This is a genomic window from Kitasatospora sp. NPDC088742, from assembly GCF_055584905.1.
Genome location: NZ_JBVJLD010000011.1, coordinates 1 through 51,149 on the forward strand (window position 1 = coordinate 1; position 51,149 = coordinate 51,149).

Annotated in this window: 42 protein-coding genes; 18 read left to right on the top strand and 24 right to left on the bottom strand. The window is 73.2% G+C overall.

The genetic code is table 11. The features are described from left to right. The coding region (locus ACZ6ZR_RS11740; protein ID WP_465641877.1) for a toxin glutamine deamidase domain-containing protein at window positions 1-3,306 on the top strand (3,306 nt) is incomplete at its 5' end. Window positions 3,307-3,315: 9 nt separating this feature from the next. On the opposite strand, the gene ACZ6ZR_RS11745 is transcribed toward ACZ6ZR_RS11740, so the two are convergent. Both ACZ6ZR_RS11745 and ACZ6ZR_RS11750 read right to left on the bottom strand, forming a co-directional pair. Next, on the bottom strand, window positions 3,316-4,374 hold the full coding sequence (locus tag ACZ6ZR_RS11745; protein WP_465641879.1) for a mechanosensitive ion channel family protein: 1,059 nt from the start codon (window positions 4,372-4,374) through the stop codon (window positions 3,316-3,318). A 47-nt stretch (window positions 4,375-4,421) separates the two neighbouring features. Then, a complete protein-coding gene (locus tag ACZ6ZR_RS11750) occupies window positions 4,422-5,327 on the bottom strand; it encodes a helix-turn-helix transcriptional regulator (RefSeq protein WP_465641881.1) in 906 nt (301 codons plus the stop codon). Between the two features lie 49 nt (window positions 5,328-5,376). Between ACZ6ZR_RS11750 and ACZ6ZR_RS11755 the strand changes: the two genes are divergently transcribed. Both ACZ6ZR_RS11755 and ACZ6ZR_RS11760 read left to right on the top strand, forming a co-directional pair. Beyond that, a complete protein-coding gene (locus ACZ6ZR_RS11755) occupies window positions 5,377-5,823 on the top strand; it encodes a DUF2000 family protein (protein ID WP_465641883.1) in 447 nt (148 codons plus the stop codon). A 52-nt stretch (window positions 5,824-5,875) separates the two neighbouring features. Continuing rightward, window positions 5,876-6,631 (top strand): N-acetyltransferase, encoded by a 756-nt coding sequence (locus tag ACZ6ZR_RS11760; protein ID WP_465641885.1) that lies wholly within the window; start codon window positions 5,876-5,878, stop codon window positions 6,629-6,631. A gap of 84 nt (window positions 6,632-6,715) precedes the next feature. On the opposite strand, the gene ACZ6ZR_RS11765 is transcribed toward ACZ6ZR_RS11760, so the two are convergent. Further along, window positions 6,716-7,969: an SUKH-4 family immunity protein gene (locus tag ACZ6ZR_RS11765; protein ID WP_465641887.1), complete on the bottom strand. Its 1,254-nt coding sequence runs from the start codon at window positions 7,967-7,969 to the stop codon at window positions 6,716-6,718. Between the two features lie 254 nt (window positions 7,970-8,223). Between ACZ6ZR_RS11765 and ACZ6ZR_RS11770 the strand changes: the two genes are divergently transcribed. The 8 genes from ACZ6ZR_RS11770 to ACZ6ZR_RS11805 all read left to right on the top strand — a co-directional run bounded on the left by ACZ6ZR_RS11770 (window position 8,224) and on the right by ACZ6ZR_RS11805 (window position 19,405). Then, window positions 8,224-8,613: a hypothetical protein gene (locus ACZ6ZR_RS11770; RefSeq protein ID WP_465641889.1), complete on the top strand. Its 390-nt coding sequence runs from the start codon at window positions 8,224-8,226 to the stop codon at window positions 8,611-8,613. 98 nt (window positions 8,614-8,711) lie between these two features. Continuing rightward, window positions 8,712-9,092 (top strand): hypothetical protein, encoded by a 381-nt coding sequence (locus tag ACZ6ZR_RS11775; RefSeq protein ID WP_465641891.1) that lies wholly within the window; start codon window positions 8,712-8,714, stop codon window positions 9,090-9,092. Window positions 9,093-9,196: 104 nt separating this feature from the next. Further along, window positions 9,197-13,414, top strand: a complete 4,218-nt coding sequence (locus ACZ6ZR_RS11780; protein ID WP_465641893.1) for a toxin glutamine deamidase domain-containing protein — start codon at window positions 9,197-9,199, stop codon at window positions 13,412-13,414. 9 nt (window positions 13,415-13,423) lie between these two features. Continuing rightward, complete coding sequence (locus tag ACZ6ZR_RS11785) at window positions 13,424-15,988, top strand: hypothetical protein (protein ID WP_465641895.1); 2,565 nt, start codon at window positions 13,424-13,426, stop codon at window positions 15,986-15,988. A gap of 38 nt (window positions 15,989-16,026) precedes the next feature. Then, window positions 16,027-16,875, top strand: coding sequence for a nucleic acid/nucleotide deaminase domain-containing protein (locus ACZ6ZR_RS11790; protein ID WP_465641897.1), 849 nt, complete (start codon window positions 16,027-16,029; stop codon window positions 16,873-16,875). Window positions 16,876-16,974: 99 nt separating this feature from the next. Further along, window positions 16,975-17,781, top strand: coding sequence for an immunity 49 family protein (locus ACZ6ZR_RS11795; protein ID WP_465641899.1), 807 nt, complete (start codon window positions 16,975-16,977; stop codon window positions 17,779-17,781). A 177-nt stretch (window positions 17,782-17,958) separates the two neighbouring features. After that, on the top strand, window positions 17,959-18,378 hold the full coding sequence (locus tag ACZ6ZR_RS11800) for an SUKH-4 family immunity protein (protein ID WP_465641901.1): 420 nt from the start codon (window positions 17,959-17,961) through the stop codon (window positions 18,376-18,378). A 178-nt stretch (window positions 18,379-18,556) separates the two neighbouring features. After that, entirely contained in the window at window positions 18,557-19,405 is an 849-nt protein-coding gene (locus tag ACZ6ZR_RS11805; protein WP_465641903.1) for an immunity 49 family protein, read from the top strand. Between the two features lie 82 nt (window positions 19,406-19,487). Here ACZ6ZR_RS11805 and ACZ6ZR_RS11810 read toward each other — a convergent pair whose 3' ends face one another. The 3 genes from ACZ6ZR_RS11810 to ACZ6ZR_RS11820 form a co-directional block, all read right to left on the bottom strand. Further along, entirely contained in the window at window positions 19,488-22,556 is a 3,069-nt protein-coding gene (locus ACZ6ZR_RS11810) for an NPCBM/NEW2 domain-containing protein (RefSeq protein WP_465641905.1), read from the bottom strand. 561 nt (window positions 22,557-23,117) lie between these two features. Next, window positions 23,118-23,429 carry a hypothetical protein gene (locus ACZ6ZR_RS11815; RefSeq protein WP_465641907.1) on the bottom strand — a complete coding sequence of 104 codons (312 nt, stop codon included), beginning with the start codon at window positions 23,427-23,429 and terminating at the stop codon, window positions 23,118-23,120. Between the two features lie 307 nt (window positions 23,430-23,736). Then, on the bottom strand, window positions 23,737-24,984 hold the full coding sequence (locus ACZ6ZR_RS11820; protein ID WP_465641909.1) for a YncE family protein: 1,248 nt from the start codon (window positions 24,982-24,984) through the stop codon (window positions 23,737-23,739). A gap of 150 nt (window positions 24,985-25,134) precedes the next feature. On the opposite strand from ACZ6ZR_RS11820, the gene ACZ6ZR_RS11825 reads away from it, so the two are divergent. Then, window positions 25,135-26,715: an alpha/beta hydrolase gene (locus tag ACZ6ZR_RS11825; RefSeq protein WP_465641911.1), complete on the top strand. Its 1,581-nt coding sequence runs from the start codon at window positions 25,135-25,137 to the stop codon at window positions 26,713-26,715. A 7-nt stretch (window positions 26,716-26,722) separates the two neighbouring features. Here ACZ6ZR_RS11825 and ACZ6ZR_RS11830 read toward each other — a convergent pair whose 3' ends face one another. From ACZ6ZR_RS11830 to trxA, 4 genes are all read right to left on the bottom strand, one after another. After that, a complete protein-coding gene (locus ACZ6ZR_RS11830; RefSeq protein WP_465641913.1) occupies window positions 26,723-27,079 on the bottom strand; it encodes a DUF488 domain-containing protein in 357 nt (118 codons plus the stop codon). A gap of 55 nt (window positions 27,080-27,134) precedes the next feature. Further along, a complete protein-coding gene (locus tag ACZ6ZR_RS11835; RefSeq protein WP_465641915.1) occupies window positions 27,135-27,521 on the bottom strand; it encodes a VOC family protein in 387 nt (128 codons plus the stop codon). Window positions 27,522-27,606: 85 nt separating this feature from the next. Next, window positions 27,607-28,230 (bottom strand): pyridoxamine 5'-phosphate oxidase family protein, encoded by a 624-nt coding sequence (locus tag ACZ6ZR_RS11840; protein WP_465641917.1) that lies wholly within the window; start codon window positions 28,228-28,230, stop codon window positions 27,607-27,609. Between the two features lie 38 nt (window positions 28,231-28,268). Next, entirely contained in the window at window positions 28,269-28,586 is a 318-nt protein-coding gene (trxA, locus tag ACZ6ZR_RS11845) for a thioredoxin (RefSeq protein WP_452173439.1), read from the bottom strand. Window positions 28,587-28,731: 145 nt separating this feature from the next. On the opposite strand from trxA, the gene ACZ6ZR_RS11850 reads away from it, so the two are divergent. Beyond that, window positions 28,732-31,467 carry an alpha/beta fold hydrolase gene (locus tag ACZ6ZR_RS11850; RefSeq protein WP_465641919.1) on the top strand — a complete coding sequence of 912 codons (2,736 nt, stop codon included), beginning with the start codon at window positions 28,732-28,734 and terminating at the stop codon, window positions 31,465-31,467. Further along, the gene (locus ACZ6ZR_RS11855; protein ID WP_465641921.1) at window positions 31,464-32,330 is read left to right on the top strand and encodes an ABC transporter permease; all 867 of its coding nucleotides are present in this window, start codon (window positions 31,464-31,466) and stop codon (window positions 32,328-32,330) included. Before ACZ6ZR_RS11850 ends, ACZ6ZR_RS11855 begins: the two co-directional genes overlap by 4 nt. Before the next feature lie 7 nt (window positions 32,331-32,337). Here ACZ6ZR_RS11855 and ACZ6ZR_RS11860 read toward each other — a convergent pair whose 3' ends face one another. Then, window positions 32,338-33,285: a GlxA family transcriptional regulator gene (locus ACZ6ZR_RS11860; protein ID WP_465641923.1), complete on the bottom strand. Its 948-nt coding sequence runs from the start codon at window positions 33,283-33,285 to the stop codon at window positions 32,338-32,340. A gap of 146 nt (window positions 33,286-33,431) precedes the next feature. Between ACZ6ZR_RS11860 and ACZ6ZR_RS11865 the strand changes: the two genes are divergently transcribed. Then, the gene (locus tag ACZ6ZR_RS11865; RefSeq protein ID WP_465641925.1) at window positions 33,432-34,355 is read left to right on the top strand and encodes an NAD-dependent epimerase/dehydratase family protein; all 924 of its coding nucleotides are present in this window, start codon (window positions 33,432-33,434) and stop codon (window positions 34,353-34,355) included. Window positions 34,356-34,362: 7 nt separating this feature from the next. Here the strand turns inward: ACZ6ZR_RS11865 and ACZ6ZR_RS11870 are convergent, their stop codons facing one another. The 11 genes from ACZ6ZR_RS11870 to ACZ6ZR_RS11920 all read right to left on the bottom strand — a co-directional run bounded on the left by ACZ6ZR_RS11870 (window position 34,363) and on the right by ACZ6ZR_RS11920 (window position 46,143). Further along, entirely contained in the window at window positions 34,363-35,463 is a 1,101-nt protein-coding gene (locus ACZ6ZR_RS11870; RefSeq protein ID WP_465641927.1) for an LLM class flavin-dependent oxidoreductase, read from the bottom strand. A 5-nt stretch (window positions 35,464-35,468) separates the two neighbouring features. Then, window positions 35,469-35,981 carry a flavin reductase family protein gene (locus ACZ6ZR_RS11875; protein WP_465641929.1) on the bottom strand — a complete coding sequence of 171 codons (513 nt, stop codon included), beginning with the start codon at window positions 35,979-35,981 and terminating at the stop codon, window positions 35,469-35,471. Further along, a complete protein-coding gene (locus tag ACZ6ZR_RS11880) occupies window positions 35,978-36,739 on the bottom strand; it encodes an alpha/beta hydrolase (protein ID WP_465641931.1) in 762 nt (253 codons plus the stop codon). The genes ACZ6ZR_RS11875 and ACZ6ZR_RS11880 overlap by 4 nt, the downstream gene beginning before the upstream one ends. Continuing rightward, window positions 36,736-37,902, bottom strand: coding sequence for an LLM class flavin-dependent oxidoreductase (locus ACZ6ZR_RS11885; protein WP_465641933.1), 1,167 nt, complete (start codon window positions 37,900-37,902; stop codon window positions 36,736-36,738). The genes ACZ6ZR_RS11880 and ACZ6ZR_RS11885 overlap by 4 nt, the downstream gene beginning before the upstream one ends. Window positions 37,903-37,938: 36 nt before the next feature. Beyond that, complete coding sequence (locus tag ACZ6ZR_RS11890) at window positions 37,939-39,102, bottom strand: acyl-CoA dehydrogenase family protein (RefSeq protein WP_465641934.1); 1,164 nt, start codon at window positions 39,100-39,102, stop codon at window positions 37,939-37,941. A 61-nt stretch (window positions 39,103-39,163) separates the two neighbouring features. After that, on the bottom strand, window positions 39,164-40,135 hold the full coding sequence (locus ACZ6ZR_RS11895) for an ABC transporter ATP-binding protein (protein ID WP_465641935.1): 972 nt from the start codon (window positions 40,133-40,135) through the stop codon (window positions 39,164-39,166). Beyond that, complete coding sequence (locus ACZ6ZR_RS11900) at window positions 40,132-42,042, bottom strand: dipeptide/oligopeptide/nickel ABC transporter permease/ATP-binding protein (protein ID WP_465641936.1); 1,911 nt, start codon at window positions 42,040-42,042, stop codon at window positions 40,132-40,134. Before ACZ6ZR_RS11900 ends, ACZ6ZR_RS11895 begins: the two co-directional genes overlap by 4 nt. Then, window positions 42,039-43,079: an ABC transporter permease gene (locus tag ACZ6ZR_RS11905; RefSeq protein ID WP_465641937.1), complete on the bottom strand. Its 1,041-nt coding sequence runs from the start codon at window positions 43,077-43,079 to the stop codon at window positions 42,039-42,041. The genes ACZ6ZR_RS11900 and ACZ6ZR_RS11905 overlap by 4 nt, the downstream gene beginning before the upstream one ends. Next, entirely contained in the window at window positions 43,076-44,629 is a 1,554-nt protein-coding gene (locus ACZ6ZR_RS11910; protein ID WP_465641938.1) for an ABC transporter substrate-binding protein, read from the bottom strand. Before ACZ6ZR_RS11910 ends, ACZ6ZR_RS11905 begins: the two co-directional genes overlap by 4 nt. A 390-nt stretch (window positions 44,630-45,019) precedes the next feature. Next, complete coding sequence (locus ACZ6ZR_RS11915) at window positions 45,020-45,727, bottom strand: DsbA family oxidoreductase (RefSeq protein WP_465641939.1); 708 nt, start codon at window positions 45,725-45,727, stop codon at window positions 45,020-45,022. Then, window positions 45,724-46,143, bottom strand: a complete 420-nt coding sequence (locus ACZ6ZR_RS11920; RefSeq protein WP_465641940.1) for an RrF2 family transcriptional regulator — start codon at window positions 46,141-46,143, stop codon at window positions 45,724-45,726. Before ACZ6ZR_RS11920 ends, ACZ6ZR_RS11915 begins: the two co-directional genes overlap by 4 nt. Window positions 46,144-46,372: 229 nt before the next feature. Between ACZ6ZR_RS11920 and ACZ6ZR_RS11925 the strand changes: the two genes are divergently transcribed. Next, a complete protein-coding gene (locus ACZ6ZR_RS11925; RefSeq protein WP_465641941.1) occupies window positions 46,373-46,909 on the top strand; it encodes a cupin domain-containing protein in 537 nt (178 codons plus the stop codon). Between the two features lie 124 nt (window positions 46,910-47,033). Continuing rightward, window positions 47,034-47,660 (top strand): hypothetical protein, encoded by a 627-nt coding sequence (locus ACZ6ZR_RS11930; protein ID WP_465641942.1) that lies wholly within the window; start codon window positions 47,034-47,036, stop codon window positions 47,658-47,660. A gap of 7 nt (window positions 47,661-47,667) precedes the next feature. Here the strand turns inward: ACZ6ZR_RS11930 and ACZ6ZR_RS11935 are convergent, their stop codons facing one another. Further along, entirely contained in the window at window positions 47,668-48,465 is a 798-nt protein-coding gene (locus ACZ6ZR_RS11935) for an arylamine N-acetyltransferase family protein (RefSeq protein WP_465641943.1), read from the bottom strand. 97 nt (window positions 48,466-48,562) lie between these two features. Beyond that, window positions 48,563-50,215 carry an alkaline phosphatase D family protein gene (locus ACZ6ZR_RS11940; protein WP_465641944.1) on the bottom strand — a complete coding sequence of 551 codons (1,653 nt, stop codon included), beginning with the start codon at window positions 50,213-50,215 and terminating at the stop codon, window positions 48,563-48,565. A gap of 150 nt (window positions 50,216-50,365) precedes the next feature. Here ACZ6ZR_RS11940 and ACZ6ZR_RS11945 point away from each other — a divergent pair, with 150 nt between their 5' ends. Then, the gene (locus tag ACZ6ZR_RS11945; RefSeq protein ID WP_465641945.1) at window positions 50,366-50,953 is read left to right on the top strand and encodes a dienelactone hydrolase family protein; all 588 of its coding nucleotides are present in this window, start codon (window positions 50,366-50,368) and stop codon (window positions 50,951-50,953) included. The last annotated feature ends 196 nt before the right edge of the window (window positions 50,954-51,149 follow it).

The window sequence follows — 51,149 nt, forward strand, 5'->3', positions numbered from 1 at the left end:
CACGGCAACCTGGACGTGCCGTTCAACGAGGGTGGCCGTCTGATGGACGACCTCGGCGCGAACAACATCGTGCTGATGGGTGAGGCCCGGCCGCCGGGCGAGGACCTGCGGAACCAGCTTCAGAACGACCAGCTGTCGGCGGAGGAGAGGGCGAGGCTCGAGGAGAACGAGGTGGTCGTCCCCTGGCCCCTCGCACCCCGGTTCGGCATCGCGCACAACACTCCGCAGCCGCAGTTCGACGGCTCCAACTGGCGTCCCGTGCCTGCCGATGAGGCCGGTATTGCGGGTGCGGCCGAGTTCATGGACGGGGCTGAGTACCGGGCGGACGAGGACCGCCGGTACGCCGCGAAGGAGGAGGCGGAGCGACTTCGGAAGGAGAAGGAGGCCGCCGACCGGGAGCTTGCGCGGCAGGAGGCCGCGGATCGTGAGGCGCGGCAGGAGGAGGCGCGGCGGCTGGCTGCGGCCAACCGTCCGTCGACGCCGCCGGGGGAGAAGCAGAGCTCGGCCCTGTTCGACTCGGACAGCGACATGTTCATGACCATGGACGGCAGCAGTGATGAGGAGAGCAGCCGCAGCGGTGCGTCCACGCCCAGGCCGTCCGGCCAGGGCCTCTCGGACGCCGACTCCGACTCCGACTCCGACTCGGACTCGGACTCGGACGGTGGCCGCTCGCGCTCCCGTGACGGCTTCACCGACACCGATGCCCCGTCAGACCGTGGGAACGGCCCCGACCACTCGGCCACCGAACACTCGACTGCCGACACCCGTACCGATCTCTCCGGTGCTGGCCCGGTATCCTTCGGCCCGGTGCGGCCGTCCGCGAACAACCAGCCCACGCACAGCGGCGACCAGCCCGGTCAGCTGCCGCACGCCACCCCGGACACCGACCAGTCCGCCGTGCCGCCGGCCGCTGCCCCGCACCCGGCGTCCGCCACCACCCCGCGCGGCGACAGCTCGGTCGGCTCCACGGTTCCCCGCTCGGCGGACGGCGCCGGTGGCACCCGAGGTCAGGACTCCCGGTCGACGTCGACCGGCGGTCGTACGGCTCCCGGCTCCCCGGGCGCCCCCCTCGGAACCGTTGCGCCCGACGGGCCGACCGTCCAGAACGGTGCGGACCACGGCGGCACCGACCACGACGCGCCCGTGGACACTCCGGACAACCGGCCGGACAACCGGCCGGACAACCGGCCGGACTCCGACGCGCCGCCGGCGCAGGACGCCGCGCACCAGCTGGGAGACGATTCCCCGCAGGAGCCGTACCGCCCGGCCAGCGGTGGCCGTCCGGCGGGCAGTCCCGGCGGTCTTGACGACCCGTCGGACGCGGACACGAAGCGGATCAACGACGCCGTGCCGCGAGACGAGGAGACGCGACGGCCGGAGGTCCACCCGGACCCGAACAAGGGCAACTGGCACGCCAGCATCAACGGTGACGGCCCGACCGCCCCCGGCCGCAACAACAACTGCGCCGACGTGGCCCTGGCCATGGTCGACACCTACTCCGGCCACCCGACCGCAGCGGCCTCCCGCACCCCCGACCCGGACTCCGCCGGCCGCCCGTCCGACCAGGGCGAGACCAACGGCCGTGTCCGGATCGAGAATTCGCTCGGCGCGAAGTTCGGCGACTACGGCAACGGCCGTACCGCCTTCGACCGCCTGGCGGGCCAGCTCCGCGCGAGCGGCCACGGCTCCCAGGCCGTCATCATCACCACCGACAAGGACGGCCGTTCCCACGCCTGGAACGCCGTCAACCACAACAAGAACATCACCTACATCGACGCCCAGACCGGCCGGCGCAGCCCCCAGCCGCTCCACAGCGGCGACCAGGGTGTCTTCGCCATCCCCCTCGGCCCCGACCGCGCTCCGGTGCAGGCCTCGGGCGACGGCGGGCGTCATACCCCGTCGGACCCGGGCATGGCTCCGTCCCAGCCCTCGCTCACCGCGGACCTGACCCCGGCGGAACAGAGCCGATTGACACCACAGGTGATACAGACCCTGGACGGGATGGCCACGAGCGGGCCCCAGCGCGCGGAGATCCTGGCCCTCGCACGGAACCAGGCGATCACCCCGGCCGACCTACCGGGCCTGGTGCCGCTCCTCGACCAGAACTTCCGGGCCGACTCGGTGGCGAACCTCTACACCGCCGTACCGCCGCCGAACCGAGCCCCGGTGATCGCCGCCACGCTGGCGATCCCGGCGCAGGGGCGCCCCGAGGTCCTGACGCTCGCGCAGAACCAGGCCGTTGCCCGCCAGGACCTGGTGACCCTGGCGCCGTTGCTCCATCCGAACTTCCGGGCCAACCAGGCGGCGGCCCTGTACAGCGCGCTCCCGCCGGCTCAGCGCACCGCCGTGCTCACCGCCGGGTTGAGGGTGCCGGGTCCGTCGCGTGGCGAGATCATCACCTTGGCGCAGAACCAGAACGTCCCCGCCGCGCGGTTGGCCACCCTGGTGCCGTTGCTCAGCACGAGCCTCCCGGCGCCTAAGGTGGCGGACTTCTACACGGCGTACCGCGCTGCGGACCCGCAGTTGCAGACCCTGGCCGCCATGACCCAGAACCCGGTCCCGACGATGAACCCGCCTGCCCGTCCCCCTCGGTCCCGGAACGGCCGGGACGTGATCGTCAACCTGGGCGGGGCGGGCTGGACGCCCCAGCAGATCGCGTCCGCGATGGCACACAGCGTCGCGCTGACCGCGCCGGGCCCCCCGGCACCCGTCGCTACGCCCAACCAGTTCCTCACCGTGCTGAGCGTGGCCGCCGACAACAACCGCCCGTTCGGCGACGTGAACGGGGCCATGGCCAGCCCGAACATCGACTGGACCGAGTTCGCCAACGGCGTCTCCTACTTCACCCCCGTGCACCAGCAGCCCGGAGTCAACACGGCGGCGGGGACGGGCGGCAACATCATCCCGCCCATGGTGAGGCTCCACACGGCCAACGGCGAGGTCAAGGTGGCGGTACGTCAGGAGAGGTTGGAGCACTTCAAGCAGGGCCATTCGGTGGACGGCTTCAAGTTCACCACCGCGAACATCGGCCGCAATCCGACGAGCACGTTCTGGGCACCTGGGACGGACATCCGGGGCGAGGCGCTCGCCACCCTGAACGACCCGGCCGTCAAGAAGCTGGCGGGTCAGGTCGCGACCTCCCAGCAACGGGCCACGGTGACGGCCAGGAACAACAGGGTCGGCATGGTGCCCGACTACAACACCGGCAGTGACGTACAGATGGACCAGCTCTACCCCACGCTCGGGTACTCGATCCGCACGCCGACACTCACGGCGATCGGGCGGTTCATGGGACATCCGGTCTGATCGGCCCGTTCACGGCGTGCCGTCCTCTCCCGTGCGGATGCGGGGGAGGGCGGTGGGGTGGTGGTCGCGGAGGTGGGCGACCAGGTGTTCGCGGACCTCGAAGCGGAGGACGGCGACGTCGTCCGGGGTGCGGGCGGTCATGGTGGCCCGGACGACGATGGTGCTCGGGGTGGTGTCGGTGACCTGGAGGGCCCATTCGGTGCTGTCCCAGAGCGGGTGGGTGGTGAGGAACTCCTTGAGGGCAGCGCGGAGTTCGGGCACGGGCGTGGTGTGGTCGAGGTGGAGCAGGACGGCGCCCAGCAGGCCCGGGTCCTTGCGGGTCCAGTTCTCGAAGGGCTTGCTGACGAAGTAGGAGGTCGGGACGATCAGGCGGCGGTAGTCCCAGAGGCGGATCACCAGGTAGGAGAGGGTGATCTCCTCCACCGTGCCCTGCTGGCCCTCGACCACCACCGTGTCGCCGATCCGGACGGTGTCGCCGAAGGCGATCTGGAGGCCGGCGAAGAAGTTGCCCAGCGCGCTCTGGGCGGCGATGCCGGCCACGATGCCGAGGATCCCGGCGGAGGCGAGCAGGCTGGCGCCGATGGTGCGCATGGCCTGGAAGGTCAGCAGCATGACGGCGACGGTCACCACGGCGACCAGCGCGCTGACGACCCGTCGGGTGAGGCTGAGCTGCGTCTGCACCCGCTGGACGCGGGAGGGCTCGTCGGTGACCGCCTGGTAGCGGAGGTAGAAGGCCTCCAGGACGGCGGCGAAGACCCGGATGGCGAGCCAGCCGAGCGAGGCCATCAGGGCGAGCAGGACGGTGTGGTGGGTGTCGTCGCCGTCCAGGTCGAAGATCCGCTCGATCGGACGCGTGGCCAGCAACAGGCTTGTGCAGACGACGAGTTGGAGCGGAATGCGGCAGCGGCGGAGCAGGGCCCAGACCGGTGACTCCGGGTGCCGGCGGGCCACCCGCTGGAGGATCTGGTCGGCCAGCCAGCCGAGTGCCAGGGTGACCAGGACGATGGCGAGCAGGGCAGAGAGCGGCCAGAGCACGGTGCACCTCGACGGGTCGGCGATTTGCACCATACCGTGACGGTTTGATGTGGTCCGGGAAGTGACGCGCGGTCAGGTGTTCAGGGGAAGGTCTGCGCGGCCGGACCGGTCGAGGAGGGACCCGTGGCGGGGGAGGTCTGCCCGGGAGGGAGGGTGAAGTCGGCGCGGACGGGCTGACCGGGAGGGCAGATCGGGCTCGGCGGGCGGGCGAAGCGGCCCGGGGTGGTGCCGAGGAAGCGGCGGAAGTGCCGGTTCAGGTGCGGCTGGTCGTGGAATCCGACGGTGGTGGCGACCTCGGCCGGGGGCTGTCCGGCGAGCAGGAGACGGCGGGCACGGTCGATCCGGCGGGCCGTCAGGTACTGGTGCGGCGGGATGCCGAAGGCGCCGCTGAACGCCCGGACCAGGTGGGTGGGGTGGGCGTGCAGCAGCCGTCCGGCCTCGGCGAGGGTGGGCGGGGCGTGCAGGGCGGCGTCCAGCAGGTCGCGCAGGTCGTGGGCGATGCCGCGGGGTGGTGGCACCCCGGCAGGGGAGTCCGGGCGCAGGTGGGTGCGCAGGCGTTCGGCGACCAGGGCGAGGCGGCTCTCGGCCTCCAGCTCCTCGCCGGGAAGGGCCAGCGCGGTGTGCAGCCGGCCGATGCGGTCGCGCAGGAGCGGGTCGGTGATGTCCGGGCCGTCCACGGCCGGGCCGGTGAGGGAGGTGTCCAGCTGGGTGGTGTCGAGGTAGAGCACCCGTTTGCGGAAGCCCTCGGCGGTGGCCGGGGCGCCGTTGTGCGGGACGTGCGGCGGGAGCAGGCTGACGGTGCCGAGCGGGGTGCCGCGGCGGTGGCGGTCGAGCTCGTACCGGACGGCGCCGTCGTCCACGATCAGCAGGGTCCAGCTGTCGTGGACGTGCATCGGGTAGCGGTGCTCGGTGAAGCGCGCGTGCAGGACCTCGACCAGGCCGGGCACCGGCGGCCGCCACGCGGAGACCTCCTGACCGGGCGTCATGCCAAGAACGTACAAGACCGGGTGGGTGGGGGCCGGGCAGTCTCGGTGCATGAGAAGCGATGAGCAGGACGTTGTTGCGGAGCCGGTCCGGTTCGACACCAAGATCGCGGTGCTGCTGCGCGAGGACCTGGAGCCCTGGCAGCGGTTGAACGTGACGGCCTTCCTGGTCAGCGGCCTGGGCACGGCCCGGCCCGAGGTGATCGGGGAGCCGTACGAGGACGGGGACGGTGCCGGGTACCTGCCGATGTTCCGTCAGCCGGTGCTGGTCTTCGAGGGGACGAAGGAGGTGCTGACGGCCGCGCACGGGCGGGCGCTGGGGCGGGAGTTGCCGCTCGCGGTGTTCACCTCGGACCTGTTCGCCACCGGCAACGACCGGGACAACCGGGCCGCGGTGCGGGCGGTCGCCACGGCGGAGCTGGACCTGGTCGGGATCGCCGTGTACGGGCCGCGCAACGCGGTGGACAAGGTGCTCAAGGGGGCCCGGATGCACGCCTGAACTGGGGAAACCTTGATGCGGGGTGGCAGCGGCGCGGTCTAGGGTGCCGCCCATGGACGACGAGCTGACCGTGACCACCCTGGCCGAGCGGCCCGAACTGCGCGAGCGGCTCTGGGAGATGCCCGACACCTGGGCCCCGTTCATGGACCACGACCTGGTGGCCAACGCGCTGATGGGCTCGATCGCCGAGCTGTTCCCCGAGTATGTGGTGGTCGCGACGGCTGCGGACGGCGCGTTGGTAGCACGCGGCCACAGCGTGCCGTTCCGGCTGCACGGGGAGGGCCGGGACGGCCGGCTGCCGGACCGGGGCTGGGACCAGGTGCTGCTCTGGGCCGTGAACGGTCACCGCCGGGGCGAACTGCCGGACACCGTCAGCGCGATAGAGATCGCGGTGCGGAGCGACCTCCAGGGCCGGGGCCTGTCGGGCGTGGTGCTCGGCGCGATGCGGGACGCGGCGCGGGCGCGTGGGTACGCCGAGGTGGTGGCCCCGGTGCGGCCGAGCGCCAAGCACCGCGAACCCGGGACGCCGATGGCCGAGTACGCCTTCCGGGTGCGTGAGGCGGACGGGCTGCCGTACGACCCGTGGCTGCGGGTGCACGTCCGGGCCGGGGCGACGGTGGAGCGGGTCGCGCCGGTTTCGATGACCATCTCCGGGTCGCTGGCCGAGTGGCGGGAGTGGACCGGCCTGCCGTTCGACGTGACGGGGGAGGTGCTGGTGCCCGGGGCGCTGGTGCCGGTGCGGTGCGACGCGGAGCGCGACCACGCGGTGTACGTGGAGCCGAACGTCTGGGTGCGGCACCCGGTCTGACGGTCCCTCTTTCGTGGAACGGACAGACGGACGACGGCGCCGGTCGGGAGTGTTCCCGGCCGGCGCCGTTCCTGTGCTCCGGGGTCAGAACAGGCCGTGCCACATCTGCTCGATGACCACCGACCACCAGGTGGTGTCCTTGCGGAAGGCGTCCGGGTCGATCGCGGCCAGGCCGTTCTGGAGCTCGGCCAGGGCGGCCCCGGCCTCGGCCGGGGCGAGGCCCGCCAGGGCGGGGCGGGCGGTGGCGAGCAGGGCGAGGCTGCGGTCGAAGGCGGAGACGGTGGTGTTGACGAACCGTCCGCTGCCGGTGCGCGGGTGCACGGCCCAGACCGAGCCCGCCTCGTCGCCGGCCGTCTGGACGGCGATCACGCACAGGCCGTCGGTGCCGATCCGGGTCCAGCCGGCCAGCACGTCCAGGGTGGCGGGCGCGACCGGGGAGCCGGCGGCCGTCAGGTGGGTGCGCAGGTCGGCGAAGAGGCCGCCGGGGGCGGGCCGGTCGGCCTGGTCGGCGGTGAAGAAGAGCGGCAGCTCGTTGGGCAGCCCCGCCCAGGTGAGGGTGGAACGGGTGGCCTCCGGGAGCGCGCTGGCGGCCAGGTCGTCGGCGTCGTAACGGGTCACCAGGTCGAAGACGGTGGGCAGTTGACGGCCGAGCGCGACGTCGCGGACCGCCTCGGCGGGCTCGACCGAGCCGGGCTGCGGGGCCGGGGTGCGGTTCGGACGAGGGGTCGGGCGCAGGCGCTCGGTGAGGGCGGTCACGCCCTGGGCGCGCTCGTCCGCGGAGATGCCGTACGGGAAGTCGTGGCTGACGGCCGCGTTCGGCAGCTGCTCCAGCGCGACCGCCGGGTAGCCGCCGGGGAGGGTGGCCGGGTACAGCGCGGTGTGGACCGCGGTGACCGCCTCGGGGGCGACGCCGAGCCGCTGGAGCTCGGCCAGCAGCTGGTGCTCCACCGGCGGGCGGCCGGGGGCGGCGGTGAGCTCGATCCGGGCCGGCTGTCCGGTGGCGGGGTCGGTGTAGTCGGCGGTGAGCGAGTTGCCCGGGCCGGTGGCCGGACGCTTGCTCTCGCGGTACGCCTCGATGACCTCGTCCACCGGGACGGACGACCAGACCGAGAGCCGGCCGGTGGCCCGGTCGACCACGCCACAGGCGTCACCGAGGTCCGCCGGGGGCCGGCGCTGCCCGGTGACCGGGTCGCGCTCCAGCGGTGCGGGCGCGGCCCACACCACCCAGCCGAGGTCGAACTCCCGGTGCCGGACCTCACGCCGGGGCAGACCGGCGGCGTCGGCGCCGCTGTTCAGCCAGGCGTCGGCGGTGGTGAGGGCAAGCTCCTGGGTGATCACGAGAACTCCTCGCCTGAGGGACCGGTGCAGTTTCGTCGGCCGGCGCTTCAACGGTTTTCAACGGTAGGGATGTCAACGGTCGCTGCCGCGAGCCGGGATGAGGCTACCCGTTGCAAGGTCGAGACCGAACGAGCACTGAACGGGTACAGCCACGAAGTAAACATTATGATCTCATGGGCAATGCTGCTGACGGCCGGGTGAGTTGGCCCGGACGGACAGCGGCGGGGATCCACACGGGGCATGGGGGACAGGCGATGGCCACGGACCGGGACAATCCGGAGATCACGGACGACGAGCTGCTCGACGTCGCCGACAATCCCGCGCAGGCACGTGAGTTGCACCGCGCGCTGCGCACCCTCGCCGACAACGACTCCGTCGGCCCCCAGCTCCAGCAGATGGCCCGGGACGTGCTGAGCGGCCGCGTCGGCATGCGCGAGGTGGTCGAGTCCGACCGCTACCTCAGCGCGATCGGCGAGCGGCTGGGCCAGATGCGCACCGCCGCGGAGAACCTCAGCCCGGCGGAGCGGGAGGCCTCGGACGCGCGGGCGGTCAAGGCCCGCGAGGACTACGAGGCGGAGTTCGGGCCGGACGAGCCCGAGGAGTGGGAGCACGGCGGTTACCAGCCCGGCGGGTACCAGCGCTGACGCGATGGGGTGCCGGGGGTCGGCTCGGCCGACGGGCCGTCAGGCGGGTAGCAGGTCGCAGGTAGTAGGCAGTAGGGCATAGGCAGTAGGGGGCGCAGATGTCACAGCAGATCGTGGTGGACCCGGACAGTCTCCGGTCCGAGGGCAAGAACATGGCCGGGGTCGGTACCGACTTCCTCGCCGCACTCGACTCCCTTGCCAACCGGCTGGAGGCCCTGGAAAAGGGCGACACCCCGCCGTGGGGCGACGACGACCTGGGCGAGAAGTTCGGCGTCGTCTACGAGGGCCTGCGCGACGGCATGAAGGAGTCGATGAAGTCGCTCGGCGAACGCATCGGCGAGATGGGCCAGAAGCTCCAGGGCATGGCCACCAGCCACGAGGCCAACGAGAGCCAGACCAGTGACGACCTCCGCACCATGGAGGGCCGCCAGGGCATGGTCGGCCAGCGGGTCCAGGCGCTCTACCGACCGCACCACTGACGCACCGTCGTCCATTGGCGGCGGCGGTCGGGCCCCCGTGTGCGGGCCGGACCGCCGTCGCTCGTTGTTGAAGTCCTTTTCGTCACCGCAGGGGGAATGGCCAGATGGCGCTCATGTTGCCGGACAGCGTCGAGTGGGTTCTCGAGATGCTGGGCTTTGACTGGCCGACGGCGAATGAGGACAAGCTGCGGGAGTCGGCGCAGGTGTGGCGGGACTTCGCCGATCAGGTGGAGGAGTTGCACTATCGGGGGGCGTCGGCGGCGAACGGGGTGTTGTCGTCGAACGCGGGTGATTCGATCGATGCGTTCCGGGGGTCGTGGGAGAAGTTCTCGGGTGGTGGGGGTGGGTATCTGGCGGATGCGGCGACGGCTGCGCGGTTGATCGCGGCGGCGTTCGATGCTGCTGCGGTGATCGTGGTCACGTGCAAGATCGCGGTGATCGCGCAGTTGGTGGCGTTGGCGGTGGAGATCATCGCGGCTCAGGCGGCGGCGCCGTTCACGTTGGGGTTGTCGGAGTTGGGGGCGGCCGCGGGGACGTTGGCGACGAAGGCCATCGTGCGGCGGTTGTTGAAGGAGCTTCGGCAGGCTCTGGTCGAGGCGATCATGGAGACGTTGAAGGAGCCGGTGGTTTCGGCTGTTCAGGCGATGATCAGTGATCTGATCGCGCAGACGGTGAACCAGGGCTTCGGTGCTCAGGATGGTTATGACCTGGGTCGGACGGCGAAGACGGGTGCGGACGAGTTCAAGGACGCGGTCAAGAACTCGGGGCAGACGTTCACGGAGTCGTTGCGGGACGGGGTTGGTTCGCGGGCGGGGCGGCACGCGCGGGGTGGGTTGGACCATGCGGCGGGTCGTAACAACGACGCGAACTCCTCGTCGGACCCGTCCAACAACAGCGACGCGAGCTCGTCGAACAGCAACACCTCGCCGTCGTCCAACTCCACACCCACGTCCAGTAGTTCACCATCCTCGACGAGCAACTCGCCGTCGTCGTCGAGTTCTTCGCCGTCCTCCACAAGCACATCGCCGTCGTCCAGCACGCCGAGTTCGTCCAACTCGCATGACACGGGCCCGACTTCTACAAGTGCGCCGACGAACACGGCGCCGAGTCACACGACGACTCCGTCTCCGTCGCAGTCGAGTGGCGATTCGCCGCGGAGCCCGTCGCCGGCGTTGGACCCGTTCGGTACGCGGGTGGGTCCGGACGCGGCGACGGATGGTCCGTCGCGGACGCCGGTGACGCCGGAGCACGGCACGCCGCCGGCGCGCAACGACGACAACGGTGGCCGTACCAACACCCCTGCCCCGGACCACCGTTCGGCCCCGGACAACTCGGGCACGACGCGCACGCCCGACCACGACCCGGGTTCGACGCGTCCGACTGCGAACGATGGTCCGACGCGCACGCCGGACGGCGACGCCGGCCCGCGTCCGACGGATGGTCCGACGCGCACGCCCGACCACGATCCGGGTTCGACGCGTCCTGCCGCGAATGACGGCCCATCACGTACTCCGGACCATGACCCGGGCTCCACGCGCCCGACGTCGAACGATGGCCCGTCGCGCACTCCCGAGCACGATCCGGGCTCGACCCGGCCTGCGGCCAACGACGGCCCGTCGCACACCCCGGACCGTGATCCGGGTTCCACGCGCCCGACTGCCACTGATGGCCCGTCACGTACTCCCGAGCACGACCCGGCTCCGTCGCGTCCGTCGCAGGAGCCAGCCGCGCCGACGCTCGGTCCGGTGCGCCCCTCCGATCAGGGTGCGGTTCCGCAGCCCGCGCACACGCCGCCGTCGGCGGAGGTGCCGACGCCGCGTCACGAACCGTCTCCGGAGCCGGTGTCGACGCGCCCGGACGCCGCGACGCCGTCCCCGCAGCAGCACCAGCCCACCCCCGACCAGCATCAGCCCACGCCGGAGCGCACCGCCCCCTCCGAGCCGGCCGGCGCCACCCACACCCCCGCCCAGGCGCCGCCGCAGCACACGCCCGCTCCTGACGGCACGCCACCCTCGCCGTCGCGGGTGGACCCGCGGACCGCGTTCGCCAACGACCCCACCCCCAGCCCGACCTCGCCGTCCTCGGATTCCACGTCCCCGGCGGGCACACCGCGCCTGAACACCGCCGGCCTGGGCGCCACCGCCACCGCACCCTCGGAGCACCGGCCCACCCCGGGACCGGTCCCCACCAGCGACCCGACCCCGGGCACCTCCAACACCCCTGGCACGCCCGGGATGCCGGGCGCGGTTCCGCACACCGGCACGCCGTCGGCGGCCACGCCCACGACTCCGTCGAGCCGCCCGTACGCGCCGCAGGCCCCGCAGGCGCCGACCGGTCCGGTTCCCTCGCAGCGCCGGCCCGACAGCGACGGCCCCACCTTCGGGCCGCGCCCGGCCGCCGACCGCGGCCCCGCCCGCCCCGACCCGCGCACCGCCTACGCCAACCCCCGCCCCGACATCCCCAACCGCCTGGACCCCAACAACCACAACCAGGCCCCGAAGCCCGACACCACCCCCCGCCCCGACCTCGGTAACCGTCTGAACCCCGACGGCCAGAACACCACGCCGAAGCCCGACGCCACCCCGCGCCCGGACCTCGGCAACCGTCTGAACCCCGACGGCCAGAACAGCACCCCGTCGAAGCCGAACAGCACCCCGCGCCCCGACCTCGGCCACCGGCTCGACCCCGACGGGCAGAACACGGCCCCGAAGCCGGACAGCACGCCCCGCCCGGACATCGGCAACCGGCTCGACCCGAACGGGGACAACTCCCACCCCGACACGCCCCGTTCGCACGACGACGGCACCGGCAAGCCGGACATCGGCAACCGTCTGGACCCCGACGGCAACAACCCCCACCGCACCGACGACACCACGCCCTACCGGCCCGCGTCCGAGGACCGCCCCCACGGCAGCCCCGGCGGACTGGATGACCCCTCACCCGCCGACAACCGGCACATCAACGACGCCGTCCCCCACCACCCCGACGGCACCCCGCAGCGTCACCCCGACCCCAACGACGGCAACTGGCCCGCCGCCGTCAACGGCACCGACCCCAACGCCCCCGGCCGCAACAACAACTGCGTCGACGTCGCCCTCGCCACCGTCGACACCTACTCCGGCCACCCCACCGCCGCCGCCTCCCGCACCCCCGACACGGACGCCAACGGCAACCCCTCCGACCGAGGCGAGCGCGGCGGCCGCGACCGCATCGAAAACGCCCTCGGCGCCCGCTTCAACGACATGGGCAACGGCCCCCAGGCCTACCACCGCCTCGAAAACACCCTGCGCAACAACGGCCACGGCTCACAGGCCGTCATCATCACCACCGACAAGGACGGCCGCTCCCACGCCTGGAACGCCGTCAACCACAACGGCACCATCACCTACATCGACGCCCAGACCGGCCAACGCAGCAACCAACCCCTCCACAACGGCGACAACGGCGTCTTCGCCATCCCCCTCGACCCCAACCGCACCCCCACCACCCCCGACCACCACACCACCGACCCCACCCACAACCCCGACCACGACCGCCAAGCCCCCGAAGAACCCGCCGGTCGCAAGCCGGGTGATGAGGGATTCGGCGAACGCATGGAAGGCGACCACACGCCGGAGGAGGACGGGTCCATCAAGGACCCTCCCGCAGAGCGGAGGAACCGCCCCGGTATCGAGTGGCAGACTCTGGTCAACTCGCAGGAGGAAGACTTCGGAGCCTCGGAGCTCGGCAGGATGGTGGAGGCCGCACGAGCCGACGACGCCTTCTTCCAGGAGTACGCGGTCCCCGATTCGATCCTCACGCGGCACCCGAATATCGGAAATCTGCACGAAAGTCCCCAGGCGAACTACGCTGCCTTCAAGTTCGTCGTCGAACCCGGTGGTGAGCCGCAGGTGTTGATCTCACGGAACTGGCCCTCGCGGGCGGACTCGGTACCCACCCTCGAGGGCAAGCCCTGGTCGGGCCCAGGGCATTCGGAGAAGGTAGCCGCGGAGTACCTCAAGCACATCCAGAGTCAGCTCGCGGACGGGCAGCAGATCAAGTTGCTGGAGGTGTACTCCGAGCGCGCGCCTTGCCGTCAGTCGGGATGTGCCAGAATCCTGTACACCACGTTCGGCAAGGTCGCGGTGGCGCATTCCGTCCCGCACCCGGATGACGGGACCGGGGCGGAGAAGATGCAGGCGCAGATCAACAAGATCAAGGAGCAGCGCGCCCAGATCAACGCTGAGAACCGCCGGTACTACCCGTCGGCCAACCAGTCGAAGACCGAGCCCGCCCAGGAGTCGTCGGCCACCGCGGACGACCAGCCCGGAACCGAGGAGTGAGACCGCCGGATGCGTTTCGAACTGGCAGCACGTCAGACCGCTGCCGAGGAACTGGCAGCCTGGCTGGAGCGGCGTGACCTCGGAGACTGCATCCGACTGGTCACCGGCGACCACGGTTGCGGGAAGAGCTGGTTGCTGGCCAGGACTGCCCTGGCAGCCGACCCAGAGGCCGGCGAGCTGATCGCCGCAACCGACGGGCCGCTGCCTCCGGTCGGGGCTTTCGACGGCGTGGCCGACGCGGACGGGGAGACCGGGCCGGAGTGGTTGCGCTCCCTGGCGGATGGGATGGGGCTGGCGGATCGGCTGCGTCACGATGCCGACTTCGCGGGGCTGACCCGGGCGCTCAAGGAGACCGAGCAACCGTTGGGCGTTCTGCTCTCGGGCGCGCCCGGTCGGCTGAGGGTGACCGCCCGGAGGCCGACCGGAGTGCCGGAACTGGTACGGCAGTTGATCGACCCTGCCACCATGAAGCGGCCGGGCGGCGGGCTGGTGTTCCTGCTGGCCGAGGTTGACCGGCAGACGCTGGTCGGGCTGCTGCGGCGGTATCCCAAGCTGGCCGGCTCGGTCATCGACCTCGACCAAGAGCGGTTCGCGCCCGATCGGGCCGCGTTCGCGGGCTGGGTGCGAGGCCTGCTGGAGGTGCCGGACTCGGTCTTCGCCGGACGGGCAGACGACGCCGCTGCTGCGGCGTCGGCGGTGACCGCGGCGGCCTGGCCGAACTTCTTGATGGCCGAGACGCTGGCGATGGAGCTCCGGGTGCGTCCCGGTGACGTGGGGCCGCTTCCCGAATCGCTGACGGGGACTTGGGAGTTCGTCCTTGAGGCCTTCGGTCGGTCCGCGCCGCGTGCCCGAAAGCTGCTCGCTCCGGTCGTACTGGCCGAGGGCGTCGTCGGGATGCCCGACGACCTGCGGGTGCGTGCTGCCGCAGCAGTGACGGGTGGTCAGGTCACGGCCGAGGAGCTGGGTGCTTTCGAGGGAGCGGTGGCCGCGTTCGTGTCCACCGAGGTGGTGGAGGACACCGCAGGGGAACGACCCGTTCTGGTGGGCCACGCCAAGCTGCGGGACGGCGCCTTGGCCGAGGCGGCGGCGGCCTCGTTCGACTCGGGCGTGACGGAGGTCCAGCGGAGGATCACCACGGCACTCCGGGAGGTGCTCCCGGATGACGTGGCGGCGGTGGCGCGGGGCCGGGCGCTGACGGCGGCCGAGACGTACGCGCTGCGGTTCGGTGCCGGACATGCCGTCGGGGGCGGTCGGTTGGACGAGTGGCTCGCGGACCTTCGGGTGCTGGTCCTGGGAGACCCCGAGGCGCTGGCCGAGGCGGTGTCCGCAGCCAGTCGGGTGGACGGAACGGCAGCGCGGCGGCGGGGAGCGGTGGCCGAGGCCGTCCGGGTGTACCGGTCCGATTCACGGTGCGGTGTCATCGAGTGGGTCGCCCGGCTGCGCTTCGCCGCGCAGGCCTGGGGGGACGAGGAGTTGGTCCAGGAGTTGGACGGCCTCGGACTGACGCTCCCCTGGCAGGCCGACTGGGCCCTCTGGCGCCCGTTGGGGGCTTTCGACGCACGGGAGTTCGGACAGGGGTGGACCGGTCCCGTCGGGGTGATCGGCTGGCGCGGCGCCATGGGCGCCGACGGCGCGGTCTGTGTCCGGTCGGCGTACGACCGGAAGTACCGGTGGTACGCACTGGCGGACGGGGCCCAGGAGGGTGAGGCGACGGCGGAGCTGCCGGAGTCGGTTGACGGCCTCGCGGTGGCGGAGGGGGCGGCCGTCACGGTGACCCCGCTCGAGGGTGGCTCCGACCTGGTGAGGGTGCGGGTGGATTCCGGCGCGGGAACGGCAGACTTCTCGCTCTGCTCGCCGTACCCCGGCGCGCAGGCACACGTGATTGCCGATGGGCGTCTTCTGCTGGCCGGCCACAGCGGGCTTGCGCTGATCCGGTTCGGCGCGGCGGAAGCGGTCTCCACCGCAGCCGCGGGCGAGCGGACCACGGACCCCGTTCTGCTGCCCCGTGAGGCCTGGTGGAACTTGAACGTGCTGACGGCGGACGACCTCCAGCCGTACTACCAAGGGGGCGTCGCAGTCGCGGACCCCGGTGCGCTGGGACCGCTGGCCGGGCTGCCGGAAGCGGTCCAGGTGTTGTGCAAGATCGGGCTTCCCGGATTCCCCGTGTTCTGGCAGAACACCCTCGGATCGTTGGAGACGCTGCGGTCGCTGGAGGACCACCTCGCCGATGAGGGGGCCGAGAGCGAGGTGGACGCGAGCGGTTACACGGTGATCGCGGTCTCCGGGGACGGCGAGAGCGCGCTCTGCGTGGAGCACGGTACGGGCCGCGTGGTCCAGGCGTTCGACGAGGAGCCGGAGCTGGTCAACAGTTCGCTGCTCGCCTTCGCGGCCTGCCAGGCGCTGGCGACTTGGGCCCTGTCGGTGTCGACCGGGCGTCAGATCCCGGAGCGCTACGAGTTCCTGGCGTTCGTCCGTGCGGCACTCACCCGGGTCGACCCGGTAGCGGCGGAGGAGAGCGGCCAGGACTGGTGGTGGTTCCAGGCTCTTGAGGACGACTACACCCTGGTCGCGTAGCGGCCCCCGTCCGACGGACCTCGGAGAAGGAGAGAGCAGTGCTCAGAACTGGGCCGGGTTACTCGGCGGCCGTCAAGTTTCGTACCCCTCAGGGCACGGAGGAGTCCGAGGTGGCCCGCAGTCGCCCCGGTCTCCCGCACCCCGAACGGCAGTTGCGGGACCGGCTGGTGCGGCGTGGCGTGCAGCCCGAGGACGTGCTGGAGCTCTACAGCGAGCTGGAGCCCTGTGAGGTCCCGGGTGGCAACTGCGCCCCCCAGCTGCTGACTTGGTGGCCGAACGTCAAGGTCACGCACTCTGCCGAGTACGGGGCGACGACGGAGTCCAGGCAGCGTGGCATGGCGGCACTGCGTGCCCACCTCGAGGCCACAGCCCGCCGACGCGGTCAGGTCATCGATGTGACGACCCGCAGGCCGGCACTGCCCGAGCCCTCGGAAGCGGCAGTCGAAGCGCTCCTGCCGCTGGGGCCCTCATTGGAGCCCTTCATCGAACTGGCCGAGGAACAGCAGGAGTTGGCGCAGTACCTCGCGGGGGCTGCTGCCAATCTGCCGGTACCCGCCGCACCGGGCCTGGAGTCGGCCGGTTACCTGCGGATCGGTACTGATCACGGCCGTGAGATCTGTGTCCACCAGCCGAGCGGCGAGATCCGTGCTGTAGCAATGGGCTCGGGCCATGCCCGTCACGTCAACCGTGACCTCGCCGCGTTCGCTGCAGCGCTCGACCTGCTGCACCGTACCTGGCCCCGTCGGGCCGGACTGGACCCGATCGCGGCGGCGGCGTGGACGGCCGACTTCCAGCAGGCCCTCGCTGACCTGGACGGTACGGCCCTCACCGATCCCGAGACCTGGTGGGCCGTCATTGTGGAGCAGTTCTGGGATGGTCTGTTGTGACGCGTCCGACGGAAGCAGGCTCCAGGCGATGAATGCGGAGAGTAGTTGACGTCATTGGTGGCACGTCATGATGCGTCGACCGAGAACGTGGAGAAGCTCGTGGAGACGCTTGCGGGGATTCTCCAGCGTTCGTTCCAGCGCGAGTCCCTGACGGCCCTCGGCCTGAGCATGGCGTCCGACAAGGCGCTGATCCTTGCCCGGAAGCGTTCGCTGCTCGACCCGGAGGCGGAGGAGATCGACAGCTGGTACGCCTGGACGGCTGCCATGCAGGCGAGTTCCGGGGTGTTCGCGGCGGTTCAGGCCGAGGGGTCGGTGGAGGTCCGGCTCGGGACGTCCGGCACGCGGGAGATCCCGGCGGTCCTGCCGGACCACTACACGGATGCCGGGTCGTGGCTGGACGCCTTCTGGCTGGCCGTCATCTGCCGGGAGCCGCGTCGACTGGACCTGCTGACCTCGGTGCCGGTGTCGGTGCTGCGGGAGTCCGGGGCGGTCTTCGACGAGTACATCTACTCGTGGGTGGGTGCGCTCCAGGAATTCCGTTCGGGCGGGGCGGAGTTGATGGAGCGGCTGCAGGCGGCGATCGAGGGGACCGATCCCGAGGTGGCTCGGATCGCCGACCGCGAGATCCTGTTGAAGCTGCTGTACCCGCCGATCGCGGCCTTCTTCCGCCTGGTCCAGCGTGACGCGGAGAAGTTCAACGAGGCGTTGCTGGAAGCGGTGCAACTGCACAAGGAGTTCTGGACTGCGGACGAGGAGCGCATCGACGACTCCGCCGGCTTCGTGTCCCTTCCGCTGACCGCGCTCGCGTCCCTGGCCCGTGACCTGGGCATCGCGGTGGAGGTGGAGTCGGACTACCTGCCGAAGCACCTGGTGCTGGGCAGCTGGGTCGGAGAGTTCGACGCCTGACGCACTCCGAGCGGGCACAGACTTCGGTGATCATGGAGTTGCGAGGCTCTGTGGTCACCGGGGAGACCAGTGCCTGCTGGCAGCAGCCCCGATGAGCGGGGACTTTCGACATCGGCGCGGTGGCGTCGGCACGTCTCGCTGCTCCCCGCCTGGCACGGGTCGCCTCGGTGCTGAGTCATGGCTGGACGTGCTCTGGCGGAACTGCCCGAGGCGGTCCAGGTGTTGTGCAAGACCGGGCTCCCCGGGTTTCCGGTCTTCTGGCAGGACACCATCGGATCCCTGGAGACCCTCCGCTCGCTGGAGGACCACCTCGCCGAGGAAGGCGCCGAGAGCGAGGTGGACGCGAGCGGCTACACCGTGATCGCCGTCTCCGGTGACGGCGAGGGCGCGCTCTGCGTGGAGCACGGTACGGGCCGGGTGGCGCAGGCGTTCGACGAGGAGCCGGAGCTGGTCAACACCTCGCTCACGGCCTTTGCCGCCTGCCAGGCGCTGGCCACCTGGGCCCTGTCGGTGTCGACCGGTCGTCAGGTCCCCGAGCGCTACGAGTTCCTGGCCTTCGTCCGCGCGTCGCTCTCCCGGGTCGACCCGGTGGGGTAAACCACGTCGTAGGGACTACGTCCAGGTTCGGTCTCAGGTCTGAGAGATGGCTGGGAACAGGAGCCGTTCGGCTCGGTGTTGGATCAGTGACTGTGGGGCACCGGCGGAGGCCGGGGCCGTCCGGACGGGCGGGCCGCAGGGGTTGAGCTGATACCGACTGACCTGGGAGTGACGAGAGTTGAACACCACTGTGAAGCGGCACGGCATTTCCACGGAGCACGTCGAGAGTGGCCTGGCGATGCTGGGTGAGGACTTGGCGGTGGATCTGGGGAGGCTGCGGCCGGGGGCTTCGCTGGGGCTGGCGAGCGTGTTGGAGACGGCGCTGGTGATGGCCGAGGCCGGGCTGCTGCTGGATCCGGGGGGCGAGCGGGCGGAGAGCCGGGAGGCGTTCCTGACGGCGGCTCAGGCGGCCTCGGCGCTGTTCGCGGTGGCGGGGGTGGAGGAGGGCCTGGTGGAGGCCCGGATCGGTGGGGCCGTGCGGACGGTGCGGGCGGGGGACTCGCGGCGGGAGGCGCACGCGGGGAACTGGCTGACGGCGTTCTGGCTGGCGGCGGTCTGCCGGGAGGGCGGGCTGCTGGACGGGCTGGCGGCGGTGCCGGTGGGGGTGCTGCGGGAGTCCGGGGCGGTGGAGGAGGAGTACGCCGCGGTGTGGGTGGCGGCACTGCAGGCGTTCCGGCGTCAGGAGCAAGGCCTGGACGGGCAGTTGGCGGCCGTGCTGGAGGCGGCGGAGCCGGCGCTGGTGGCGGACCGGGAGCACCTGATGAAGGTGGTGCGGCCGGCCGTGGAGCTGTTCGGGCGGTTTGTGGCGCGGGACCAGGCGGGCTTCGACGCGGCGCTGGTGCGGGCCTTGGAGCTGCACCGGGAGTACTGGACGGCGGACGGGGAGCGGGCGGTGAGCTCCACCGGGTTCGTGGCGCTGGCTCCGCTGGCGGTGGCCTGTCTGGCGCACGACGCCGGGATGCGGGTCGAGGTGGCGTCGGAGTACCTGCCGGCGGGCCTGGTCAAGGGTCTGGTGACGGGGCGTTAGGAGAGGAACGGCCGGAGCCGGCGGGCGCACCTGGGAGGGGGCGCCCGCCGGCTCCGGCGTGTGTGGGGGGTGAACGGGGTTGTTACTGGAGGAACTTGGCGCCCGCCCAGTCGGCGTGGTCGCTGTTGATGCCGTCGCCGGCGTCGGTGACCTTCAGGACCAGGCTGTTGACGCCGATGACGTTGACGTCGACGGGCTGGGGGGCCGAGGTCGGGGTGTTGACGGACGGGCTCTCGTAGAGCTTGGTGCCGTCGCCCCAGACCTCGAACTTCACCGTGGCGGAGGCGCTGACCTCGTCGTCCACGCCGGTGTCGGCCTGGAAGCGGGTGTAGCCGCGGTTCAGGTTGTAGGTGATGGTGCCGTTGGCGTGGGTGCCGATGCCCTTGGGGTAGGTGGTGCCGTTGAGGCGCAGCGGGTTGCCGTTGACGCTGCGGTCCTTCTGGACCGTGCCGAAGTCGGCCTGGGCCGAGGCCCAGGAGAGGTCGCTGGCCGCGACCGCGGCCGAGGGCTTGACGGTGAGCTTGGCACCGGCCCAGTCGGCGTGGTCGCTGTTGATGCTGTCGCCGCCGTCGAGGGCCTTCAGGACCAGGGTGTTGACGCCGGTGACGTTGACGTTCACGGACTGGGTCTGGTTGTTGGGGCCGAGGGTGTAGGGGCTCTCGTAGAGCTTGACGCCGTCGCCCCAGACCTCGAAGCGGACCGAGCCGGTGGCGGTGATCTCGTCGTCGACGCCGGTGTCGGCCTGGAAGCGGGTGTAGCCGCCGCCCAGGTTGTAGGTGATGGTGCTGTTGGCGTGGGTGCCGATGCCCTTGGGGTAGACGGTGCCCTGGAGCCTGATCGGGGTGCCGTCGATGCTGGTGTCCTTGCGGGGGGTCCCGAAGGAGTTCTGGTAGCTCACCCAGCCGAGGTCGCTGAGGTCGACCGTCTTGGGGGTCGGGATGGTGGTGACCGAGGCGGCGTTGCTGGCGGCGGAGACGTTGCCCGTGGTGTCCACGGCCTTGACCGTGAAGGTGTACGGGGTCGAGCCGGAGAGGCCGTTGGCGGTGAAGGTGGTGCCGGTGGTGGTGCCGACCAGGGTGGAGCCGCGGAAGACCTGGTAGTTCGTCAGGGCGACGTTGTCGGTGCAGGCGCCCCAGCTCAGGTCGACGCTGGAGTCGGTGAGGTTGGCGGTGGTCAGGCCGGACGGGGTGCTCGGCGCGGTGGTGTCGACCACCGTGCTGCCGGCCGCCGCGGTGACGGTGGCACCGGCGTTGACCGGGACGCTGACGTAGGAGACGGTCTGGCCGTAGAGCGACTTGGTCTGCGCCGGGTAGGCGGTGCCGTTCACCGAGATGGTGGAGTAGGAGCCGTAGAACTGGGCCTCCCAGTTCACCGTGGAGCCCGAGTTGTTGGTCAGCACCGAGCCGGTGGTGCCGATGTGCTTGAGCTTGAGGTCGCTGTCGCCGACCTTGATGTGGTCGATCTCCACCCACGGGGTCTCCGAGGTGAGGCGGGAGACGGTGGCGACCTTGTGGTTCGGCGCGTCGGGCTGGACGCCCATCATGCCGTCCACGGTGTTGCTGACGGCGAGGAAGGAGATCTCGGGGTAGGTGTCGCGGTCCTTCATCAGCTTCTTCAGCCAGGACCAGCCCTCGCCGGAGCGGTTGTACTGGTAGAACATCTCCGGCAGGTAGGAGGTCGCCTCGACGTTCAGGTTGTCGTCGTTGGCGGCGATGAAGTCCAGGTAGGCCGAGGTGCGCGGGCCGTAGTCGCCCAGGCCGTTGAGCATCATCAGGAAGCTGGCCTCGTGGCCCCAGCTGCTGTAGCCGGTGCCGTTGGCGTCCTTGCCGCGCATGTAGCGGTTGTTGGCCGAGTCGAACCACTGGCTCTCGAAGTTGTTCCGGACCCGCTGCGCGCGGTTGGCCCAGGTGGTGCTGCCGGCGGTGTCGCCCTTCGCCTTGAGGATCTGCGAGTAGGCGAGCATCGACTGGTACTGGAAGCCGAGCGCGTCGGCGGCCGAGGTCAGGTTCTCGTTGGGGAACTCGAAGAAGGTCGCGGTGTACTCACCGTTCTGCTTCTTCGCCACCGGCTGGTCGTTGGCCGGGTTGGCGTCGTCCCACCGCACCTCGTGGTTGGTGAGGAACTGGTTCATGGTGGAGTCGTAGTACGCCGACAGGGCCGGGTCGTTGATCCAGGCGGCGTTGCCGGTCCACTGGTACTGCTTGAAGGCCTTGGCCATCAGGTTGAACGGCGAGGGCAGCTCGCGGAAGCCGGTCTGGTCGATGTAGTACATCGCGCCGGTGGAGCTGTGGGCCCACAGCGGCCAGCCGTTCTGGCCCGGGTCGTCCGCGTCGGCGGCGAAGGTCTTGAACATGTTGAGGGTCTCGTTGTCGAGACCGACCGCGTGCGCGCCGTCCGACTGGTGCGAGATGTCGCGGTTGTAGTACGACTCGCGCTGGAGGTAGGCGCCCCAGTAACCCGGCTGCGTGGTCTGGTGGTTGGCGTCGTTGAGGCGCCACCACTCGGGCTCGTGGCCCATCAGCGGGTTGCCCTGGTAGAAGGTCATGCCCAGGGCGCGGTCGCGGCCCCAGTTGAACCCGTCGTTGAGGGCGGCGTTGGGGGAGTTGATGGTCAGCGGGCTGGTGGGGGCGCCGACGTACTGCTGGATGGTGATGCGGTCGACGCGCGGGACGTCGGTGGAGCCGACGGCGGTCAGCTCGATGACGTCGCCGGGCTTGAGGGCGACCTTGCTGCTGGTGCGGTTGTCGACGTTGCGGGCGTCGGTGTAGTCGGCGCCGTAGCGCGAGTTGCCGTTCCAGCTGTCCACCTGGGCCGAGTTGACGGTCAGCCGGTAGCTGACGCCGCCCGCGGTCTTGCCGTTGTAACGGGTGATCAGGTCGTACGTGCCGGCCGCGCCGGAGAAGGTGGAGCGGGCGGTGCTGGTCTGGCCGGCCGCGCCGCGGGCGTAGGTGATGCTCTCGACCGGCTTGTTGTACGCGGTGTGGTTGACGGTCTCGGTCGCGAAGTTGGTCAGCGACATGTTCTCGACCTGGAGCACGTACGGACCTGACGCCGCGTCCGCCGAGGCGGTGGCGGCGGGCAGGGCGGGGAGCGCGATGGTGCCGGCGATCAGGGCGATGGCGGCGGAGAGCGCGCGAGGGTGGCGGCGCATGGGTGGGCGGTCCTTTCGGTGGGGGCATGCGTGGGGGGCGTGCGTGGGGGAGCGGCTGAGGGCAGCCGTGAGGGCGGCGCGGCCGCGCCGTGAAGCCGGGTGCTGTGAGGGTGTGGGGGTGTGGGGGTGCTGAGTGGGGGTGGGGCGTTGAAAGCCGTTGAACTGTGTCGCCTATTGAGGACTTCGCCGGAAGCCCTGTCAATAGTTGAATCCCGTTCAATCGCAAGGCTTCCAGCGGCCTGAGGGCCGTCGGGCATGGTTCGAATGCGTCCTGATCGGCCGAGGTGGGGTGGTGTCACCGCAGGTCAGACGGGGTGCCTCGGTGGATCATGGCATCCGCGGGGGGAGGAGTGGGGCGCGCCCGCGCCTCGGGGTGATGGAGGGGTACTTCGGGATCTTGCAGTGGATCAGTGACAGAAAATCAGAAAGCTTTCACTGCAATGTTGCATGTCGTAGCAGGTCTGAGTAGTGTCCGGGTAATGGCAGACGGCGGCCCGAGGGCTCCGGGGAGTCCGTCGGACCGCCGGCCGGCGGTGACCCTGACGGTGGGTCAGATGGCCGTCAGGGTGAGGAGCGAGGTGTAGCTGCCCGGCGGCGTGTCGGTCGGGATGCGCAGCTCGAGCGCAGCCCCCGCCCGGCCGGAACGGTGTCCGGGGCGGACGTCGCGGACGGCGTCCACTCGAGGTTGCGGGCGGCGATGACCGCGCCGCCGGGGCCGGTGAAGCCACCGGCCCGCCCCGAGAGGGTCCACGGCAGCCGGCCGGCCCGGGTGTCGGTGACGGTGACCGGGGTGAGCGCGCCCGAGGTGCGGAACGACGAGCCGTCCGGGGTGAGTTCGGCTCCCGGCAGGACCACGGCGGTGGAGCCGGTCACCGAGATGGCCGGGCCGCCGGGCTGGACGGCGGGTAGGACCGCGGCTCGGCGGAGGCGGGTGACCCGCCGACGGACAGTGGGAGCAGGGCGGCGCTCAGGACGACCGCCCCTCGTGCGAGCCGGCTGCGGCTGAACGCACGGATGCCGGCCACTGGTTGTGGCAAGGGCCGCACGGACTTCTCCCCCGTGGAGTCGTGTGCGGCAAACCCTGGGTGGGGACGCTGAACGCCGGGTGTCCGCCCGTCGAAGGACGGACACCCGGGGCGAGACGGGGGTGGCGCGGAAGGGTCGGGGTGGGAGGTCGGGGTCAGCGGGCCGCGGGGCCGGTCCAGCCGGCCGGGACGTGGCCGAGGCGGACGCGCTGCGGGTGGTCGCCGACCGGGACGGAGACGGTGGGGCGGCCGGTGGCGAAGTCGATCGCGGTGACGCGGTCGCTGCCGCTCTCGGAGACGACGCAGGAGCGGCCGTCGCCGCTGACGGTGGCCCAGTACGGCTTGGCAGCCGGAATCAGCGGGCCCTCCTGGAGGGTGGCGCGGTCGAGCACGGTGACGTAGTCGTCCATCGTCCCCGCCACGCACAGGTGGGCGCCGTCGGGGCTGACCGAGAGGCCGTGGTGGCGCGAGTCGTTGACCCAGCTGGTGCGGTCCTCGTTGGTGGCGGGCGACTTGGGCAGCTCCTTGAACCGGGTGATCCGGTCGGTGGCCACGTCGTACTCCACCAGGCCGTTGTAGAAGGAGAGTTGGAAGAAGAGGGTGGACCCGTCCGGGCTGAACGCGGCCGGGCGGACGGCGTCGGAGAGGTCGCTGCGACCGGCCGCGTCCAGCCGCTCGCGCATGTCGATCACCTTGACCGGTGCGTAGGTGTCGGCGTCCACCACGGTGATCCGCCGGTCGCCCTTGGTCCAGTCGAGCCAGGGGGCGTCGAGCGCGGTGGTGACCTCGCCGATCGACATGTTCCAGAGCCGGTGGCCGCCGTCGGTGAAGAGGTTCTCGTGCGGTTTGTCGCCGGTCCGGAAGGAGCCGAGCTGGGCGCCGGTGCGGATGTCCAGCACGTGCACGGTGTTCGCGGTGGAGGCGGAGACCGCGACCCGGGCGCCGTCGGGGGAGACGGCCATGTGGTCGGAGCGGTAACCGGCGACCGGGAAGCGCCAGTTGAGGCGGCCGGTGGCCAGGTCCAGGGAGACCACGTCGGCGAAGCTCGGGCGGGAGACCACCACGGAGGAGCCGTCCGGGGTGGTGTACATGTCGTCGACGAACTGGTCGTGCCCCTCGCCGGGGCCGAGCCGGATGCCGAGGAAGTAGGCCAGCCGGATCGGGTCGCGATGGATCTCGGCCAGCCGCTGCTCGCGGTCGGGGACCACGTCGATCCGGCCCACCTTCGTGAGGTCTCCGGAGGAGGCCAGCACGTCGGCGGTGCCGTCCCAGTTGTTGCCGACCAGCAGGACCTCGCGCAGCGCGGGGGAGTCCGAAGCGGTGGCCGGAGCGGGAGGGTTGAGCGCGGCGAGGGTGAGCGCCGCGACGGCGAGGGCGAGGGCGGTGCGGGGGATCCGGGGCACGGTCACTCCTGGGGTGGGAGGGGGCGCGGGACGTTACCCGACGGTAGATTCGGCGTGCGCATGGCGGCAAGACCTCGAACACGGTTGTTCGGCAGGCGAATTGGGCCGAACGCCATCTCAAGGCTTGGTCAAGTCCCTATGGTCTGGACCATGTTGATGATTCGTCAGCGGGCCGTCGGTGCTCTCACCGCGCTGGCCTTGGCCGCCGGCCTCGGCGCCGCCACCGCCCCCGTGGCCCGAGCCGCCCCGGCGGCCTCCCCGTTGGTCTGGAAGGACTGCCCGCCGGAGGCCGGCTGGCCGCCGCACGACCCCCGGATGCTCTGCACCACCGTCAAGGTGCCGCTCGACCACCGCCGGCCGCACGGCCGCACCATCGAGATCGCCGTCTCCCGGCTGGCCACCGCCAAGCCCGGCCTGCGGCGCGGCGTGCTGCTGCACAACGGCGGCGGCCCCGGCACCCGCAGCCTCCACCTGCCCAGCGCCTACGCCCAGGTCTACCCGCAGGAGGTGCTGGACCGTTACGACCTGATCGGCTTCGACCCGCGCGGCGTCGGCCACAGCGCCCCGCTCACCTGCGGCCGGACCGAGGCGCAGCTGCCGACCGAGAAGGTGCTCCCCTTCCCGGCGCCGGACGGCTCGATCGCCCCGAACCTCGCCTTCGGCAGGGCGCTCGCCCGGGACTGCCTGGCCAACGGCGGAGACGTGCTGCCGTACGTGACCACCGCCAACACCGCCCGGGACATGGACCGGATCCGGATCGCGCTCGGCGAGCCGAGGATCTCCTACTTCAGCGGCTCGTACGGCAGTTACCTCGGCACGGTGTACGCCCAGCTGTTCCCGGAGCGCACCGACCGCTTCGTGCTGGACAGCCTGGTCGACCCGGCCCGGATCTGGCACGGCATGTGGACGCTCTGGGACAGCGGGGCCGAGCTGCGCTTCGGCGACTTCGCCGCCTGGGCTGCCGAGCGCGACGGCGAGCTGGGGCTGGGCGCCACCCCGGCCGAGGTGCGGGCCGGATTCCTGGCGCTGGCCGCACGGTTGGACCGCACGCCGGGCCACCACCCCGAGGCCGGTGAGGTGAACGGCAACCGCTTCCGGGTGCTGTACCGGGGCCTGTCGATCCACACCGCGCTCTTCCCGGAGATCGCCGCCTGGTGGCGCTACCTGGCCGGGAAGGACGTGCGGGCGCCCGCCTGGCAGCCGAAGGTGGTCGAGGAGGGCATCCCGGCGGACAACGAGGTGGCCGCCATGCTCGCGGTGGTCTGCGGCGACGTGCGGTGGAACCGCGAACCGGCGTACTACCAGCGGAAGGTGACGGACCACCGGGAGCGCTACCCGCTGCTCGCCGGGATGGGCGTCAACGTCTTCCCCTGCCTGTGGTGGAACGACCCGGTGGAGCCGCCGGTGCGGGTCACCGACCGCGGGCCGGCCGACATCCTGCTGCTGCAGAACCTGCGCGATCCCTCCACCCCCTACGCGGGCGCGCTCGGGCTGCGCGAGGCGCTGGGCGGACGGGCCCGGCTGGTGACGGTGGACGCGGGCAACCACGGGACGTACGACCCGGAGGCGCCGTCCTGCGCGATCACCGAGACGCACCGCTTCCTGGTCACCGGACAGCTGCCGGCCCGGGACAGGTTCTGCCGTCCGGATCCGGTGCCGGCCGGGGCCGCGAAGGCGGGCGGCACGGCGGTGGGCGGCACGGCGGCGCTGTTCGCGCGCGCGGCGATCTGAGCGGACGTCAGGCCAGCAGCTCGCGCAGGACGGCGGCGTGGGTGGTCTCCGGCTGGCCCTTGGAGGCGGTCAGCAGCACGACCGGCCCGGCGGAGGCCAGGGCGCGCAGTTCGGTCAGCGCGCCCTGGGCCTCCGGCGTGTCCAGCTCGGCGAGGTAGCGCTCGCGGAACTCGGGGAACCCGCCGCCCGCGTGGTACCAGCGGCGCAGCTCGGTGGAGGGGGTGAGCGCCTTGGGCCAGGAGTCCAGGGCCGCGTCCTCCTTGGTGATGCCGCGCGGCCAGAGCCGGTCCACCAGGACGCGGGCGCCGTCCTCGGGACGGTGCGGGTCGTAGACCCGGGCGAGCTGGACGGGGTGACGGGGCATCGGGCTCGCCTTCACGCTGCGGGACGGGTGCCCGCAGCGTAAGGCGGGCGCCGGCTCAGGCGGTGGCGGCGCGCTCGGCGGCGCTGCGCTCGACGCAGAACTCGTTGCCCTCGATGTCGGCCATGGTGACCCAGCCGGTACCGTCCGGGCGGCGGCGGTCGGCGACGACGGTGGCGCCGATGGTCAGCAGGCGCTCCACCTCCTCGTCGCGGGTGCGGTCGGAGGGCTGGATGTCGAAGTGCAGACGGTTCTTGGTGGTCTTCCGGTCGTCCTGGACGGCGACGAAGAGTATCTCCAGGCCGTTCGGGGCGATCAGCAGGGCCTCCGGGTCGCCGGGGAAGTCGTCGTCGGCGAGCTTGGAGTCCATGACCTTGGCCCAGAAGCTGCCGAGCTCGTAGGTGTCGGCGCAGTCGATGGTGATGTGGTGCACGAGAGAAGCCATGGCGGTCACTATGGCGGCTGGTCAGGTACGCGTCCACTCGATAAGGCGGGTGGTCCGTGCGTACCCGACCAGCTCCGACGGCCCGTCAGTTGCCCTTCTCCGCCTTGAGGGTGGCGAGTTCGGCCTCCAGGGCCGCGATCTTCTGCTGGTAGTGCGTCACGGTGGCCCGGACGTTCTCGATCGGGAAGAGCTGCGGGATGTGCTGCGGGCAGTTCCAGTCGTAGGCCTCGACGGAGATCAGCAGCGCCCGCTCCGGGTGGGCGCGGTAGCCCTCGGGCTGGAGCCGCTCCACCAACTCCCTGTCCTCGGAGGCCTCCACCGCGCGGGCCCGGCCGTAGATCTTGAGCCTGGTGCTGTTGGCGTAGTCCATCAGGAAGAGCGCGACCTTGTCGTCGTGGTCGACGTTCCCCCGGCTGATGTACTGGCGGTTGCCCCGGAAGTCGGCGAAGGCCAGCGTCCGGTTGTCCAGCACCTGGAGGAAGCCGCGCGGGCCGCCCCGGTGCTGGATGTAGGGCCAGCCGGACTCGCCGACGCTGGACAGGTAGAAGCTGTCCCGGGCGCCGATGAACATCCGCTCGTCCGGGCCGAGCAGGACCGGCCCCTCGGAGGGGCCCGCGGTGCGCCGCGCGTAGGCGCGCAGGCTGCCGTTGCGGCGCTGGTGCTCCTGCACCGTGGGGGAGAAGGCGATCTCGGCGTAGCGGTCGGCCATGGCCGGCTCCTCTCGGGGAGTTCGGAACAGCTGGGTGGTCAGAGGTGAGGGTCGAGCTCGGCCATCACGGCCGCGGCCGGCATCGCGCCGAGCAGCTCGTGGACCACCTCGCCGCCCTTGAAGAGCTTCATCGCCGGGATCGCCCGGATGTCGAACTCCTCGGCGAGGCCCGGGTTCTCGTCCACGTTGACCTTGACCACCGTCAGTCGGTCGGCGTGCTCGGCGGCGATCCGGTCGAGCACCGGGCCGACCTGGCGGCAGGGGCCGCACCACTCGGCCCAGAAGTCGACCAGCACCGGCTTGTCACTGCTCAGCACCTGCTCGGCGAAGGTCGCGCCGTTCACGTCGGTGGCCATCGGGCACTCTCCCGTCGGTACGTTCTAACTGCTGTCGGCCTCTTCAACAGTTAGTCCGTCCGATCCATTCCCGGACTGAACGGAGTCCGGGGACGGCTGGGCGCTTACAAGCTTCCTACCTGCCGGGCGGTTAGGGTCGTTGACCATGGGACTCGGTGGGGCGTGGCGTCGCCTCGGGCAGCGGAAGTGGTGGGCCGCCGGGGCGGCGCTCGTGGTGCTCGCGGGCGGCGGGGTGGCGGTGGCCGCCGTCGGCGGCGGTGAAGTGACGGTCCGCCAGGAGGCGCAGCGGCTGGACATGCCGGAGGCGCCGGGCAGCACCGAGCGGGTCTCCATCGACACCTCCTTCTTCACCGCGGGCGGCACCGGCCCGCGCCCCGCGGTACTGCTGGCGCACGGCTTCGGCGGCTCCAAGGACGGCGTCCGCGCGCAGGCCGAGGGCCTGGCCCGGCAGGGCTACGCGGTGCTCACCTGGTCGGCCCGCGGCTTCGGCGAGTCCACCGGACGGATCGGCCTGGACGCGCCGGACCGCGAGATCGCCGACGTCGGACGGCTGGTGGACTGGCTGGCCCAGCGCCCCGAGGTCCGGCTGGACGGCCCCGGTGACCCCCGGGTGGGGATCAGCGGCGCCTCGTACGGCGGCGGGGCCGCGCTGCTCGGCGCCGCGTACGACAAGCGGATCGACGCGGTGGCCAGCCAGGTGACCTGGTGGAACCTGAACGAGGCGCTCTTTCCGCAGGCGATCGGTGGTGGGGATGGGGTTTTCAAGAAGCTGTGGGCCGGGATCTTCTTCACCACCGGCTCGGCCGGCGGGCTGACGGCCGGTCAGGGCGAGCCGAAGCAGGACGGCCCGGTCGGCTGCGGGAAGTTCTCCGACGAGCTGTGCGCGATGTACGACCGGGTGGCCACCAGCGGGCGCAGCGACCCCGAGGCGGTGAAGCTGCTCGACCGCTCCAGCCCGTCCAGCGTGGCCGACCGGCTGCGGGTGCCCACCTTGGTGGTGCAGGGCCAGCAGGACTCGCTCTTCCCGCTCGACCAGGGCGACAGCATCGCCAAGGCGGTGGCCGCCAACGGCGCGCCGGTGGCGGTGGACTGGTTCGCCGGCGGGCACGACGGCGGCACCGAGGGCAGCGAGCGGGTCGAGCAGCGGGTCGCCTCCTGGTTCGACCGGTACCTGAAGCAGGATCAGGGCGCCGACACCGGCCCGGCCTTCCGGGTGACCAGGACCGGCGGGCTGGACTCCACCGGCTTCGAGGCGGTGCTGCGCGGCGCGAGCGCCGACGCCTACCCCGGCCTCGGCGGCACCGCCACCCGCACCGTGGAGCTGACGGGCCGTGAGCAGGCCGTGGCCAACCCGCCCGGCGGCGCCCCGCCGAACATCTCCGCGCTGCCCGGCATCGGCGGCGCCCTGGGCAGTCTCTCGGCGGCGGCCGGCGGCACCGGGGGCCTCAGCCTGGCGATCGACTTCCCCGGCCAGTACGCCTCCTTCGACTCCGCTCCGCTGGACTCCGCGCTGCGGCTGACCGGCGCGCCCACCGTCCCGGTCGCGGTCCGGGCCGACCGGCCGGACGCGGTGCTGTTCGCCAAGCTCTACGACGTCGGCCCGGACGGCAGCCAGGTGCTGCCGCAGCAGCTGGCCGCCCCGCTGCGGGTTGCCGATGCCGCACAGGGCCGCACCGTGACGGTGCAACTCCCGGCGGTGGAGCACGAGTTCGCGGCCGGTCACCGGCTGCGGCTGGTGCTCGCCAGCAGCGACCTGGGCTACGCCACGCCGATCGAGCCGGCCACCTACCGGATCTCGGTGGCCGGGGCGCTCACCCTGCCGACCGTCGACGGGCTGCGCACCGAGGCCGCCCCGCTGCCGAACCGGGTCTGGCTGCTGCCGCTGATCGCCGTGCTGGCGGCGGTGCTGCTGCTGGTCCCGTACCGGCGGCTGCGCCGCTCCGGCGGGCCCGCGTACGACCCCGCGCTGGCCGGGATGCCGCTGGTGATCGAGGGCCTGAGCAAGCGCTACCACGGCGCCGCCGACCGGTACGCGGTGCGCGACCTGGGCTTCCGGGTGGAGCGCGGCCAGGTGCTCGGCCTGCTCGGGCCGAACGGCGCGGGCAAGACCACCACGCTGCGGATGCTGATGGGCCTGATCCGCCCCGACGCGGGCGGGATCCGGCTGTTCGGCCACGCCGTCCGGCCGGGCGCCCCGGTGCTCTCCCGGGTCGGTGCCTTCGTCGAGGGCGCTGGCTTCCTGCCGCACCTCACCGGGCGGGCCAACCTGCGGCTGTACTGGCAGGCCACCGGCCGCCCCGAGCAGGACGCCCACCTGGAGGAGGCGCTGGCCATCGCCGGCCTTGGCGAGGCGCTGGACCGCGCGGTGCGCACCTACTCCCAGGGCATGCGCCAGCGCCTGGCCATCGCGCAGGCCATGCTCGGCCTGCCGGAGCTGCTGATCCTGGACGAGCCCACCAACGGCCTCGACCCGCCGCAGATCCGCGAGATGCGCGAGGTGATGATCCGCTACGCGGCCGCCGGGCGGACCGTGATCGTCTCCAGCCACCTGCTCTCCGAGGTGGAGCAGAGCTGCACCCACCTGGTGGTGATGGACCGGGGCCGGCTGGTCACCGCCGGGCCGGTGGCCGAGATCGTCGGCGCCGGGGAGCTGCTGCTGGTGACCACCCCGATGGCCTCGGCCGCCGCGAAGGTGGCCGAACTGCCGGGCGTGGCCTCGGCGGAGGAGGTCGAGCAGGGCGTGCTGGTCCGGCTGGACGGTATGACGGTGGGTGAACTGGTGGTGGAACTGGTGCGCTTGGGCGTGCCGGTGGAGGGCGTGGGGCCGCACCGACGGCTGGAGGACGCCTTCCTGGCGCTGATCGGAGGAGGGGCGGCATGACGGCCGTGCTGGACCAGGAGCGCGAGCAGGCGGAGGGCTACCGGCCCGGCCGGACACTGCCGCTGCGGGTGGAGGCGGTGCGCCAACTCCGCCGCCGCCGCACGCTGGTGATCGGCGGGGTGCTGGCCGCGCTGCCGTTCATCGTGCTGGCCGCCTTCCGGCTGGGCGGCAACGAGCCCGGCCGGCAGGGGCGGACCAGCTTCATCGAGCTGGCCACCGCCTCCGGCCTCAACTTCTCGGTGACCCTGCTCTTCATGGGCACCGGCTTCCTGCTGGTGATCCCGGTCGCGGTCTTCTGCGGCGACACGGTGGCCTCCGAGGCCGGCTGGTCCTCGCTGCGCTACCTGCTGGCCGCCCCGGTGCCCCGGATGCGGCTGCTGGCAAGGAAGTTGACGGTGGCGCTGGCCTTCTCGGCGGGCGCGGTGCTGCTGCTCCCGCTGGTCGCGCTGCTGGTCGGCACCGCCGCCTACGGCTGGGGTGACCTGCGGCTGCCCACCGGCGCGGTGGTCCCGGCCGCCGAGGCGCTGCCCCGGCTCGGCATCGCCATCGCCTACGTCTTCCTGGCCGAACTGGTCGTCGCCGCCCTGGCGTTCTGGCTCTCCACGGTGACGGACGCCCCGCTCGGCGCGGTCGGCGGGGCGGTCTTCCTCTCCATCATCACCGGCGTGCTGGACGCCGTCACCGCGCTCGGCGACCTGCGGGTCTGGCTGCCCGCGCACTGGCAGTACGCCTGGGCCGACGCGCTCCAGCCGAAGCTGGAGTGGGGCGGCATGCTGCAGGGCGTCTCGCTCTCGCTCTCCTACGCGGTGGTGCTGACCGCCCTGGCCTTCCGCGGCTTCGCCCGCAAGGACGTGGTCTCCTAGCGGGCTCCTAGGCGGCGTGGTGGGTGAAGGCGCTGCGGTAGGCGGCCGGGGTCATGCCGAGCTGGCGGTTGAGGTGCTGGCGGAGCGACTCGCCGGAGCCGAGGCCGCTGCGGCGGGCCACCTGGTCGACGGTGAGGGTGGTGGTCTCCAGGAGTTCGCGGGCCCGCAACAGCCGCTGCTGGAGCAGCCATCGGAACGGGGTCACCCCGGTCTCGGCGGTGAAGCGGCGGCTCAGCGTCCGGGTGCTGACGCCGGCCCGGGAGGCCAGGTCCCGCAGTGAGATCGGCCGGTCCAGGTGTCCGAGCGCCCAGACCCGGGCCGCGTCCAGGGTGGAGTCGGTCTCGGCCGGCAGCGGGGTCCGCACGAACTGCGCCTGGCCGCCCTGGCGCACCGGGGTGACCACGGCGGCGCGGGCCGCCGCGTTGGCCGCCGCCGCACCGTGGTCGCGGCCGATCAGGTGCAGGCACAGGTCGATCCCGGCGGCCGAGCCCGCACCGGTGACGATCCGCCCGTCCTCGGCGAACAGCCGGTCGGCGTCCACCCGCACCGCGGGGAAGGCCCGCCGGAGTTCCTCGGCCAGCGCCCAGTGGGTGGTGGCGGTGCGGCCGTCGAGCAGCCCGGCCTGGGCGAGGACGAAGGCGCCGCTGCAGATCGAGGCGATCCGCTTGCCCGCGGCGGCCGCCTCCCGCAGGGCGTCCAGCGCGGCCGGGTCGGCGTCGTGCCGGCTGGCGGTCGAGGGGACGATCACGGTGTCCGCCGCCGCGACCGCCCGGAGGCCGTGCCGGATCACCACGTCGATGCCGCCGGAGGCCGCGACCGTACCGGGCTCGGCCGTGCACACCGTCACCTCGTAGCCGGGGCGTCCGCCGAGCTCGACCGCACCGAGCAGGGTGGCCGGCATGGAGAGGTCGAAGGGCTTGACCGCAGGGACGGCCAGGACGGCGACACGGTGCATGGTGGCTCGATCCTTGGGTCCGGTGGCATTCGGGCCACTCACCCTACTCCGTTGCCGCACGGCAGAGTTGGGCCTGCGGCAGGGCCCCGCCGAGCACGTCTCCCGACCGGGAGGCGTTCCACCGTGAGCAGGACGGAGACACCACCATGGCCGGATCGGGCGTCATCGGATCAGTCGTCATCGGAGCGGGCGCGACCGGGGCCGCGACCGCCAGGAGGCTGGCCGGGAGCGGCGAGCGGGTCCGCCTCGTCACCCGCAGCGGCAGCGGACCCGAGCACCCCGGGATCGAACGGATCGCCCTGGACGCGGGCCGCACCGAGGAGTTGGCCGAGGTGCTGGCCGGAGCGGGCACGGTGGTCAACGCCGCCATGACCGCCTACCACACCTGGCCGGAGACCATGCCGCCGCTGTTCGCGTCGATCCTCGCCGCGACCGAGCGGGCCGGGGCCGACTACGTGATGCTCGGCAACCACTACGGCTACGGGCCGGCCGCCGGTCCGGTCACCGAGCGCACCCCGATGACCGCGCGGACCAGGAAGGGCCGGGTGCGGGCCGAGCTGTGGCGGCAGGCCGAACAGGCCCATGCCGAAGGGCGGTTGAGGGTCACCGAGGTACGGGCGGGCGAGTACCTGGGCCCGGGCGCGGTCTCGCCCTTCACCCTGCTGGTGGCGCCCCGGGTCCGCGCGGGCGAACTGACCCTCGTCCACGGTGACCCCGACGCGGCACACGCCTTCTCGTACACCGAGGACGTCGCGGCGGCCCTGGTGGCGGTGGCCGGTGACGACCGCTCCTGGGGACGGGCCTGGCACGCCCCGGTCGTCACCGCGACCGTGCGCGAGGCCGCGGCCGTCCTGGCCGGGCTGCACGGGGCGCCCGAGCCGCGGTTGGAGCCGCTCACCGAGCGGGAGTTGACGCTGCTCTCCTTCACCGATCCGGTGTGGGGCGAGTTCGCCGAGATGGGCTACCTGTCCGAGCGGCCGTTCCTGGTGGACGACAGCGACCTCCGCGACACCTTCGGGATCGAGGCCTCGACGCTCCGTGAGGCCCTGGCGGGCGGAGGCCGGGGCTGAGGGAGTGTCAGGCGGCCGGCTGCCAGAGGCCACGGGCGGCGAGCAGCGGCAGCACGTTCTCGCCGACCCAGTAGGCCTCCTCCAGGTGCGGGGCGCCGGAGAGCACGAACTCGTCGACGCCGAGGCGGTGGTACTCCTCGATCAGGTCGGCCACCTCGGCGTGGCTGCCCACCAGCGCGGTGCCCGCCCCGCCGCGCACCAGGCCGATCCCGGCCCAGAGGCCGGGCGAGACCTCCAGCCGCTCCGCCGAGCCGCCGTGCAGCAGTCGCATCCGGCGCTGGCCCTCCGACTCGCTGCGGGCCAGCGCCCGCTGGGTGGCGGCGATCCGGGCCGGGTCCATCCCGGCCAGCAGCCGCCGGGTCTCGGCCCAGGCCGCCGCCGAGTCGTCCCGGCTGATCACGTGCAGCCGGATGCCGAAGCGCGGGCTGCGCCCGTGCCGGGCCGCCGCCGCCCGGACCCGCCCGATCTTCTCGGCCACCATCGCGGGCGGCTCGCCCCAGGTGAGGTAGACGTCCGCGTGCCGGGCGGCCACCTCGACCGCCTCCGGGGAGGAGCCGCCGAAGTACACCTCCGGCACCGGATCCGGGAGGCGGGTCAACTCGGCTCCCTCGACCCGGAGATGGGCGCCGTGGTGGTCCACCCGCTCGCCGCGCCAGAGCCGGCCGGTGATCTCCAGGAACTCGGCCGTCCGGGCGTACCGGGCGGCCTTGTCGAGGAAGTCCCCGTAGGCGCGCTGCTCGGCCGACTCGCCGCCGGTGACCACGTTGAGCAGCAGTCGGCCGCCGGACTGGTTCTGGTAGCTCGCGGCCATCTGGGCGGCCAGGGTCGGGCTGAGCTGACCCGGGCGGAAGGCGACCAGGTACTTCAGCCGCTCGGTCACCTGGGTCAGCATCGCCGTGGTGAGCCAGGCGTCCTCGCACCAGGCGCCGGTCGGGGTGAGCGCCCCGGTGAAGCCCAACTGCTCGGCGGTGCGGGCGATCTGGCCCAGGTAAGCGATGCTCGGCGGCCGGTCGGTGCCGGCCGTGCCGGGGGTCGAGCCGTGGCCGCCGCCGACCACCTGACGGCTGTCGCCGGTGGTGGGCAGGAACCAGTGCGCGGTCAGTGCCATCGGGCTCAGCCCCTCGGGTCGGCGGTGTAGCCGCCGTAGCCGCCGTCGTGGTGGACCAGCGGCGCGCCGCCCTCGGTGTCCGCCGCCACCACCTCGCCGACCACCAGCAGATGGTCGCCGACCGGTGTGATCTGCACCGTCCGGGCGGTCAGCCGGGCGGCGGCGCCGGGGAGCAGCGGGGTGCCGTGCGGGCCGGTGTGCCAGTCCGTCCCGGCGAACCGGTCGATGCCGCTGCGCGCGAAGCGGTCCGCCAACTCCCGCTGCCCGTACCGGAGCACGTGCACGGTGAAGGCCTCGGCGGCCCGGACGGCGGGCGCGGAGGAGGCGGTGGCGGAGACGTAGAAGGAGACCAGGGCCGGGTCCAGGCTCACCGAGGTGAAGGAGGTCGCGGTGAAGCCGGCCGGTCCGGCGGGCCCGGTGGCGGTGATCACGGTGACCCCGGAGGCGTACCGGCGGAGCGTGGAGCGCAGCAGGTCCGCCGGGGTGGCGGTGGCCGGGCGGTCGTCGATGGTGGTCATGCCTGGACTCCTCGGGTGTGCGCGGGCGCCGGGTGCGCCGCGGTGGTCAGCTGGGCGGGCAGGTGCGGGCCGCCGCGCAGGCGCTCCAGCCACTGCACCACGGCCGCCGCGACGCTGCGGTGGGGGGCGTCGTTCAGCACGTCGTGGCGGCCGTCGGTGACCAGCACCAACTCGGCGCCCAGCCGGGCCGCGTGACGGTGGGCGGTGGCGGGCGGCGAGACCGGGTCGGCCCCGCCGTGCAGCAGCAGGACGGGCAGTGCGGGGGCGGCCCGCCCGGCGGCTTCGCCGAGCCCGGCCGGGACGGGCTCGGCGAGCGCGCCGGGGCGGAAGTCCGGGTCGGCGTCGAGCAGGCCCCGGTGCGCGGGGCAGGCGGTGCGCGCCGTCAACTCATCCTCGGGGTCGGTGAGTTCACCGGCGGGCAGGCCGGCCAGCAGGAGGCCGTCGGGGGCGGCGGTGGCGGCGGAGACCAGGGCGTGCAGCGCGCCGGTGTCCGAGCCGGCCAGCACCACCGGTGCGCCGTCCGGGAGTTGGGCCCGGGCCTCGGCGGCCAGGTCGGCCAGGTCGCCCGGGGCGGTGGTGGCCGGCGGCAGCGCGACGACCCGGTAGCCGTCGAAGGCCAGCCGCCGGCCGAACCGCTGGTAGACGCCCGGGTGTTCGCCCCGGCCGGGGAGCAGCAGCACCGCGCCCCGGACGGCGGTGCCGACGGCCGGCTCCCAGACGGCGGACTCGGCGGCGGCGGTCGTGGTGGCGGTGCTCATCGGGCGGCCACCGCGTGCTCGGCGCGGGCGGTGGCCTCGGCCTGCTCGGACGCCTCACGAGCCTTCAGCGCATCGCGGCGGGCGACCTCCTGACGCACCAGCGGCAGCAGCTCGCGGCCGTAGTCGACCGCGTCCTCCAGCGGGTCGTAGCCCCGGATCAGCAGGGTGGTGGCGCCGAGGTCCACGTAGTCGAGCAGGGCCTGCGCAACGGTCTCCGGGGTGCCGACCAGGGCGGTGGAGTTCCCGGCCGCGCCGGTCGCGGCGGCGGGGGCGGTCCACAGTGCCCGGTCGTGCCGGTCGCCCTTGGCGGCGGCGGCCAGCAGACGCTGCGAGCCGACGTTCTGCGGAGTGGCGCCGGGGCCGGCCGGGAGCACCTGGCGGCGGCCGCCGAAGACGTCGCCGCGCTCCCTGATGGTGGCCAGGATCCCGTGCGCCCGCTCCCAGGCCTCGTCCTCGGTGCGGCCCAGGATCGGCCGGAACGAGATGCTGATGCCCGGCACCTCGGTGCGCCCCGCCGCGAGGGCGGCGGCCCGGACCGAGGCGATCTGCTGCGCGGTCTCGGCCAGCGGCTCGCCCCAGAGCGCGAAGGTGTCCGCGTGCTTGCCGCCGACCCGGTAGGCGGCCTCGGAGGAGCCGCCGAAGAACAGCGGGATGCGCGGCTGCCGGGCGGGCCGGACCTCGGACTTGAAGTCGGCGAAGCGGTAGTACGGGCCCTCGTGGTCGAAGGGCTCCTCCTCGGTCCAGGCCCGGGTGAGCACGGTCAGGTAGTCGTCGGTGCGGGCGTAGCGCTCGTCCTTGGAGAGGTAGTCGCCGTCCCGGCGCTGCTCGGCGTCGTGGCCGCCGGTGATGATGTGCACGGCCACCCGGCCGCCGGAGAACTGGTCCAGGGTGGCGAAGGTGCGGGCCGCCACCGTCGGGGCGATGAAGCCGGGCCGGTGGGCGATCAGCAGGCCGAGCCGCTCGGTGTGCGCGGCGGCGTAGGCGGCGACCTGGTTGGGGTCGGGGCTGGCGGAGGAGTGGGCGACCAGGACGCGGTCGAAGCCGGCCTCCTCGTGGGCCCGGGCGAACCGGCGGGTGTAGTCCGGGTCGACCACCGGGCCGTGGGCCGGGCGGGTCTCCGAGACGTCGTGGGTGGAGATCATGCCGATGAACTCGACGGACATGGCGAACTGCCTTTCGGGTCGGAGGGGTCGGAGGGGTCAGAGGGGTCGGGGAAGACCGCGGAGCAGGGCGGCCCGGCCCCGGGCGAGCAGGACGGTGTCGTCCTGCGGGGTGTGCACCCGGCTGCAGAGCACGTCGCGCAGGTGGCGTTGGAGCGGGTGACGGCGGGTCAGGCCGGGGTTGCCGGTGAGCGCGACGGCGCGCTGGACGGAGTCGACCGCGGCCCGGGTGGCCAGCAGCTTGGCGCCGGGGCTCTCCTCGGCGGCCCGTGCCTCGCTGAGGTCCACGGCCTCGGCGAGTGCGGTCACCAGCCGTTCGGCGCCGGTGAGTTCGACCTCGATGCCACCGAGTTCGGTCTGGAACCGGGGGAGGGTGGCGAGCGGGGCGCCCAGGGCGGTCGGGGTGCGCTCGTGCAGGAAGCCGGTGAGCCAGGACTGCGCGGCCCGGGCCACGCCCAGGTAGAGGGCGGCCAGGCCGAGCGAGTTCCAGGCGCCGCCGAGGACGTCCCGGCCGCCCTCCGGGCCGGGGAGCGCCAGCCGGGCGGTGTGGTCGAGCGGGACACGCACCGCGTCGAACAGCAGGTCGTCGCTGCGGCTGGCCCGCAGCCCCAGGTGGTCCCAGGTCGGCTCGACGGTGATCCCGGGGCGGTCGCCCCGGACCAGGAAGGAGCCGACCCGGGGTTCGGTCTCCTCGGTGCGGGCCCAGACCAGCAGCCAGCGCAGCGCCGGCGCCCCGGTGGAGTAGATCTTGCGGCCGGTCAACTCCCAGGCGTCGCCCGTCTGCCGGGCCACCGTGGCGGGCAGTCCGCCGCGGACGGGGGTGCCGAGCTCCGGCTCCACCCGGACGTGGTTGACCAGGGTCGGGCGGACGGCCGACTCGGCCAGCAGTTCGGCCAGCGGCCCGGCGGGCCAGTGCGGTTCGCGGGCCTCGGCGGCGTGCGCGAACAGGGTCATCGCGGTGACCAGGGCGACCGCCGGATCACCGGCCCCGAGGGCGTGCAGGATGCGGACGGTGTCGGCCAGGCCGCCGCCGGGGCCGCCGTGGCGGTCGGCCACGGTGGCGGTCAACAGGCCCGCCCGGTGGACGAGTTCGATGCCCTCGTACGGGAAGGAGGCGTCCCGGTCGTGCTCGGCGGCCCGGTCCGCCAGGGCGGCGGTGAGCTCGGGCAGCCGGTCGAGTTCGGGAGGGCGGAGAGTGGGCATGGAGGTGCTCCGGGAGGGCGAAGGGGTGGACCGGGCGGCGGGACGGGTAGCTGACGAAATCTCAACCGGGCAGCTGCGCACGCCAGTCGGGGGAGTGGTGGCAGGCCACGGTGTGGTCCTCGGCCACCGGCCGCGGTGCGGGGAGCGCGGCGCAGGCCAGGTCGGCGAACGGGCAGCGGTGGGCGAAGGTGCAGCCCCCGGGGCCGGCCGTGCCCGGGCCGGGCCCGCGCAGCAGGGCCAGAGCCGCCCGGCGGGACGGGTCCAGGCTCGGCGAGGCGGCGCCCAGCAGCGCGGCGTACGGGTGCGCGGGCCGCTCCAACACCTCCTGGGCGGGCCCCTGTTCGACGATCCGGCCGCGGTACAGGACGGCGATCCGGTCGGCGATCCCGGAGAGTGAGTCGAGGTCGTGCGAGATCACCACCACGGCCAGGTCCAGCTGGTGGCGGAGCCGGTCCAGCAGGCGCAGCACGTGGTTGCGGTTGGAGGCGTCCAGGGCGCTGACGGGCTCGTCCGCCAGCAGCAGCCGGGGCCGTCCGACGATCGCCCGGGCCAGCGAGACCCGCTGCCGCTGGCCGCCGGAGAGCCGGCCCGGGGTGCGGTCGGCCAACGCCTGGTCCAGGCCGACCAGTTCCAGTGCCTCGCGCACCCGCCCGTCCCGCTCGGCGCGCGGCACACCGGCCACCGCGAGCGGTTCGCCGACCAGCCGGGCCACCGTCAGGTCCGGGTCCAGCGAGCGCAGCGGGTCCTGGAACAGGTACTGCACCGCCCCGGACCGGCGGACCGCCCGGAGCCCCCGGCCGCGCAGCGCGCCGAGCTCACGGCCGTCCACGGTGATCCGCCCGGCGGTGACCGGGGCCAGGCCGACCACGGCCTTGGCGAGGGTGGTCTTGCCGGAGCCGGTCTCGCCGATCAGCCCGAGCACCTCGCCGGAGTGCGCCTCCAGGTCCACCCCGGCGAGCACGGGGGTCCGGCCGTAGCCGACCGAGAGTCCGCTGATCCGCAGGGCGGGGACGGTGCGGGTGGTGGTGGTCATACGGTGGCCTCCGTTCGAAGTCCGCTGGGAAGGACGGTGGTCGACGATCCGCCGAGCGCCAGGTCCGCGGCCCGGACACAGCGCACCCGGCGGTCGGGGCCGGCCGGGGCGAGGGTGACCTCGGCGGCGGTGCAGGCGGCGGTGGCGTAGTCGCAGCGGGCGGCGAAGCGGCAGCCGGGGGCGGCCGTACCGGGCTCGGGCGGGCGGCCCGGGATGACGGTCAGTTCGCGCCGGTCGCGGCGGCCGAGCGAGGCGACCCGGAGCAGCGCCTCGGTGTACGGGTGCGCGGGGGCGGCGACCACCTCGGCGGTGGGGCCCTCCTCGACGATCTCCCCGGCGTAGAACACCAGGATCCGGTCGGAGACCTCGGCCACCACCGCCAGGTCGTGACTGACCAGCAGCAGGGCCAGCCCGCGCTCCCGGCGCAGCCGGTCGAGCAGGTCGAGCACCTCGGCCTGGACCACGGTGTCCAGCGCGGTGGTGGCCTCGTCGGCCACCAGCAGGCCCGGATCCTGGGCGATCGCGACGGCGATCAGGACGCGCTGGAGCATGCCGCCGGAGAGCTCGTGCGGGTAGCTGTCGTGGACGGCCCGCGGATCGCGCAGGCCGACCGCCCGGAACAGCTCCTCCGCCCGGCGGCGGGCCTCGGCCCGGCTCAGGCCGAGCCGGGTGCGCAGCGGCTCGCCGAGCTGGCGGCCCACGGTGAGCGCGGGGTTGAGGTAGGAGCCGGGATCCTGGAAGACGGCGCCCAGGCGCTCGCCGCGCAGCCGCTGCCACTGACGGCCGGTCAGGCCGGTCAGCTCGACGGACGGGTGGCCGCCGTCGGGCGAGGGGCCGAGCGCGATCCGTCCGGCCTGGACCTCCACCCCGGGGGCGAGCAGGCCGAGCACCGAGCGGCAGGTGAGGGTCTTGCCGCTGCCGGACTCGCCGACCAGGGCGACGGCCTCGCCGGGGCGGACGGTGAAGGAGACGTCCCGGACCGCCTCGGTGCGGCCGTGCCCCACCGTCACGTGCAGTCCGTCGACGCGCAGCGCCTCGCCCTCGGACGGAGCGTCAACCGCCGGTCGTGCCACGGGGGTCGGGCTCCGCCGGGCCGGGCCGGGCTCGGCGCCGTCGCGGTCGGCCAGCGCGTCGGCGAGCAGGTTGAGCGCCCCGACGGTGAGCACGATCAGGGCGGCCGGCACGGCCGGGGCCCAGGGCTGCTGGGCGAGGTAGCCGAGGTCGCCGGCCAGCATGCCGCCCCAGGTCGGGGCGGGCGGCTGGACGCCGATGCCCAGGAAGGTCAGCGAGGAGACCGCCAGCAGGCTGGTGGCCAGCGCATGGGCGGTGGTCACGGCCACCGTCGGCAGCACCTTGCGCCAGGTGTGCACCCGCAGGATCCAGGCCCGGGAGGCGCCCATCAGCTCGGCCGCCTCGACGTACTGGGCGCGGTCCAGGCCGAGGGCGGCGGCCCGCACCACCCGGAAGAACAGCGGGGAGAGCAGCACCCCGAGCGCGGTCATCGCCTGGTGCGGGCCGTTGCCGAGCAGGCCGACGGCGGCGATCGCGAAGAGCGTGAACGGAAGGGTCATCAGGGAGTCCACCGCGCGCAGCGCCAGCCAGCCGCCGGCCGGGCCGAAGCGGACCGAGAGCAGCCCCGGCACCACCCCGAGCAGGGCGGCCACCGCGACCGCCTCGACGGCGGCCAGCACCGAGAGCCCGGTGCCGGCCAGCAGCCGGCTGAGCACGTCCCGGCCCAGGTAGTCGGTGCCCAGCAGGTGGCCGGTGCCGGGGCCGCGCAGGGCGGCGGCGGTGTCCTGGGCCAGCGGGTCGAGCGGGGCGAGGGCTCCGCCGAACAGTGCCAGCAGCAGGACCACGGCCAGCACGGCCGGCGCGGCGCGGGCCACCGGCGTCCGCGGGGCGGTCACCGGGCACCTCCGGTGATGGGGCGGGCCCGGCGGCGGGCCGCCGGGTTGAGCAGGTACAGCAGGGCGTCCACGGTGAGGTTGGCGACCAGCACCACCGCGACGGTGACCAGCAGGGTGCCCTGGATCACCGGCACGTCGTGCTGTTCGGCGGCCCGGAGCGAGAGTTGGGCGATGCCGGGCAGGTTGAAGATCCGCTCGGTGACCACCGCGCCGCCGATCAACACCGGCACGCTCATGCCGAGCACGGTGACGGCCGGCCCGGCCGCGTTGCGCAGGGCGTGCCCGAGCAGCACCCGCCGCCCGGACAGGCCGCGCATCACCGCGCCGGTGGCGTAGTTGCGACGTAGCTCGGCGACCAGCGAGGTGCGCAGCTGGCGGGCGATCCCGGCGGCCGCGTCCAGGCTGAGGGCCAGCGCGGGCAGCACGGCGAACCGCAGCCACTGGGCCGGGTCCTGACCGAACGGCACGTAGCCGCCGGAGGGCAGCAGCCGGAGCTGGACGGCGACCAGGGTGATCAGACCGATCGCGATCACGAAGGCGGGCAGGGTGCCCAGCAGGGTGCAGAGGGCGGTGACCGCCCGGTCCACCCGGCGGCCGTGGTGCAGCGCCGCCGCGATCCCGGCGCCGCCGCCCAGCAGCACGGCCAGCAGCAGGGCCAGTCCGGCGATCGAGAGGTCCACCGGCAGCGCGGTGGCGATCGAGTCGGCCACCGGCACGGTGGTGAACCAGGAGACCCCGAGGTCCCCGCCGAGCGCGTGCAGCAGCCAACTGCCGTACTGCACCGGCAGCGGACGGTCCAGGCCGAAGGCGTGGTCGAGGCGGGCGATGTCGGCCGGGGTGGCGGTCTCGCCGAGCACGGCGGCGGCCGGGTTGGCGTCGGAGACCGCGCCGAGGCCGAAGGTGAGCAGCGAGGAGAGCAGGAAGACCGTCGCGGTGCTGCCCAGCACCCGCCCCAGCGGGCGGGGTGCCCGGGCCGCCGCCCGGCGGATCAGGAGCGGTGCCCGACCCGCCTTCGGGAGCGGGACGGTGGCGCTCATGACGCGGTCACCCCCTCGAAGCGCTGGACCACGGTGAAGGACGGGATCGGCGAGACCGACTTCCGGCGGGCCAGCAGGCGCGGCACGCTGTAGAGGAAGGTGTTGGGCATGGTGCGGACGGCGAGCGCGGTCGCGGCCTGGAGCACCTTCGGGTAGTCGGGAGAGTCCAGCGGGGTGCGCGAGACGAGCTCCACGGCCGCGGTCAGCTCCGGCGGAGTGCGCCGGCCCGGGTTCATCAACCCCTGCTCGCCGAACAGGACCTGGAAGGCCTGGGCGGCCGAGTCGCGGCCCGCGAACTGGTCGCTGGCCAGCGCCTTCGTGTGCTGGATGTACATGATCTGGGTGGCCTGGGCGGCCGGGATCACATCGATCGAGGCCCGGATGCCGACCTCCTTCAGCTGGGCCTGGAGCTGCTCGGGCAGGCCCTGCGCGGCGGTGGTGGTCAGCGCGAGGTCGACCCCGTCCGGGTGGCCGGCCTCGGCCAGCAGGGTGCGGGCCCTGGCCGGGTCGTACCGGAAGGCGTCCGCGAGCGCGGGGTCGTGGCCCACGTAACCCTTCGGGAAGGGCTGGTAGTTGACCTCCCCGTGGCCGAACAGCTGGGTCTTCACCAGGGCCTCGCGGTCGATCGCGTACTTGAGCGCCTCGACCACCTTGGGGTTGTCGAACGGAGCCTTCTCGATGTTCACGTCCAGCACCGCGACCACCAGCGAGGGGATCTCCTGCACCTCCAGCCCGGCGGCCTTGGCGGCGGCCACCTGGCTGCCCGGGATCTGCGCCACGTCGAACTGCCCGGACTGCAGCCCGGCCACCACGGTGGCGGCGTCCGGCAGCGGGTGCAGCTCGAAGTTCTCCAGCCCGATCGAGGCGGCGTCCCAGTAGGACGGGTTGCGCCTGAGCACCGCCTTGGCGTTCTGGGTGTACGAGACCAGGGTGAACGGGCCGGAGCCGGCCGGCCTGGTGGCCAGCGCGGCGGCGTCCGCCTCGAAGGCGGCCGGGTTGACCACCATGCCGGTCTTGCCGGCCAGCAGGTTGGGGATCTGGTAGTCGGGCTTGACCAACTGGAGCACCACGGTCTGCGGATCGGGGGCCGAGACCTCCTTGACGCTGGCCAACTGCGGTGCCACCAGCGACTTCGGGGCCGTCCGGCCCCGGTCCAGGCTCTTCTTGACGGCGATGGCGTCCAGCGGGGTGCCGTCCGAGAAGGTCAGGCCGGAGCGGAGCTTGAAGGTCACCGAGCCGCCGTCCTGGCCGTACGACCAGGAGGTGGCGAGGGCCGGGACGGCGTCGCCCTTCTCGTCCAGCTTGGTCAGACCGGCGTACACCAGGGAGAGCCCGTGCACGTCCCAGCCGGCCGAGGAGAACACCGGATCCCACGAAGTCGGGAGCGCCCAGCCCCACTTGAGGGTGCCGCCCGCCGCGCCACCGCCGCCTGCCCCGGCCGTCCCGGCGTCACCGCAGGCCGCCAGGGCCAGTGAGGCGCCGAGGCCGAGGCCCAGGCCGAGCAGCGATCGTCTGCCGAGCAGGGGGCGGGTCGGGGAGGAGCTGGTCATGACGGATCGTCACCTTTCGTGGTGGGCGCGGGGTGGTGCGCGTCGGGGCACGGCGTGGCGGACGCGGCGAAGTGGGGTGCCGTGGAGGAGGGCGCGGCGAAGGAGGTGCGACGGGGCGGAGCGCGAGGGCGCTACGGGCGGGGCCCGGTCAACAACAGGGCCCGGCGAGCGGCCGGCGGGGCCGCGTCTGCGTCGGGGTCATGGGCTCATCCTGGCCAGCCGCGCGACGCGCTGTCAATGGACACCAAAAGGTGTCTGATTGCTCCCAGGCTGCTGCAATGCGCGCTCAACACGCCGTTCACAGAGGGACGTTCAGTCGGTCACGGAGGGCCGGTGCGGGCCCGTGGTCCGGCGGCGCAAGGCTGCGCCGGACCACGGGCGTGTGACGTCTCAGTGTCCCGGCGCGACCTCGGCCAGGGCGGCGCGGTACTCCTCGACCGGGCGCCAGCCCGGCACCACCCGGCAGCCGGCCGGGCCGCTGAACACCAGGGTGGGCAGCGCATAGCGGTGGCCGTCCTCGGTCTCCTTGGCCGCGCCCGGGTGCGGGCCCGCACCGCGCAGGCCGATCACCTCGGGCGCCGGGCGGCGCGCCTCGGCCCGGTCCCGGGCCACTCGGGCGCGCACCCGCGGTCCGGCCGCCTCGGCCCTCAGTCGGGCCAGGTCCAGGCCGGGCACCCCGGCCAGCGCGGCCGCCACCCGCTCGGGGGTGTCGGCCGGCTCGCCCCGGACGAAGGCGCTCTCCCGCAGCCGCCACAGAACCCGTTCGGCTACCAACGGCCCTTGGGTCTCGGCCGCGGCGGCCGCGAGCGAGGAGGGCCAGCTGCTGGCGGCCACCCAGCGCAGCTCGGCGGTGCACGGGGCTCCGGTGTGCCCGGCGATCTCGGCGACGTACCGGGCGAACCACGCGGTCTCGGCCGCCGGATCGGGGGCGGGCTCCTCGTCCTCGTCGAAGAGGATGGCGAACACCCGCCGGTGCCTCACCGCCCCGCCCAGCTCCTGCCGCAGCCGCCGCAGCCGGGGCTCGGCCCCCCAGGACCACGGGCACATCGGGTCGGTGAACTCGACGACCTCCACCGGGCCCGCCGCGGGCCGCGTCATACCGGCGTCACCTGCCTGGTCCGGCCCACCAGTTGGGCCACCGTGGTGCCGGTGAGGATCTCCACGGCGCGGTCCTCGACGCTGCGCCAGACGGCGGGCAGGCCGTGTGCCGGGCCGGGGTAGTCCAGGCCGGCCAGCGGCTCGCCGCGCAGGGTGATCACCTCGCCGTCCACCGCGCGCACCACGTCCAGCAGGGTGATCCGGTCGGCGGCCCGGCCCAGCCAGTAGCCGCCCTCGCAGCCGCGCTGGCTGCGCACCAGCCCGGCCCGGCGCAGCTCGCCCACCACGGACTTGAGGAAGCGGAACGGAATGCCCTGGGCGTCGGCTATGGCCTCGCAGGTGAGCGGGCGGGACGTGTCGCAGGCGAGCTCGACCAGAGCCCGCGCGGCGTAGTCCGCCTTGGCGGAGATATGCATGGGCCGAGTATCCCCCGGCCGGGTGGATGCTCAAGTCCCTTGTCAGGCGCGGGGTGTGGCGCGCGGCGGGAAAGGACACCTCTTGACATCCTTTCGCCGCTGGGCCTAGCGTCCGAACCCCGGCCGGGCCGTTCTGCCGGGGCGCCGTGACCGCGCGCCCCGGGCCCGCTGCCGCTGCCTGCCGCGCTGCCCGCAGGCCCTCCACCGCTTCCCCGACCGAGGAGCCGCCATGTCCACCGCCCCCCTGCCGGACCGTCAGACCGAGGGGACCGAGCCGACCGTGGCGGGCACCGGCTTCCACCCGCACCTGTCCGACGGCGAGCCGGCCCAGGGGGGAGGGCTGCGCGCGCGGCTGCACCACGTCAAGGCCGGGGAGCTGGACGGCGACACCGCGCAGACCGGCGGGATGCGGCGGTTCGCGGCGATCAGCGGGCGGACCGTCGGCTCGGAGAAGCTCTGGATGGGGCAGACCCACGTCGCCCCGTCCACCTCCTCCTCCGACCACCACCACGGCGAGTCGGAGACCGCCATCCACGTGGTCAGCGGGCACCCCGAGTTCGTCTTCGTCGACGACTCCTCCGGCGCCCCGGAGGAGGTCCGGCTGCGCACCGGGCCGGGGGACTACGTCTTCGTGCCGCCGTTCGTCCCGCACCGCGAGGAGAACCCGGACCCGACCGAGGAGGCCGTGGTGGTGATCGCCCGCAGCACCCAGGAGGCGATCGTGGTCAACCTGCCGAGCCTGTACGTCTCCGGGCCCACGGAGTAGCGGCCTTCCCCCGCGCGGGGGAGCGGCGGGCCGTCCCTGCGGGCGATGTGCCGGAGGGGGCCGGCGCGGGATCGTCGTGGTGGCGCACAGGGGGTGCGCCGCTGCGAGGAGATGAGGGACCGTCATGCGCAAGGTGCTTCCGGTGATCGCCCTGGCCGCCTGCCTGGTGGCCGCCGCCGCCCCGGTGGCCACGGCCGCGCCCGTGGTGCCGCCGCACGGTGCGGGCTGGGTCTCGGCCTTCGAGCCGGTGGCCGGGCCGGACCGGCCGGGGCTGCGCCTGCTGCGCGGCTCCGGCCGACTGGACCTGCACGGACCGGTGCCCACCCTGCCGGACCGGATCGACCTGGCGGTGGACGCCTTCGGGGTCGCCGGGCCGGGCGGCGGGGAGCCGCTGCTGTCCGGCGGCCGGATGACCATGCAGCACGCCTTCGAGGGCGAGGGCACCGTACGGATCACCGCCTCGGTGGACTGCGTGACCCTGACCGGCGCGGCTGGGGCGGTGGTGACCGGGCGGGTGGAGACCTTCACGGTCCTGCCGGTCGGGCAGCCCGCCCCGCCGGTGGTCACCGACTGGCACCCGGAGGTGTCGCTCTCCTTCCACCGGGACGCCGACGGCCAGCGGCGGATCGCTTGGTCCGGCGTGCCGGGCAAGGATGACCCGACCGCGCCGCCGAAGGCGTTCCGCTGCCAGGCCCCGGCCGCCGGGCCGGGGCTCTACCTGATCGACGGCGGGTTCGCGCTGCGGCGCTGAGCCCCCGTCAGGCCGGCGGGTGCAGGACCTTCGGAAGGTGGGGGAGGGTGAAGCCGAAGCGCTCGTCGTAGGCGGCCAGGGTCTCGGCCTCGGTGAGCTCCTCCACGGTGCGGGTGCCGTCCGGCGCGGTGTGGATCAGGCGGGTGCCGCTGAGGGTGATCCGGCCGTCGTGGGTGAGCCGGGAGCAGGTGGTGGAGCGGGTGAAGTGCGAGTCGGGCGAGGTGGTCTGCCACCAGCAGGTCCGCACGAAGTCGGCCATCTCCCGGGGGCGTTGCTCCAGCCGGTACTGGGGTTCACCGCCCTGGAGGACGGTCAGGTCCTCGCCGTCCCGGCGGACGGTGAACTCGCCGGCCGGGTCCTGCTGCGGGGTGGTCAGGTCCAGCCGCAGCGGCTCCTCGGTGAAGCGGCCGAAGCCGACGTCCGCCAGCCAGGGCTGCTCCAGGTCCACCCGCAGGGCCAGATGGTCGAAGACCGGGGTGACCACACCGGGAGCGGCGTGCACCCCGGCGGCCAGCAGGCTCACCCGGTAGCCCAGGGCGCGCAGCAACTCGGCGAACAGCCCGTTGAGTTCGTAGCAGAACCCGCCCCGGCGGCGCCCCACCACCTTGTCGAACAGGGCGCTGGTCTCCAGCGGGACGGGTTCGCCGAGGTGGATGCTCAGGTTCTCGAACGGGACGGCGTGCAGGTGGGCGCGGTGCAGCGCGGCCAGCGCCGCGTGGTCCGGCCGGTCCGGGCGGGTGGCGCCGATCCGGGCCAGGTAGGCGTCCACCTGGGCGGGGGTGAGGGCGGTAGGTGTGTGTTCCACCCGGCCATTCCACCCCGCCGCCCCGAGGCGCGCAAGATCGCCCGGGTGGTGCGGCGGCTGACGTGGCATCAGCCGCCGCACCCCCGCGCGGGGCGGGTCAGCGCGGGGACTTGGCCCGCTCGACCTGCTGGGTGCCGGAGCGGGTGCGGTAGCCGCGGGCCCAGCGGCTGGTGGCGTCCTTCTTCGTGCGGTCGGAGAGCACGTAGTAGTCCATCTGGACCGCCTCCGGCGTGACGTCCAGGACGCCGTAGCCGTGTGAGTCGAGGTCCACCCACTTGATGTGCGGGTTGGCCGCCTGGATCGCCCCGGCGGCGAGCAGCGAGACGGTCTGCGGGGCGACCTTGAGGAAGTCGTCGATGTTGTCCGAGGTGACCGAGGTGACGGTGAACTCGGTGGCCGCGCTGCCCGAGAGCGGGTAGGTGGCCGCCTCGTTGGGGACGTCGGAGGCCCAGGCGGAGTGGATGTCGCCGGTCAGGAAGACCGTGTTGCGGATGCCCCGGTCCTTCAGGTGGCCGAGCAGCTCGCGCCGGTCGTGGGTGTAGCCGTCCCACTGGTCCGGGTTGACGGCCAGGCCCTCGCCGGGCAGGCCGAGCAGCTGGGCCAGCGGGCGCAGCAGGTAGCCGGGCAGCGAGAGGAAGGCCACCGGCGAGATCATCACCGAGTTGCCGACCAGCCGCCAGGTGGTGTCCGAGGCGGACAGCCCGGCCTTCAGCCAGTCCAGCTGGGCCCGGCCGGTGATGGTGCGGTCCGGGCTGTCCACCCCGGAGGTGGCGGCCTTGGCCTGCTCGGAGCGGAAGGAGCGCAGGTCCAGCAGCGAGAGGTCGGCCAACTTGCCGTAGCGCAGCCGCCGGTAGGTGGTGCCGGTGAACGAGGGGCGGACCGGCATCCACTCGAAGTAGGCCTGCTTGGCGGCGGCGATCCGGTCGGCCCAGCTGCCCTCGGTGCCGGGGGTGTGGTTCTCCGCGCCGCCGGACCAGGCGTCGTTGGCCACCTCGTGGTCGTCCCAGATGGCGATGGTGGGGACGGCGGCGTGCAGCGCCTGGAGGTCCGGGTCGGTCTTGTAACGGCCGTGCCGGGTGCGGTAGTCGGAGAGGTTCAGGATCTCGTGGGCCGGCGCGTGCGGGCGCACCACGCTGCCCCGGGCGGCGAACTGGCCGGTGCCGTACTCGTAGATGTAGTCGCCGAGGAAGAGGAAGGCGTCCAGGTCGCCGCGGGCCGCCAGGTGGCGGTAGGCGGAGAAGTAGCCGGCCTCCCAGTTGGCGCAGCTGGCGACGCCGAAGCGCAGGTGCGCGGTGGCGGCGTCGGTGGCCGGGGCGGTGGCGGTGCGGCCGGCCGGGGAGGTCACGCCCTCGGCGGTGAAGCGGAACCAGTAGCGGGTCGCCGGGCGCAGGCCGCGGACGTCCACCTTGACGGTGTGGTCGGTGGCGGCGCTGGTGGTGACGGTGCCGGAGGCGACCGGGGCGGTGAAGCCCTGGTCCTCGGCGATCTGCCAACCGACCTGCGTGTCGGGACCGTTGAGGGAACCGGGAAGGGCGTCGGGGGTCGGGGTGACCCGGGTCCAGAGCAGCACGCCGTCCGGGAGCGGGTCGCCGGAGGCGACGCCGTGCAGGAACTGCGGCGCGGTGGCGGCGGTGGCCGGGGCGGCCGCGGCCAGCGGGAGGGCGGCGGCACCGGCGGTCAGCGCGGCGGCCTGGAGGACCCGGCGGCGACGCGGCCGGGCGGAGGACAGGGCATCTGTGGGCTCAGTCACGTCCGACAAGGCTACTGAGCGGTAAGTGGTTGTCCAGAGGTCGCGCTGACTGTTCGTCGGCCCTTCACCGGAGCGTGGGACGGCCCGCCCTGTCGGCGGTGTGGGTGATGATGGAGCGTTAGCCCGCACAACCGAGGTGAGGACCCAGTCGTGGCCCAGATCGTCCTGTTCCACTCCGTCTACGGCCTGCGGCCGGCCGTGCACGAGGCCGCCGAGCGGCTCCGGGCCGCCGGGCACGAGGTGCACACCCCCGACTGCTTCGAGGGCCGCACCTTCGAGGACATCGAGGAGGCCATGGCGTACAAGGAGGAGCTGGGCAGCGAGGAGCTGCTGCGCCGCGCGGTGACGGCCGTCGCACCGCTGCTCGTCCCGGACGCCCGCCTGGTCTACGCCGGGTACTCGCTCGGCGCGGCCCTCGCGCAGAACCTCGCGCTGGCCGACGAGAAGGCGCTCGGCCTGCTCCTGCTGCACGGCACCTCGGACATCCGCGAGGACGCCGCCACCTCCGTCCCGGTGCAGCTGCACGTCGCCGAGCCGGACGCCTTCGAGCCCGAGGACTGGCTGAACGCCTGGTACCTCAACCTGACCAGGGCCGGGGCCGACGTCGAGGTCCACCGCTACCGGGGCGCCGGCCACCTCTTCACCGACCCCGGGCTGCCCGACTACGACGCCGAGGCGGCCGAGCGGACCTGGGCCGTGGCCCTGGACTTCCTGGCCGAGCTGGACGCCCAGGCCTGAGGCGCGGCAGTGGTCTGAGGCCCCGTCACGGTACGCGCTTCCACACGGTGAAGCCCTCCGCGGCGTAGACCCGCTCGTACCCGGCGGCCGCGCGCAGTGCGGCCGCCGTCGGGCCGGGCCAGACCGAGGCCTCGTCGGCGACCAGCCACTGCGGCACCGGCCGCCCCGCCGCGAAGGCGCCCGGGGTGAGCAGGTA

Coding starts and splice junctions, on each gene's coding strand:
- ACZ6ZR_RS11855 (WP_465641921.1), top strand. CDS start 31,464: ATGACGGCCGTGCTGGACCAGGAGCGCGAGCAGGCGGAGGGCTACCGG.
- ACZ6ZR_RS11880 (WP_465641931.1), bottom strand. CDS start 36,739: ATGAGCACCGCCACCACGACCGCCGCCGCCGAGTCCGCCGTCTGGGAG.
- ACZ6ZR_RS11800 (WP_465641901.1), top strand. CDS start 17,959: ATGGCTGGACGTGCTCTGGCGGAACTGCCCGAGGCGGTCCAGGTGTTG.
- ACZ6ZR_RS11825 (WP_465641911.1), top strand. CDS start 25,135: ATGTTGATGATTCGTCAGCGGGCCGTCGGTGCTCTCACCGCGCTGGCC.
- ACZ6ZR_RS11760 (WP_465641885.1), top strand. CDS start 5,876: ATGGACGACGAGCTGACCGTGACCACCCTGGCCGAGCGGCCCGAACTG.
- ACZ6ZR_RS11755 (WP_465641883.1), top strand. CDS start 5,377: ATGAGAAGCGATGAGCAGGACGTTGTTGCGGAGCCGGTCCGGTTCGAC.
- ACZ6ZR_RS11780 (WP_465641893.1), top strand. CDS start 9,197: ATGGCGCTCATGTTGCCGGACAGCGTCGAGTGGGTTCTCGAGATGCTG.
- ACZ6ZR_RS11915 (WP_465641939.1), bottom strand. CDS start 45,727: ATGACGCGGCCCGCGGCGGGCCCGGTGGAGGTCGTCGAGTTCACCGAC.
- ACZ6ZR_RS11890 (WP_465641934.1), bottom strand. CDS start 39,102: ATGCCCACTCTCCGCCCTCCCGAACTCGACCGGCTGCCCGAGCTCACC.
- ACZ6ZR_RS11865 (WP_465641925.1), top strand. CDS start 33,432: ATGGCCGGATCGGGCGTCATCGGATCAGTCGTCATCGGAGCGGGCGCG.
- trxA (WP_452173439.1), bottom strand. CDS start 28,586: ATGGCCACCGACGTGAACGGCGCGACCTTCGCCGAGCAGGTGCTGAGC.
- ACZ6ZR_RS11930 (WP_465641942.1), top strand. CDS start 47,034: ATGCGCAAGGTGCTTCCGGTGATCGCCCTGGCCGCCTGCCTGGTGGCC.
- ACZ6ZR_RS11925 (WP_465641941.1), top strand. CDS start 46,373: ATGTCCACCGCCCCCCTGCCGGACCGTCAGACCGAGGGGACCGAGCCG.
- ACZ6ZR_RS11775 (WP_465641891.1), top strand. CDS start 8,712: ATGTCACAGCAGATCGTGGTGGACCCGGACAGTCTCCGGTCCGAGGGC.
- ACZ6ZR_RS11750 (WP_465641881.1), bottom strand. CDS start 5,327: ATGACGCCCGGTCAGGAGGTCTCCGCGTGGCGGCCGCCGGTGCCCGGC.
- ACZ6ZR_RS11895 (WP_465641935.1), bottom strand. CDS start 40,135: ATGACCACCACCACCCGCACCGTCCCCGCCCTGCGGATCAGCGGACTC.
- ACZ6ZR_RS11785 (WP_465641895.1), top strand. CDS start 13,424: ATGCGTTTCGAACTGGCAGCACGTCAGACCGCTGCCGAGGAACTGGCA.
- ACZ6ZR_RS11810 (WP_465641905.1), bottom strand. CDS start 22,556: ATGCGCCGCCACCCTCGCGCGCTCTCCGCCGCCATCGCCCTGATCGCC.
- ACZ6ZR_RS11835 (WP_465641915.1), bottom strand. CDS start 27,521: ATGGCTTCTCTCGTGCACCACATCACCATCGACTGCGCCGACACCTAC.
- ACZ6ZR_RS11840 (WP_465641917.1), bottom strand. CDS start 28,230: ATGGCCGACCGCTACGCCGAGATCGCCTTCTCCCCCACGGTGCAGGAG.
- ACZ6ZR_RS11770 (WP_465641889.1), top strand. CDS start 8,224: ATGGCCACGGACCGGGACAATCCGGAGATCACGGACGACGAGCTGCTC.
- ACZ6ZR_RS11745 (WP_465641879.1), bottom strand. CDS start 4,374: ATGGTGCAAATCGCCGACCCGTCGAGGTGCACCGTGCTCTGGCCGCTC.
- ACZ6ZR_RS11870 (WP_465641927.1), bottom strand. CDS start 35,463: ATGGCACTGACCGCGCACTGGTTCCTGCCCACCACCGGCGACAGCCGT.
- ACZ6ZR_RS11875 (WP_465641929.1), bottom strand. CDS start 35,981: ATGACCACCATCGACGACCGCCCGGCCACCGCCACCCCGGCGGACCTG.
- ACZ6ZR_RS11860 (WP_465641923.1), bottom strand. CDS start 33,285: ATGCACCGTGTCGCCGTCCTGGCCGTCCCTGCGGTCAAGCCCTTCGAC.
- ACZ6ZR_RS11850 (WP_465641919.1), top strand. CDS start 28,732: ATGGGACTCGGTGGGGCGTGGCGTCGCCTCGGGCAGCGGAAGTGGTGG.
- ACZ6ZR_RS11920 (WP_465641940.1), bottom strand. CDS start 46,143: ATGCATATCTCCGCCAAGGCGGACTACGCCGCGCGGGCTCTGGTCGAG.
- ACZ6ZR_RS11910 (WP_465641938.1), bottom strand. CDS start 44,629: ATGACCAGCTCCTCCCCGACCCGCCCCCTGCTCGGCAGACGATCGCTG.
- ACZ6ZR_RS11830 (WP_465641913.1), bottom strand. CDS start 27,079: ATGCCCCGTCACCCCGTCCAGCTCGCCCGGGTCTACGACCCGCACCGT.
- ACZ6ZR_RS11905 (WP_465641937.1), bottom strand. CDS start 43,079: ATGAGCGCCACCGTCCCGCTCCCGAAGGCGGGTCGGGCACCGCTCCTG.
- ACZ6ZR_RS11885 (WP_465641933.1), bottom strand. CDS start 37,902: ATGTCCGTCGAGTTCATCGGCATGATCTCCACCCACGACGTCTCGGAG.